The sequence below is a fragment of the Burkholderia sp. L-4 genome (assembly GCF_056856535.1).
The window spans coordinates 1,300,819-1,356,022 of sequence record NZ_JBXEOX010000002.1 but is presented as its reverse complement, the minus strand read 5'-3'; the positions used below and the strand labels follow the sequence as shown (position 1 = coordinate 1,356,022).

Sequence of the window (55,204 nt, the reverse complement as noted above, 5' to 3'; positions counted from 1 at the left end):
TGCGTGCGCGCCGAGCACGGCAAGGTCAACCTGGTCTTCAACAACGCGGGCGTATCGCTGGCCGCCAGCGCCGAGACGGCGCGACTCGCCGATCTCGAATGGATCGTCGGCATCAACTTCTGGGGCGTCGTGCACGGCACGCAGGCGTTCCTGCCGCACCTGCGCGCGTCGGGCGACGGGCACGTCGTCAACACGTCGAGCCTGTTCGGGCTCGTCGCGATGCCGACGCAAAGCGCGTACAACGCCACCAAGTTCGCGGTGCGCGGCTTCACCGAGGCGCTGCGGATGGAGCTCGAACTCGACGGCGCGCCGGTGAGCGCGACCTGCGTGCATCCGGGCGGCGTCGCGACCGGCATCGTCGACGCGGGCCGCGTCGATACCAGCATCCACGCACTGACGGGCCAGGACGAAGCAACCCATCGCCGCCAGGCGTACCGGCTGATCAACGCAACGACGGCCGACGATGCCGCGCGGCAGATCCTCGCGGGCGTCGAACGCAATGCGCGCCGCGTGCTCGTCGGCGCCGACGCGCGCCGGCTCGACCGGATCGCGCGCCTGCTCGGTGCCGGTTACCAGTGGCTGATGCTGCGCCATGTGCGCCGCGCCCGCGCACGCAACCTCGAACGCGCCCACGCTCCGGCCGCGCTCCCGACCACGCCGACCAAGGACCCCGCATGACCTCGACGACGACCGACCGGCGCGACGCGCCGTCCGCCCCCGGCGCCCGCCGCGACGGCAACGACCTCGACGTGCTGATCGTCGGCGCCGGCCTGTCCGGCATCGGCGCCGCGTATCACCTGAAGCAGCGCTGCCCGTACGCGAGCGTGGCCATCGTCGAAGCGCGCGACGCGATCGGCGGCACCTGGGACCTGTTCCGCTATCCGGGCGTCCGTTCGGATTCCGACATGTTCACGCTCGGCTACAGCTTCCGCCCGTGGCACAGCGACAAGGCGATCTCGGACGGCCAGACGATCCTCGACTACATCCGCGACACCGCGCGGGCCCACGGCATCGACAAGACGATCCGCTACGGCCAGAAGGTCGTCGCGGCCGACTGGGATTCGAACCGCGCGCGCTGGACGGTACGCATCGAGCGCACGCAGGACGGCGCGACCGACACGCTCGTGTATACCTGCCGCTTCCTCTTCATGTGCAGCGGCTACTACGACTACGACGCCGGCTACCTGCCCGACTGGGCCGGCATGGACACGTTCGAGGGCAAGCTCGTGCATCCGCAGCACTGGCCGAAGGACCTGTCATACGCGAACCGGCGCGTGGTCGTGATCGGCAGCGGCGCGACGGCCGTCACGCTCGTGCCGTCGATGGCGGCCGATGCGCAGCACGTGACGATGCTGCAGCGCTCGCCGACCTACATCGTGTCGCTGCCCGCCCGCGACAAGATCGCGAACGCACTGCGCCGCGTGCTGCCGTCGCGGCTCGCCCACCGGCTCGTGCGCGTGAAGAACGTGCTGCTGACGATTTACCTGTACAACGTATCGCGCCGCAAGCCCGAGCAGACGAAGAAGTTCATCATCCGCGCGGCCGGCAAGCAGCTCGGCCCCGACTTCGACGTCGCGAAGCACCTGACGCCGCGCTACATGCCATGGGACCAACGTGTGTGCCTCGTGCCGAACGGCGACCTGTTCAAGGCGATCCGCGCGGGCCGCGCGTCGATCGTCACCGACGAGATCGAGCGCTTCACGCCGACCGGCCTCAAGCTCAAGAGCGGCCAGCAGCTCGACGCGGACGTGATCGTCACGGCCACCGGGCTGAAGGTGAAGATGCTCGGCGGCGCGCGCGTCACGGTCGACGGCCGCGCGGTCGACCTGCCGGAAACCGTGTCGTACAAGGGGATGATGTACAGCGACGTGCCGAACCTCGCGTCGTCGTTCGGCTACACGAACGCGTCGTGGACGCTGAAGGCCGAGCTGATCGCGCGCTACGTGTGCCGGCTGCTCAACCACATGCGCGCGAACGACTACGACACGTGCGTGCCGCGGCTCGGCGCCGGCGAACTCGGCGACGTGCCGGCCGTCAACCTGAGCTCGGGCTACATCCAGCGCGCGGCCGGCATCCTGCCAAAGCAGGGCCATCACAAGCCGTGGAAATTCCACCAGAACTACGTGCGCGATCTCGCATCGCTGAAGTTCAGCGCGCTCGCCGATTCGGCGATGCATTTCGAACGCCGCGCGAAAGCCGGCACGGCTGCCACGGCGCCGGTTGCCGAACCCGCACTCGAACCCCGTTGAGGCCGACATGACCCCTGTGCTCCATCTGATCCAGAACGTGCTGCTCGGCGTCGTCGCGGTACTCGCCGCGCTCGCGCTGTTCACCGCTTACGTGGCCCGCCGCGTGACGCGCGCGTTTCCGCCCGAAGGCCGCTTCGTCGACATCGGCGGCGACCGCATCCATTACGTCGAATACGGCAACGGGCCGCCGATCGTGTTCGTCCACGGGCTCGCGGGGCAGTTGCGCAACTTCGCGTACCTGCCGCTTGCGCGGCTCGCGCAGCGGCATCGCGTGATCCTCCTCGACCGGCCGGGCGCCGGCCGCTCGCTGCGCGGCGCGGGCTCGCAGGCGAACGTGTTCGCCCAGGCCCGCACGGTCGCCGCGTTCATCGACGCGCTGCGGCTCGACAAGCCCGTGCTGGTCGGCCATTCGCTCGGCGGCGCGATCGCGCTCGCGGTCGGCCTCAACCACGCGGACCGCGTGAGCCGGCTCGCGCTGATCGCGCCGCTGTCGCACGAGCAGACCGAGCCGCCGGGGCCGTTCAAGCCGCTGATGCTGCCGTCGCCGCTCGTACGCCGCTTCGTGTCGTGGACTTTCGCGATCCCGCTGACGATCCTGACCGGCCGCAAGGCCGTGCGCCAGGTGTTTGCGCCGGAAGCGGTGCCGCGCGACTTTCCGGTCAAGGGCGGCGGCCTGCTCGGGATGCGCCCGCACGTGTTCTACGCGACGGCGACGGACCTGCTGTCGGCGCCGGTCGACCTGCCCGCGATGGAGCGACGCTACGCGGATCTCGCGCTGCCGGTCGACGTGCTGTACGGCCGCGCCGATCCGATCCTGAACTGGCGCGAGCACGGCGAAGCGCTCGCGAAGAAATCGGCGCGCGTGCGGCTGAAGGTCGTCGACGGCGGACACATGCTGCCGGTCACGATTCCCGATGCAACGGCCGACTGGCTGCTCGACGTGGCCGCCGCGCCCGCCGAGGTGCCGGCCGAGGTGCCGGCGCAAGCGGCACGGCGCATCGCGTAACGACGAAGCCCGGCCTGATGCCGTGCCGCGCGGCGGACGCTGGCGCGGAATCAGGCCTCGTCGTCGGGGATCGGCAACCCGAGATCCGATATCACCTCGCGCGCGGTCCGGAACGCCTCGACCGCGGCCGGTGCGCCCGCGTACAGCGCGCTGTGCAGCAACACCTCGCGGATTTCGACAAGGCTCGCGCCGTTGTTGAGCGCGCCGCGAATATGCCCCTTCAGTTCCGTGCTGCGGCCGAGCGCCGCCAGCATCGCGCACGTGCACAGGCTGCGCGTCTTCAGGTCGATCCCGCCCCGCTGCCACGTGCTGCCCCACGCGTGCTCGTTCAGCCAGTTCTGCAACGGGCGCGAAAACCCGTCGAGATCGCGCATCGCGCGCTCGACGAACGCCTCGCCCATCACGTCGATCCGCCGCGCCTTGCCGTCTTCCCTGTCCTGTTCGCTCATGTCGGTGTCCTGGTTGGAGTCGCGGCCGCTTCGGCGTCGCCGGCGGCCGCGGGGTGTCGTGTCATGTTCGGGGGCCGGACGCGTTTCGTCAAAGACAGGGCCCTCGGTCGGGCGCCGCCCGCGTGACGCGGTGCCGAACGCTACGTAACATCCCACCGCGCGTTACGTCTGCTTACGGGAACATCACGACGGACACGGCGGCCCCCCTTGCGTGGCCGATGCGCGAAAACGCCGTTACTCCGTTTAAATCGCGCAGATATTCCAGATTCCTGCAACAAAGCGCGGCACCGTTTCGCGAAAGCTGTCGTGGCTCGGAATTTGCAGAGGAGGCTTGGACACACTTCCAATGTCGAGGCCAACATGCACACACTCTTCAAGAAGACGACGGTAACGATGGCCGTCTCCTCGCTGCTCGCGCTGTACGGCTGCGGTTCGGTCGACGGACCGACGACCCCGCCGACGATCAAGCCCAGCACGTCGGGGACGAGCGGCAGTTCGGGGACGTCGGAGACGTCGGGCGGCGGTAGTTCCGGGACTTCCGGTAGTTCCGGCACGTCGGGTAGCTCGGGGACTTCCGGGACGTCGTCGGGGACTTCGGGTACCTCGGGCACCTCCGGCACCTCGGGCACTTCCGGTACCTCGGGCACTTCCGGTACCTCGGGTACTTCCGGCACGTCGGGCACCTCCGGTACGTCGGGCACTTCCGGCACCTCGGGTACTTCCGGTACCTCGGGCACCTCCGGTACGTCGGGCACTTCCGGTACTTCGGGCACTTCCGGTACCTCGGGCACTTCCGGTACCTCGGGTACTTCCGGCACGTCGGGCACTTCCGGCACGTCGGGCACCTCCGGTACGTCGGGCACTTCCGGCACCTCGGGTACTTCCGGTACCTCGGGCACCTCCGGTACCTCGGGTACTTCCGGTACGTCGGGCACCTCCGGTACGTCGGGCACTTCTGGCACCTCTGGCACCTCGGGCACCTCCGGCACGTCGGGTACTTCCGGTACCTCGGGCACCTCGGGCACCTCGGGCACTTCGGGCACTTCGGGCACTTCGGGCACTTCGGGCACTTCGGGCACTTCGGGCACTTCGGGCACTTCGGGCACCTCGGGTACTTCCGGTACCTCGGGTACTTCCGGTACCTCGGGCACCTCCGGCACCTCGGGTACTTCCGGCACCTCGGGTACTTCCGGCACCTCGGGTACTTCCGGCACCTCCGGCTCTGGCGTCACCCCGCTGGGCAATGTCCTGCAGAAATCCGGCAACCTCGTGACGGCGCTCGGCACGACGGTCGCGACCGGCGGCAGTCAGATCGGCGGCGTGCAGATCCCCGGCACGAACCCGACGACGGCCACCAGTGTCGGCAACGCGGTCACGAGCCTCGGCAACGGCGTGCAGGCGCTCGGCAACGGCGTCGCGGCCGGCCTCGGCTCGATCGGCGTGTCGGCGAATCCGCTCGGGCCGACGCTGACGTCGACCACCGGCCTGCTGACCGGCGCCGGCGGCGCGGTCAACAACCTCGGCAACGCGGTGAAGAGCCTCGGCTCGGGCCCGCTGTCGCCGCTGTCGCCCGTGACGACGCTCGTCGGCGATCTCGTCAACACCGTCGGCGGTGCCGTCAACTCGACCGCATCGGGCCTCAACACGGCGCTGAACAGCTCGCCGGTCCAGCAGCTCGAGACCCAGCTCGGCAAGGTGATCAACCCGATCACGAACACGCTGACCGGCGGCGTCACGACGCCGGGCGCCACGCAGACGCTCGGCGGCGTGACGCTGCTCGGCACGCCGCTCAACGGCTTGCTGAGCACGCTCGGCAACGGCCTCGCGCTCGCGGGCTCGAAGGTCGGCGGCGCAACCGACAACCCGGTCGGCGCGGCACTCGGCGGCGTCGTCACGCAGCTCGGCAACACGGTGACGTCGACCGGCGGCCTCGTCCACGACAACAACGCGGGCAGCTCCAGCAGCGGCTCGGGCGGCAGCAACCCGCTCGCCCCGATCACGGGCCTGCTCGGCACGTTGACGGGCGGGCTCGGCGGCGGCAGCTCGAGCGGTTCGGGCGGCACCAGCGGCACGAGCAGCGGCGGCCCGCTCGGCCCCGTCACCGGCCTGCTCGGCTCGCTGACCGGCGCCCTCGGCGGGATCGGTTCGAGCGGCACGGGCGGCACGAGCGGGACCGGCGGCACCAGCGGCACCGGTGGCGCGGGCCTGGGCGGCCTGCTGGCGCCGGTCACGAACCTCGTCAATTCGCTGACCCCGCTCGGCGCGAGCCTCACGGGCACGGTCACGACGCCGGGCGGCAACGTGACGGGCACCCTCGGCGGCCTGCTGTCGAGCGGCCCGGTCGGCACGCTGACGGGTGCGCTGACGACGCCGGCCGGTGCGGCCGGCGCCACCGGCACGGTCAGCCCCGGCGGCGCGGCCGGCACGGTGACGACGCCGGCCGGCAGCGGCTCCGTGGTCGGCGGCCTGACCGGCAGCTCGAACGGGGGCGCCGCGGGCGGTGCCGGCAACCTGCTGTCGCCGGTGACCAACCTGCTCGGCGGTCTGCTGGGCGGCGGCACCAAGAAGTAAGAAGCAAGCGTCGACGTTTCACCCATCAGAACCACAGGCCAATGGCCGGGCGCGCATCGATACCAAGCCCGGCCGACGGCCGGCGTCACCCGCCAAGCGGGGGCGCCGGCCCTCATCCCCACGAGGATCCGATCATGAATTCCACGCTCGACGGCATCGTCGCCGCCCAGGACCGCCCACCGCGCTCCGCCACGCCCTTCCGCGCCGGCCTGCTCGGCATCACGGCGGGACTCTTCGCGCTGTGGATCACGCGCGACCATCCGACGCTCGACGCGGCCACGCGCGCGGTCATCGCCAGCCTCGCGATCATCGGCACGATCGCGCTGCACGAACTCTTCATCTCGCGCGTCTACCTGCGCCCGAGCGCGGGGCTGTCGCGGCAGGCCGTGCGGCCCCTGAGCATCGCGCGCGTCGCGACGCGGCTCGGCGCACTGACGTCGATCTACGCGGGCATCGGCGTGATCTACTGGCTGCTGCCCGAATACCACGGCGCGTTCTACCTGCCGTTCTGGTCGCTGCTGCGCTCGCTCGCGCCGTACGTGATCGTCGCCGCACCGTTCTACTTCGCGTGGATGGACCGTCACCAGCGCGAGACCGACGACGCGTACCTGCTGTGGGGCCGCTTCCTGTTCCGCCGCGAGCAGCCCGCGAGCTGGAAGCCGGTGCGCGAGATGCTCGCCGGCTGGGGCGTGAAGGCATTCTTCCTGCCGCTGATGACCGTCTACCTGTCGAAGGACGCCGATCACCTGAGCGCGTCGCTCGCGAACGCGATGCACGCGCCGATGACGATCGCGACCTTCGTGTTCATGTACGACCTGTCGTTCACGATGGACCTGATGTTCGGCACGGTCGGCTACCTGTGCACGTTCCGCATCCTCGACAGCCACGTGCGCACCGTCGAGCCGACGACGCTCGGCTGGGTGGCCGCGCTGATCTGCTACCAGCCGTTCTGGTCGCTGATCTCGAACAACTACATCCGCTACGAAGGCTCGGTGTTCTGGGACAACTGGCTGCTGTCGGCGCCGACGCTGCGCGTGATCTGGGGCACGGTGATCATCCTGCTGCTGCTGACCTACGCGCTGTGCACAATTTCGTTCGGGCTGCGTTTCTCGAATCTCACCAACCGCGGGATCATCACGTCGGGCCCGTACCGCTTCACCAAGCATCCGGCGTACATCACGAAGAACCTGTCGTACTGGATGGTGTCGGTACCGTTCGTCGAACCGCTCGGCTGGCAGGTCGGGCTCATGCACTGCGCCGGACTCGTCGCGGTCAACCTGATCTACTACACGCGCGCGAAGACGGAAGAGCGCCACCTGATGCGCGACCCCGACTATCGCGCGTATGCCGAATGGATCGCGCAGCATGGGTTGTTCGCGCGGGTACGGCAGGCGTTCGGGGGGCGGCAGGTGGCGTGATGCATCGATCGGCTACCGGGCGGCGACGCCCGGCAGCCTGCGGCCCATTGTCGCGAAACAACGTCTTTCTCCGCTTTTCATCGCCTTTTTCCGCCCGTCCGATTGCCCGCCTCCGGCACCTCGCGTATGGTGCTGGCCGTCCGCGCACGATCCGTCGCCCGGACACCCGACCGTCGTCCCGCACGACGGCCGTGCGGGCCGTGCCCGCCGCTCACCGTCTCCGCGATGCCGCCCGCCGGCGCCGCGCATTCATGAGGAAAGAGGCGTGATCCACAAAGTCCTGATCCTGTTCGCACTCTGCATCGCGGGCCTCGCCGCGATCGCCGCCGGTTTCCAGCACATCCCCAGCTGATTCGCGGCCCCGGCTCGCTCCGCCGAGCCCGGGGGCCGCACCCGCTCCTGTTCCCTTTTGCGATGCCCCCTTTCTCGAACCGCCCGGGACGGGCGACCTTTGCCATGCGTATCGACGTACAGCATTCCCAACACGACATCGACGACGAACTCGACACACTCCATGAGCGCCTGCACCGGCCGGGCCATCGCCTGCACGGCCTGCCGGCCGTCGCGCTCGGCCGCTCGGGCCTGATCGTCCGCCACCGCGAAGCGGACGGCGAATACTTCCTGTATGTCGAGGATCCGGCCGCGCGCCAGCTCGCCGGCTACACGGTATTCAACCGTCTTCCGGAAATCCCCCGCCGCGCCGATCGCTACCTGCGCGCGCCGCACACACGGCTGCGCGGCTCGGCGCAACGCAACGGCCTCGCGACGACGCTGTACCGCTGGGGGCTCGACGCGGGCCTGTGCCTGATCAGCGGCGCGCGCCAGTCGGTCGGCGCCGCGCGGCTGTGGACGGCGCTCGCGCAGGATTACCGTCACGGCTTCGTCGATGTCGAGGGCCGCGCGCTGCGCTATCTCGGCGAAGCCGTCGCCGACGATGTGCACGGCGCACTGCATACACGCCGGCTGCTGCTCGGCAACGGATGGACGATGACGGAATTCGCCCGGGCGGCCGGGATGAGCGACGCGGAACCGGATGGGCATGATCCCGCGGCGGTTTTCAATGCGGCGCCGCGAGCCGCGCGCATTGGCAACGCACGCCACGCCACCCGCACGCCGATGCGATAATCGGTCCGGCCCGCTCAACGCGGCCGCACACCGCGCGCCAACCGACACGCCCCTCGATGACCACCCATCCCCGAACCGACACCGACCGTCCCATCGACATCGTCGCGCTGTGCGGCAGCCTCCGCGCGCAGTCGTACAACGCCGCGCTGCTCGATGCGGCCGCACTCGTCGCGCCGCGCGGCATGCGCATCGCGCGCTTCGATCGGCTCGGCGAATTCCCGTTGTTCAATCCCGATGCCGAATCTCCGTCGCCGGCCGCCGTGCGCGACCTGATCGATCGCCTGAACGCCGCCGACGGCGTGCTGATCGCAAGCCCGGAATACGCGCACGGCATCACCGGCGTGATGAAGAACGCGCTGGACTGGGTCGTGGGATGCGAGGCGGTCGTGTACAAACCGGTCGCGGTGTTGAATGCGTCGCCGCGCGCGACGCATGCGGACGCGGCGCTGCGCGAAACGCTGTCGGTGATGTCCGCACGCATCGTCGAGCGCGCGTCGATCGCGCTGCCGATCCTCGGCAGCCAGCTCGATGCGGCGGGCATCGCCGCTCATCCACCGTTCGCGGCGGCACTGGCCGAAGCGCTGCACGCACTCGGCACCGCGATTTCGGAAGGCGAGTCAACGCACTGACGCCGCGCATGCGGTGAAATTCACCGTAGTCCGAAACAATTGGACGTTGCGCCCGTCGACGGACGCAACGTCCGGCCCGGATCATCGTCCCCGATAGATCGGCCGGTCGGCGGTGATCGAGCCCGATTCACTCGTTGCCGTTTCCGCCATCCCGTATCCGCTGGTATCGGCCGTCGACGCACCGGTCGAGCCGATCTTCGTCAACGCTTCAGCCAGCCGTGCCGGGTAATGCGGATCTTCGCCGGTCTGGCGGTATCCGGCCGCGTGCAGTGCGGCCAGTTCGGCGGTAACCCCGGCACGCGTCACGGTGGATTCCGGCGCGGCCCATGCGGAAACGGAAGCGGCTGCGGCAACCGTCGCAAGAACATACAGAGCAAGCTTGTTCATTTGAACTCTCCTTGGCATCGACGATGTTGTCGACGGAGAGTGAGTCGCTCCACGCGGGCAAAGATGACACACGCCGACGGAAAAAATGGTTCGCCGTGTCGCGACACGGCCGTCACGCGGCTTGCCCGACCGAATCGGCGTGTTCAACGGAAAACCGGCCCGCTGTCAGATTTCACCGGCTCGCGCGACTACAGGGACGTGGCCGTGCGCCACCCTCTGTTCACGCTCAAAGGGTCCGATATGAAAACCGGAATCGGAATACTGATCGCGTCGCATCTCGCGACGGGCCTCGTGGCATTCGCCGCGGGCATCTACGTGCTGCCGATCCTGACGGCATCGGAAGGCGCGAGCGCCGTCGAACTGCAAGTGGCCGCGGAAAACGCACGCCATACCGGCCGCTTCGAACGCGGCCTGCCGGGCAGCGATGCGCTGCACTGGGCGGACGGCAAGCTGACGGTCACCGATACGTCGATCGCGTTCGAAGGCGACATCGCACCGGGGCCCGACTACAAGATCTATCTCGTGCCGGAATTCGTCGATACCAAGGCATCGTTCCTCGCGATCAAGGCGCGTGCCGCGCGCGTGGGCGACCTGAGGACATTCGGCAATTTCGTCGTGCCGCTGCCCGACGACGTGAATCCGGCGCAATACACGTCCGTCGTGATCTGGTGCGAACGCTTTTCGAAATTCATCAGCGCAGCGCGGTATCAACACGCGGCGGCCTCGGGCCGGCTGTCGATGTAACCGCCCCCCGCCGCGGCAGTGCGCGCCAGTGCGCTAGCGGCTCTTGCTCCGCGTGGTCTTCTTCACCGCCTTCGCGCGCGGCGCTTCCTTCTCGGGTTGCGCGCCGCCGCCGGCGAGATCCTCGAGCCACGCGAGCGCATCGACGTACGACAGGAACTGCTGCAGGTATTCCGGCGACAATTCGCGCATCGTTGCCAGCGACCGGTGCACGAGACTGTTCGAATTGAGCGGCCCCGCGTTGCGCGGCACCTGGTCGAGCGACTGGCGGTATTGCTGCTCCGTGCGGACTTTCGACCACATCGTGCGGAAGTAGTCGACCAGTTCGGGATCGAGCCCGCGCCGGTCGGCCTGCGCATCGCGCGCGAGCCGGTCGACGAGCGCCGCGAGCGCGCCACGCCGGGGCGCAACCGGTGCCGCGTCATCCGTGGCGCGCGTTTCCTCCGCCCGCGCGACGACTGCCGAATAGTCTTCGATCAACGCCGCCAGCCGCGCGTCGAGCAATGCACGCGCGTTTCCGCCGAGCGCGGCCACACGCCGTTCGAGCGCGTCGATCCGGTGGAAGCGGACGGGATCGAGCCGGTCGGCGCCCTGCTCGCGCCATGCGTCGAGCGTCGCGCGGACGTGCGTCGCGTCGTCCGTCACTTCGCCTCCCCTCCGTTCGATGCCGATTTGCGCGGCACCGGCGCGATCTCCACGCGGCGGTTCTTCGCGCGGCCTTCATCGTCCGCATTCGAGCTGACCGGCTGCTCCGAGCCGAATGCGGCGGCAAACACCGACGATGCCGGCACGCCGGCGTCGATCAGCGCACGCGTGACCGTCAACGCGCGCTTGGCCGACAGTTCCCAGTTGTCCGCGAACAGGCGGTTACCGGCGTGCACCTGCTGATCGTCCGCGAAGCCGCTGATCATCAGGATCTCGTCGCGCGTCTTCAGGTACGCGGCCAGCGGTGCGGCCAGCGACTTCAGCAGGTCGCGGCCCGCCGGCTGCAACTGGTCGGAATTCAGCGCGAACAGCACGCTGCCGCTGATGCCGATGCGCCCGTTCACGAGCGTCACGCGGCCGGCCGCGAGCGGCCCGGCGAGCGCCTGTTCGAGCGACTTGCGCTGCTGCGCCTCGAGCTGGCGCGCCCGCACGGCTTCCTCGAGCTTCGACGTCAACTGAAGCTGCATGCCGATCACGCCGACGAGGATCAGCACGAACGCGCCGAGCAGCACCGACATCAGGTCGGCGAACGCGGGCCAAACCGGCGCCGATTGCGCGCCGCCGTCGATTTCGTCGTGCATGCGTTACGCTCCGACGGGCGCGCGCCGGCCGGCGAGCTGCTGCAGGTCTTCGACGATCTGCTTCTGCGACATCATGCTCAGGTCGATCACCTCACGCGCCTGCGCGACGTAGTACTCGAGTTGCTCGTCGCTGCGCGCGAGCGACTTCTCGAGCGCGGCCTCGATGCGCTGCAGGTGGGTCAGCAGCTTGTCGTTCGATTCGCCGAACACCTGCACGGCCATCCCGAACGCATCGCCGAGGCTCGCCACCTCGACGGCGCCGGCCGTGACCTGCGCGGCCACCGAGTCGAGCTTGCGCGTTTCGGCATCGACGGTATCGTTGAAGCGTGCGCCGACGCGATCGAGCAGGTCGGCCGACGTGCTGACGAGCGCGTCGATCGCGGCGCGCTGTTCGGTCGATGCGTGGTTGACCGCGCCGAGCAGCGTTTCGAGCGTCGCGAGCAGGCGGCTGCGCTCCTCGAGCGTCGCGGTATCGCGCACCATGCTGTCGGACAGGCGCTGGCGCAGCTCGGCGACGACGTCGGCCGCGGCCTTCGGCGCCTCCGACGCGGCCTGCACGAGGCGCGCGATCTCGTTGATCGTGTCGCTCGCGTGCACCTGTGCCTGCGCGGTGATGTCGTTCGCGGTGCGGGCCAGCGTGTCGCAGATGTCCTGCTGGCGCGTCGCGGCTTGCGCGCTCGTCTGCGCCCATTCGTCGCGCAGTGCCGCCGCCATCGCGGCGAGCGAATCGTTCCAGGCGGACAGGCGGGCTTCGTCGCGTGCGGCGAGCTGCGATTGCAGACCGGCGTGCGACTCACGGATCGTCGTCAGCAAGTCGTTCGAACGCTGTTCGAACGTCGACGCCTGCGTGGCGAGCTCACGCGTCGTTTGCGCGAGCGCGTCGCAGATTTCCTGCTGGCGGCCGGCGCTGTGCACGCCCGCACGCTGCCAATCGTCGCCGAGCTTTGCGGCCATCGCGGCCAGCGAGTCGTTCCAGGTCGACAGACGCTCTTCGTCGCGTGCGGACAGTTGCGATTGAAGGCCCGTGTGCGACTCGCGGATCGTCGTCAGCAAATCGTTCGAGCGTTGTTCGAACGTCGACGCCTGCGTGGCGAGCTCACGCGTCGTTTGTGCGAGCGCGTCGCAGATTTCCTGCTGGCGGCCGGCGCTGTGCACGCCCGCACGTTGCCATTCGTCGCCGAGCTTCGCGGCCATCGCGGCCAGCGAGTCGTTCCACGCCGACAGACGCTCTTCGTCGCGTGCGGCCAGTTGCGATTGAAGGCCCGTGTGCGACTCGCGGATCGTCGTCAGCAAATCGTTCGAGCGTTGTTCGAACGTCGACGCCTGTGCGGTGAGGTCACGCGTCGTTTGCGCGAGTGCATCGCAGATTTCCTGCTGGCGGCCGGCGCTGTGCACACCCGCACGCTGCCATTCGTCGCCAAGCTTCGCGGCCATCGCGGCCAGCGAGTCGTTCCACGCCGACAGACGTTCTTCATCGCGTGCGGCCAGTTGCGATTGAAGGCCCGTGTGCGACTCGCGAATCGTCGTCAGCAAGTCGTTCGAGCGTTGTTCGAACGTCGAGGCCTGCGTGGTGAGCTCGCGCGTCGTTTGCGCGAGCGCGTCGCAGATTTCCTGCTGGCGGCCGGCGCTGTGCACACCCGCACGCTGCCATTCGTCGCCGAGCTTCGCGGCCAGCGCGGCCAGCGAATCGTTCCACGCCGACAGACGTTCTTCGTCGCGTGCGGCCAGTTGCGATTGCAGCCCGGCGTGCGACTCGCGCATCGCGGCGAGCGCCGCGCCCGAATGGCGCTCGAACGTCGCGGCGGCTTCGCCCAGCGCACGCGCATGCTGGCCGGCCAGCGTCTCGCCGACCTGCTCCTGGCGCGCCAGCGCATCGCGCCACGCATCCGACAGACGGCTTTCGGTCGATTCGAGGCGCGTCGCGACGCTGTCGAGCAGGTCCGACGAGCGCTGCGCGAAGGTATCGGTGAACTGGCCGAGCGTCGTCTGCAACTGACGCGCGACGGCGTCGCCCGCCTGACGTTGTTCGTCGATCGCGCGGTTCCAGACGGCCGTCACGTTGCCGGTGGTCTTCTCAAAGCCGTCCGTCAATCCGTCAAGCTGACGCTGCACGGCGCCCGTCACGGTGTCACGCAACGCGGCCATCTCCTGCGCGAGCCCCGTCATCGTCGCGGCGACGACCGGCTGCAACGCGGCGCCGGCCACGCGTGCGCTTTCGGCGGCGCTTTCCTTCAGCGCGTCGCCGACGTTCGATGCAAGGCCCGCATACGCGCGCTCGGTCCGGTCGAAAAATGCCTGCTGGCTTTCGAGCTGGCGATCGTGCAGCGCGACGCTGCGCGCTTCGAGCGTCGTCATCATCGTCTGCAGCCGGTCGACCAGCGCCGGCATCACGTCGGCCTGGCGCTGCAGCAGCCGGAACGATTCGTCGCGCTGATGCGCGGACGAATGCACGCGCAGCGTCGTCGCGGTCTTCGCGTCGAGCTGCTGGGCCGCGTCGATCCGCTCACGGCGCACGAGCGCGGACAGCAAGCCGAGCATCGCGGAGGTCGCGACGCCGGCGATCGACGTGCCGAATGCGAACCCGAGGCCCTTCACCGGCGCGATCAGCGATGCGCGGATCGCGTCGAGATCGGTCGCGCTTTCGAGCGCGGCGCCCGTGCCCTTCAGCGTGACGACCATGCCGAGCAACGTGCCGAGCATGCCGAGCAGCACGAGCAGGCCGACGAGGTACGGCGTGAGCGCCGGGCCCGGCAGCGCGACGCGCGCGCCTTCGACACGCGCACGCACCGCGCCGCGCAGGCCCGGGTGCAGCGTGTCGAGCCACGTGTCGAGCTTCGCGGGCGGCTCGGCCAGGCCGGCCACCGCGCGCGACAGCGTGGCGGTCGCCTGGCGGTAGCGCAGCAGTTCCCAGGCGCCGGCGACGTAGCACGCGCCGATCAGCAGCGTGACGGCCGACGCCAGCGGGTTCGACGCGACATAGCCGGCACCGATCCAGCCCACAGCGAGCAGACCGGCGACGAAGACAACGAGATCAAGGCGAATTCTGGACATAGCGTGTTGATTAGCAGGTGCGAAGGGCCGCGAGCAGCCCGTCTACCGTTTGAAACCGGACTTCGAGTTCGGCAAGCAGGATGCTTTGCATCTCGTCGCGAAACGTATCGAGCCATGTGCCGGGCACGATCGCCGCGACGGCCGTGGTGCCGGCCGCCGCGCCGTCATCGGCCGATCCGGCCGGGTCGGCGGCAGCAGCAGCAGCAGCAGCAGCAGCAGCAGCAGCAGCAGCAGCAGCGGATTCGGCGTCGGCCAGCGCCTGCCGTTCCGCGTCGCGCAACCGCGCGAAACGCGTGCCGAGCAGCGCGGGCACGGCCGACAGCAGGCTGCGCTCGCGCGCGCCGAGCACGCGCTCCATGATCGTGTCGAGCGTCGCGAGCCGCGCCATCCCGGACGAGCGCGCGGCGAGCGCGACCCGCAGGCGGCCGCGCAACTGGCCGATCGCGGTCTCCATATCCTGTTGCAGCGTCAGGTAACGCTGGCGGAAGTCCGCGAAATCGGCCGTATCGGCGGCCGGCGGCGGCAGGTCGCCGGGCCGGCGCCGCGCACGCGGCCGGTGGGTGGCCGTGATCGCCTGCGCGAGGTCGTGGCGCACGCGCGCGCAGTCGCGTTCCGCATCGTAGCCGCGCACGCCGGCCGCGACGCCCGGCGGGCTCGCGTTCAGCGCGGACGACAGCGTGATCGCGTCGGTCCAGCCGAGCCATTGGCTCAGCCGGTCGGACAACGTCTGCCGGGATTCCGCGACGTCGGCATCGGCCAGGCGCGCGAGCAGCCGGACGAGCGTCGGACCGCTCAGCGCCGGGCGCGGAGGTGCTTGCACCATGCTGCAAACCGTCAAAAAAGGCAGCAGTTTACACGCCGCCGGGAGGTCGACCGTCAGAATCGGGGAGGCGGCGCCCGTCGGCGCGCCGCGCGGCACGCGCGAACGCCCGCCACGCAAGGCTCGGCGGGCGGCGGAGGGCTCCGGGAGGCAAGTCGGCGGCGGCCCGGCGCGCGGCCGCGTCACGAGAAAAGGCAGGCGTTTCCGGCGACCCGATGCGCATTCGCGCGCCGGCCCCGGCGGTTCGCTCCGGCGGCCCGGCCGACGCATGGCCGGCCGCCGTGCGATGCGGATCGCGAATGAAAGGTCAGATCCCTGCTTTCGGCGCGTTCAGGATCAGCCGCAGCCCGAGCAGCGCGATCGCGCCGGCCGCGATGCGGTCGATCCACTTCTTCGCGCGCAGGTAGAGCTCGCGCGGCCGGCGCGTCGAGAAGCACAGCGCGACGAACGTGTACCAGCCGAATTCGACGGCGAACACGAGCGGCGGCAGCGCGAGATAGCACCACAGCGGCGGATGCTGCGGGAGCAGCGCCGCGAAGATGCTGCCGTACCAGATTGCCGTCTTCGGGTTGCTGAGCTGGGTCGTCAGGCCCGTCAGGAACGACTTGCGCGCGCTACCGCCGGCCAGCGCCTGCGGATCGTCCATCGCGATCGGCCGGTCGGCGCCGCGCCAGATCTTCGACGCCATGTAGATCAGGTACGCGCCGCCCGCGACCTTGAGGCCCACGTACAGCCATTCGACGGCCTGCAGCAGCGTGTAGAGCCCGGCCAGCGCGACGCCGCCGAACACGATGCCGCCGATACCCATGCCGAGCGCGGTGGCCAGCCCGTCGCGACGCGACAGCCCGATCGAATTGCGGGCCACCAGCACGAAACTCGGGCCCGGAATCATCGCACCGAGAAACAACGCGGCCAGGATGGCGAGTACGGCAGCCGATGCAGTCATCGAAGTCTCCTTGTTCAACGACGCCGTTTCGCCGGCGCCGGCGTGTCGTTTCCGACGGTCGAGCCGCCGATTCTGGCACGCTTCGCGCATGATCGAAAGCGGCTGCACGCTGCTATGCTGGCCCTCTTTACCGTCATCCCGCCCCTCCGCCATGATCGAGATCCGCGCTCCCCGTTGCGTTCAATTCGATGCCGGGCACCGAATTTCCCTAGCGCGCGCAGCAACCGGGCGACCGGTAACCCTTTCCGCCTTTTGATCCGACCTCCCGCCATGCGTGCTCTCCGCCTCGCTACCCTGATGCTCCCGCTGCTCGCGGGCCTGCCGGCCGCCGCCCGCGCCGCCGATGTGCCGAAGTCGATCGCCGCGCAACTGCCGCCCGGCTACCAGCCGCTGCTCGCGCAAGCCGGGCCGGATCTCGACCACGGGCGGCACAGCGTGCTCGTCGTCGTGCATCGCGCGGTCGATACGCGCGAACAGCCGTCGCCGCGCCCGCTGCTGATCTACGAGGAGCAGGCCGACCACACCTACCGGCTCGCCGCGCGCAACGACGTGGTCGTGCTGCGCGCGAACGAAGGCGGCCAGTGCGACCCGTTCGATCCCGAAGACGCCGCCGACAACGGCCTGTCGGTGAAGGGCCGCTATTTCACCGTGCAGAACTTCGTCGCGTGCGGGCAGCACTGGACCGACTACATCACGTTCCGCTACGACCCCCGTACGCGCGGCTGGCTGTTCTCGAACCAGATCGTCACCGAATCGTTCCCGCTCGACGACCAGCCTGACCGCGTCACCGTCACGCGCGCCGACACCCATCTGCCGGTGTCGTTCGGCCAGTGGAAGCGCAAGGACTGACGCGGGCGCACGCCAACAGGACTACCATAGGCGCTCGCCGTCGCGCGACCGTGCGCCGGCATCGCACGCGGCTCGCCCGCACGCGTTCCCTCGTCGCACCCGCACAGGAGGACGTCATGACGCAACACTTCGACGCGATCGTCATCGGCACCGGCCAGGCCGGCCCGCCGCTCGCCGCGCGGCTGTCGGCCGCCGGCATGAAGGTCGCGATCATCGAGCGCGGCCGCTTCGGCGGCACCTGCGTGAACACCGGCTGCATCCCGACCAAGACGCTGATCGCGAGCGCGTACGCCGCGCAGCTCGCACGGCGCGCCGGCGAATACGGCGTGTCGGTGGGCGGCCCCGTCACCGTCGACATGAAAGCCGTGAAGGCGCGCAAGGACCAGATCTCCGGCCGCTCGAACCACGGCGTCGAGCAATGGGTGCGCGGTCTCGCGAACACCACGGTGTTTCAGGGTCACGCCCGCTTCGAGCGCGCCGACGCCGTGCGCGTGGGCGACGAACTGCTCGAGGCCGGGCGCATCTTCATCAACGTCGGCGGCCGCGCGCAGGTGCCCGCGATGCCGGGCCTCGACTCGGTGCCGTACCTGACCAATTCGACGATGATGGATGTCGACTTCCTGCCCGAGCATCTGGTGATCGTCGGCGGCAGCTACGTCGGGCTCGAATTCGGCCAGATGTATCGCCGCTTCGGATCGCAGGTCACGATCGTCGAGAAAGGACCGCGGCTGATTCGCCGCGAGGACGAAGACGTGTCGCAGGCCGTGCGCGAGATTCTCGAGAACGAAGGGATCGACGTGCAGCTCGACGCGAACTGCCTGAGCGCGCGACGCGATGGCGAAGGCATCGTGGTCGGCCTCGATTGTTCGGGCGGCGGCCGCGAAGTCGCGGGCTCGCACCTGCTGCTCGCGGTCGGGCGCGTGCCGAACACCGACGATCTCGGGCTCGACCGCGCGGGCGTCGGCACCGATGCGCGCGGCTACATCGCCGTCGACGAGCAACTGCGCACGAACGTGCCGGGCATCTGGGCGCTCGGCGACTGCAACGGTCGCGGCGCGTTCACGCACACCGCGTACAACGACTACGAGATCGTCGCGGCGAACCTGCTCGACGACGATCCGCGCAAGGTGTCCGACCGCATCACGGCCTACGCGATGTACATCGACCCGCCGCTCGGCCGCGTCGGCATGACGCTCGCGGAAGCGAAACAGACGGGCCGCCGGCTGCTGGTCGGCACGCGCCCGATGACGCGCGTCGGCCGTGCAGTCGAGAAAGGCGAAAGCCAGGGCTTCATGAAGGTGATCGTCGACGCGGACAGCCATGCGATCCTCGGCGCCTCGATCCTCGGCGTGACCGGCGACGAAGTCGTGCACGGCATGCTCGACGTGATGGCCGCCGGCGCGCCGTACACGACGATCAGCCGCGCGATGCATATCCATCCGACCGTGTCGGAACTCGTGCCGACGCTGCTGCAGGACCTGCATCCGGTCGAATGACGCGCGGCGCGCGGGGCTTATCAGCTTTCGAAATACCGCGGCCGGTCGATATCGGACAGCAGCCCCGGCTGCGCGGGTACCCAGTCGAGCGATGCGCGCGTGCGCTCGCTGGTTGCCGGCGCATCCATTCCGGCAAACATCGCGAACCAGCCGAAGTGCTCGGCGGCCTCGGCCGGCGACTTCGCGACGACCGGCACGTTCAGCCGGCGGCCGATTACCTCGGCGATTGCCCGGAACGGCACGCCCGTATCGTCGACCGCGTGATAACGCGCGCCGGCCGCGCCGCGCTCGACCGCGAGCCGGTACACGCGCGCCGCGTCGAGCCGGTGCACGGCCGGCCAGCGGTTCGCGCCGTCGCCGATGAACGCCGACGCGCCCTTCTCCCGCGCAAACGCGATCAGGCGCGGCACGAACGCGTGATCGCCGTCGCCGTGCACGGACGGCGGCAGGCGCACGACCGACGCATGCACGCCGCGTGCCTCCAGCGCGACCGCGGTCGCTTCGGACGCACGCGGATAGGTCGGCGACACCGGCACGTGCGGATCATCCTCGGTCGCCGCGCGGCCGGGCGCGACGAGCGCGAGCCCCGACGTGACAACCAGCGGCCGCGCCGAGCCCGCGAGCACCGCGCCAATCGTCTCGATCGCGCGGCGGTCGAGTTCGCAGTTCTGCGCGAAGCGCGAGAAGTCGTGATTGAATCCCGTGTGGATCACCGCGTCGGCGCGTTCGGCGCCGCGCGTCAGGCTGTCGAGATCCTCGAGCGACCCGCGATGCACGTCGGCGCCCGCGGCCGCCACCGCCGCGGCCGCCGCATCGGACCGCGCGAGGCCGAGCACCGAATGCCCGGCGGCAACCAGTTCGGCGACGACGGCCGAGCCGACGAACCCCGACGCTCCAGTAACAAAGACACGCATGTTCAGCACCTCCGGATGGAATGGAGGCTTACTATCTGTCGAACGCCGCACACGGTGAAGTCGTGACGGTTTACCGGTAAACGAACTAACAGGATATGGCTGACGCCCCCGACAACCTGCTCGGCGCGTACCTGCGGGACCGCCGCGAGAAACTCGACCCGGCCGCGCTCGGGCTGCCGGCCACGCGCCGCCGCACGCCGGGGCTGCGGCGCGAGGAAGTCGCGCAGCGCGCGCACGTGAGCGCCGCGTGGTACACGTGGCTCGAACAGGGGCGCGGCGGCGCGCCGTCGGCCGACGTGCTCGACCGGCTCGCCCGCGCGCTGATGCTGAACGAAGCCGAACGCGAGCACCTGTTCCTGATCGGCGTCGGCCATCCGCCCGAAGTGCGTTATCACGCGCCGGCCAGCGTGACGCCGCGCCTGCAGCACGTGCTCGATTCGCTCGACGCGAGCCCCGCGATCGTGCGCTCGGCGACCTGGGACGTCGTCGCGTGGAACGACGCGGCGGCCGCGACGCTGACCGACTACGCGACGCTGCCGCCCGCCGCGCGCAACATCCTGCGGCTGATCTTCGTCGACGCGGGCGTACGCCACGCCCAGCCGAACTGGGAGCGCGTCGCGCGGTTCGCGGTCGGCGCGTTTCGCGCGGACGTCGCGCGCAGCGGTGCGACGCAGGCCGTGCAGGTGTTCGTCGACGAGATGCGCGCGACGAGCGCCGAATTCGACGCGATGTGGCGCGACCACGATATCCATACGCACGACGAAAGCACGAAGGAGATCCGCCACCCGCAGGCCGGCCGGATCGCGCTCGAATATTCCGCGTTCTCGGTGACCGGCCGCCCCGACCTGAGCCTCGTGATCTTCACGCCCGTGACGCCGGCGGACCGCGCGCGCATCCGGGCACTCGTCGCGGCCCGCGAACGGGCGCGTGCGTTGCCGGTGTCCGCGGCATGACGGCAAGCGGCAAGCAGCCGCCTCCTCTTCAGTCCGCGTCGAATCACCGCGATCCGCACTGATTCCCGGACGAATATTTGATTTTCTCCTCCCGCGGATCGCACCGGATGCCGCTCGACGTTCGATCACGGAAACGGCGCGACATGCCCGAGCGCACGCGCGACGCGCGGCTTCAACGCGCGCCGCCGGCCTCCTCCAGCATCCATGCCGCGAACGCCCGTACCGGCCCCTCGCTCAATTCGAGCGGCTCCGGCAGCACGAGACAGAAGGTCTTGGTCACCGCCTGCCCGTCGGGCCAGGGCGCGACCAGGCGGCCCTGCTCGAGCTCCGCCGCGATGTAAAGGCGCGGCACCAAGGCCACCCCCAGGCCGGCCAGCGCCGCCTCGATCAGCATCGAATGGAGATCGTACCGGGGGCCGATCGCCGAATTGGTCAGCGCGATGCCGGACGCTTCCGCATACGTCTGCCAGGCATCGGGATTCTGCCGCCGGTGAAGGCGCGGCAGCGCATCCAGCGACGGGCGCTTTCCCGCGCCCTTCAGGAGCGCCGGACTGCAGACCGGCACCAGCACTTCCTCCAGCAGAGGATGCAGGTGCATGCCGGCCCATGCCGGATGGTCGAAATGAATGGCGGCGTCGAAACCGCTGCCCGCGAGCAGGAACGGGTCCATCCGCTCGGCGATATGCACGGTGATGTTCGGGTGCCGCTCCTGAAACCGCTTCAGCCGGGGAATCAGCCAGCGCGTGGCGAAGGTCGGGATCGCGGCGACATCGATACTCGCGCCCTCGACGGGCTGCCCCATCAGATACAGGCTGTCCCGTTCCAGCCGGTCCAGGATCGCGCGCACCTGCGCCGCGTATCGCGTGCCGTTCGGCGCCAGCTTCACCCGGTTTCCCACGCGCTCGAACAACGTCACGCCCAGAAACGCCTCCAGCCGGCCGATCTGGCGGCTGATCGCGCCTTCGGTGCGGGCCAGCTCGTCGGCCGCGCGGGCGAAGCTCCCGTGCCGGGCCGCCGCCTCGAAAGCCAGGAGCGCGGAATTGCTGGGAATCTTGCGTCGCATGGGGATCTCGTCGATGGGAGGGATTCGACACCAGCTTGAGCAAACATCACTGAAGTCTGACTTTTTGTCGTTATTTACCGTGCAAACATCAGCTTAGCATTACGTCACCGCACTGAATACCGCGTGTTCACCACACGATACCCCTCCGTGACGAAGGACGATCCGATGATCTACACCGTGGAATGCAGCTTCGCCGACCGCGACAGCGAAGCCGAATGGAACGACTTTTACAGCCTCGAAAAGCTGCCCGCCCTCATCTCGGTAACGGGGTTTCACTCGTCGCAGCGCTTCAAGGCGATCGGCGACGGCTGCCCCGTCTACCTGGCCGTGCACACGATCGACGGTCTCGACGTGCTGACCGGGGACGAATATCGCCGGAAAGGCGGCGGCAATTTCGCGCGATGGCAGCAGCACATCACCGACTGGCACCGCAATCTGTACAGCGATATCGGTGTCGCACCCGCCGTCGCTGCCGACCAACTGCTCGTGCTGGGCGAGCGCGGCCCCGAGCCGCTGATCCGCATGGGACTGGCGCCGCTGGCCATGCAGGCCGTCGCGCTGGAGCAGTGTCCGGCGCGCCGCTGGCTCGCCGTCGTGCCGCGGCGCGACGCCGCGCCGGCCGGGTACGCCGCGGCCGGCCTTCATCTTTACGCACCGATCACCGCTCAGCTGACCCACGCAGGCGAACCATGCCGAACGTGACGCTCCATATTCAGGCGGAACGCCTGCCGTCCGACGATGACCTCGCCGCGCTGTGCGGCGACTGCGTCGCGCTTTGCACGGATGTTCTCCACGCGAAACTCGAAAACGTTCACGTGATCTTCATCGCGGTTCGGCACGGATACGGGCATCCCGCATACGCGGAAATCCAGTATCGCGTCGACGCGTTTCGCCAACCCGCGATCATGAACCGGTTCATGGAAGCGCTCGATCACGCGATCGTTCGCCGTACCGGCCTGTCGGCGCGCATCCGCTGTTTCGGCCATGCCGCACCGAATATTCATGCACGAAACTAGCTTGCCTGGAGCAGCCTTGTGTCCACCGTTACCTTTCCCTTTCAGCAAGTCGGCGACTTCACGGTCACGGCGATCAGCGACGGCTACCTGACCGCCAGCCTCGATTTCCTGTCGAATATCGACACGGCCGAGGCGTCCCGGATGCAGCGCGACGCCGGGCAGCAGGAACCGTCCGCCATTCACATCAACTGCTACGTGATACGCGGCGCGGGCCGCACGATCCTCGTCGACGCCGGGGCCGGCGGCATCCGGCAATGGGGCGGTCGCCTGATTCCCAACCTGTTGCTGGCCGGCATCGACCCGGCCGTGATCGACACGATCCTGCTCACGCACGCGCATCCCGACCATGTCGGCGGACTGATGAATGCCGCCGGCCACGTGACCTTCCCGCAGGCGGAGCTGGTTGTACATCGGCGCGAAGTCGGCTTCTGGCAGGACGACGCCAATCTGAGCCGTGCCAGCGAGCGGGCCCGCGGCAACTTCCTGATCGCGCGTCAGGTATTCGACGGCTATCGCGACAGGCTGCGTATGTTCGATGAAGGCGAAGTGCTGCCCGGCATCCGCGCGATGCCGCTACCGGGGCATACGGACGGGCACACGGGATACGTCGTCGAATCCGGCGATCGGGGCCTGCTCGTGTGGGGGGATATCGTGCATTTCCCGCACATCCAGATCAGGCGGCCCGACGTGTCGATCGCCTTCGATCAGGACGCGACCGAGGCCGCAACCACACGATCTCGGCTGCTGGACCGGGTCAGCGCGGAGGGGTTGCTGATCGCCGGCATGCATTTGGGAGAAGCGGGGTTCGCACGCGTCACGCGAACAAAAGGGGGATACGGCCTGCTTGACGAGACCGATGCGTGAGATCGCGAACGGAGACGGTCACATCCGGCGCGCGGATCCGCGGTCATGACGCCCGCCGCGATCCGCGCGTGGCGCGCGGCCGGACACTAAGCCGCGCGTTGCAACAGATCCGCCGCGAACGACTGCGCATGCGCGACGGCTTCCTGCGGGTCGCCGAACACGCCGAGCTGATCCCAGTGCTCTTCGGCCGCGAATGTGCCCTTCACCGCGAGCGCGCGCTGGACGCTCAATTGCGCCGCATACGTGCCGTCGTCCAGCGGCCGGGCCGTCGCGACGACCTTGTGCGGCGGGCTCGCCCGCTCAGGCTGAACCAGCTCGGCGTGGCCCACCACCGTGCCGATATCCATCAACTCGTTCCTGGCCTTGCAGTCCGGGCAGTAGAAACACCACCCCGCGTCCTCCTGACGGGCCTTGACCTGCCCCCGCGCCAGCACGGCACGACATTCAACGTTTTCGCAGATGAACGGCATCGCAGCGTCTCCGAAGTTGTTTGACGGAAATCCTAGCATGTCCGTCGGCGGTCAACCATCGGCATGTTTGCCGCGCCGCTCGGGCACGCGCCAGCGTCTTTCGCGTTGCCGCGCCGCGCGTCGGCGGCGTGTTGAACCGGCGCGCGCACTCGCGCCTGGACCGGGACGGTTTTCGTACCCGACACCGAATCCCGCCGCCGCATCGTCGGAGAATCGCTCGCCGAGCATGGCCGCATCGACGTCGTCGTCAACAACGCGGGCCCGATGCCGCTCGCGATACACTGTCCGCCCGACCACCGAAGCGAGAAACTTCCGATGTTGATCCGCGTTGCGACACTGGCCGATGCAGCCGCGCTTGCCGACCTGAAGCGCGAGACGTTTCGCGAAACCTTTCTGCAGGACGGTTTCGGCATCGATTATCCGCCGGACGACCTTGCCGCGTACGAGGCGCGCAGCTACTCGGTCGAAACGATCAGCGCGCAACTCGTCGACCCGCAATGCCGCACGTGGGTGGCCGAAAACGACGACGGCACGCTGGTCGGCTACGCACATGCGGGGCCGTGCAAACTCCCGCATCCGGAAGTCGCGGACGGTTCGGGCGAGATACATCAAATCTACCTTCGCCGCGGTATCCAGGGCACCGGCGCCGGACGCGCGCTGTTCGACGCCGCGCTGCACTATCTCGCCGAGACGCGGCCCGGCCCGGTATGGCTGGGCGTGTGGTCCGGCAACGCGAAGGCCATCGCGTTCTACGAGAAGGCGGGTTTCCGGCAGGTCGGCACGTACCATTTCCAGGTCGGTGAATCGACCGACCTCGAATACATCTACCGCCGCTGACCAGCGCCCTCGCATGACAACCGCGCCCCGCCCGCAAACGGCGGGGCGCTTCGCGTTTCGCGTAAACGTTTCGTCGCACCTTGCCGGCTGCGCGGCCATCGATGGCGCTGTCAACGACGTATTTCCCTCGTTGCGGGCCGAACGGCACGATTTGAGGGTTCTCGGTAAAATACGCCTCTCCGCGTTTCCGAGTTTCCGCGCTGTCATGCATCGAATTGGATTCTTCATTTGCCGCGGCTACGATGCACTCGACCTTGGCGGCCCGTTGTCGGCCTTCAATCAGGTGGCCACGGCGGCCGGCCATACGCCGTACGACCTTCATGTGATCTCGCCATCGGGCGGCCCGATTCCCGGCAATACGGGCCTTGCGATCGACACGAAACCGATCGGCAGGCGCACGTTCGACACCGTCGTGTTCGTGGGCGGCGACATCGCGCCGATGCAGACATCGGACAATATCGCCGCCGCCAGAAAACTGGCCGCCAGGACACCGCGGGTCGCCAGCGTGTGCACGGGCGCGTTTCTGCTCGCGGAAACCGGCTCGCTGGACGGCTTGAGGGCCGCGACGCACTGGCGATACGCCGCGCTGATGCAGTCGCGCTTCCCTCGCATCAAGGTCGACGGCGACAGCATCTATGTCGTGGACGGCCGCGTCTGGACGTCGGCGGGCATCGCCTCCGGCATCGACCTGGCGCTCGGCATCATTGAAAAGGACATGGGTGCGGAGATTGCACGCGCGGTCTCCAGGCTGCTGGTCGTTCCGTATCGACGACCCGGCGGGCAATCCCAGTTCTCCGCGATGTCGCAGATGGAACCGGAATCGGATCGCATCCGCATCGCGCTGAATTTCGCGCGGGAACATCTGGCGGAAGCATTGCCTGTCGAACGGCTGGCCGAGGCCGCGCGCTTGAGCTTGCGGCAGTTCGGCCGCGCCTTTCGCCGGGAAACCGGCGAAACGCCCGCGAAGGCGGTCGAGCGCTTGCGCGTCGAAGCCGCGCGGCTGCGCCTCCAGGGAGGCAGCGAACCGATCGAACAGATTGCGCTGGCGGTGGGATTCACCGATCCCGAACGGATGCGGCGGGCCTTCATCAAACTGCATGGGCACCCGCCGCAAGCGATTCGACGCGAGAGCCGGTCGAACGCAGCACGCTGATCGACCGCCTGGCCGCTCAGCGCGCTACGGGTTCGACGTCACTTCAACCGGCTGGTGGCGCATCGGTACGCGACGCGCCCTGTCGCCGGACCTTCAATGGCCGTCGGTCTTGACGGGCGCGTAATCGCTCCACATGTCGCGATGCAGCTTCCACGCGCCGCCCTGCTTCAGAAAGACGAGCGTCTGCTTCGCGCGGATCTTGAGCTTGCCGTCGTGGTCGCGCACCTCCGCATCCGACACTTCCGTCACGGCCCGATCGCTACCGTAAAACTCGTAGTTGCTGAACGAGACGGTGCCGGGTTTCGATCCGGCATACCCGTTCAAGAAATATTCGACGATCGCGCGGCGCCCCGTGACCTTGTCGCCGCCGGGCGGCAGGAGCGCGCCGTCGTCGGTATAGAGGCGGCCGATCGCTTCATAGTCCCCTCGCGCGAAGGCGTCGGCCCAGCGCGCGTTTTCGGCCTTGATGGCCGCTTCGGGCAGACGTTGCGAACCGCCGGCAACAGCCGGCGCCGTGAATGCGAAAAGGGATACGCACGCTGCAAGCGCGGCTGTACAAAAACGAATTCGTTGCATCGAGTGATTTCCGGTTTGGGCTTGAATTGAAGCGGTTGCCCGATTGGGCGGTGGCGCAGGCAGCGTCGCCTGCGTCTTCATTGACGCCGGCGAATGGCATCGCAAACATGGGCCGAGGCGTTCAACGAACGCCCGGGATGCGCGCGAGCCCCCTGGATGCGCCGGGCAGTTCCTTGTCGACCATCGCGATCACTTCCGGTCGCGCGTCCCTCGGATGACCGGAATGGAACGGCGGAGCGGGATCGTATTCGATCACGAGCTGCGTGAATTCGGCGGCCCGTTGGCCGCGCAGCTTCGCGGCCACGCGCAGCGCGAAGTCGATGCCCGCCGTCACGCCGCCGCCGCTCATGAAGCGGCCGTCGTCGTCTTCGACGAAGCGCTCGGGAACGGGAATGGCGCCGTACTCGGCCAGCTTGTTGACGAACGCCCAATGACACGCGCTGCGCTTGCCGTTGAGCACGCCCGTCGCGGCAAGCACGAGCGATCCGTTGCAGACCGACGTCACGTGTTTCGCGCCTTGCGCCAGACGCCGGATCTGCGCCTGGTACGCCGGGCGCATCGGCGCGCTCAAATCGGACCCGCCGGGAACCAGAATCACGTCGGTCTTCTCGATATCGGCCAGCCGCTCGGTATTGCCGTACACGACGCCGAATTCGAGCGTCACGTTGCCGCCGTCGAGGCTCGCGTAGCGCACGTTCGTATTCGGCAGCCGGTGGAAAATCTCGCTCGGGCCCGCGAAATCGAGAAGCGTCCCTCCGTCGTAATTGACGATCAGGATATTGAGCGGTTCGTTCGGCGCGAGTACGCCGTCGCCGCCGGCCTGCGCGAGCGCGGGCGTGGCGTGTCCGAACAACGCCCCGCCGCCCAGCGCGGCGCCGAGCGCGGCGGCGCCACCCAGCCTGAGCGCATCGCGGCGCGAACGGCCGGCACGCGTGAGTTGATTGACGGACGCCTCGTTATCGCTACTGTCGGTCAAGATGATTTCTCCTTGCACTGCGGCCCCCTGCGAGCGCACCCAGGACGGGCCGGATTGAACAACCGCCACGACGCAAGACGTGGCGGGCGTGAGATCGGATGGTGAATGCGCCGCGATGACGTGTCGGGCTCCGGCATCGCGCGCCGCGGCCTTAAAGCTGCGACGCACCGCCATCGACGACCAGTTCGGTGCCGACGACGTAGGACGATTCGTCGCTGGCCAGATAGAGCGCCGCGTAGGCGATGTCCTCGGCCTTGCCCATGCGGCCGACCGGAATCGCTTCGGCGAACTCGGCCTTGCGGTCGCGCACCCATTCGTCGGGCATGCCCCATTTGGAGAGCAGCGGCGTGTCGATCGCACCGGGCGCGATCGCGTTGAAGCGGATCTTCCGGTCGAGAAACTCGTAGGACCAGCTGCGGGCAAGCGAGCGCACGGCGGCCTTCGCGGCCGCGGTCAACGAGATGCCATGCTTGCCGGTCTGCGCGACGAACGAAGTATTGAGGATGACGGACGATCCTTCCCGCAAGTGCGGCAGCACCGCCTGAAGCGTGAACACCACGCCCTTGACGTTGATGTCCATGATCTGGTCGTAGAGCGTGTCGTCGATGTCGTTGACCGCGGACGGAAACGCCCAGCCGGCATTGGCGAACACGATATCCAGGCCGCCGAACCTTTCCTTGACGTCGGCGGCGATCGCCCGCATGTCGTCGAGCGAACGGACGTCGCCCTTGAGGACGATCGCCTGCTCGCCGAGCTCGGCCTTCACGCGTTCAAACACGGTATCGTCGCGGCCGGTCACCGCCACGCGGGCGCCTTGCGCAACGAACAGCTTCGCGGTGGCGAGACCGATGCCGCTGGTTCCGCCCGTGATCAACGCCGTCTTGTTCTTGAGCCTCATCTTCCGTTCCTTTTCATGTCGTGATTGATCGGGCCGAAAGCGCGAAACGCCATCGCGTTCGTGCGCGGTTCCCGGCTTGACCGTCCACTGCAGTATGGAACGCGACGCCCATGGCGCAAAGGTCGTATAACCCTCGAAAAACGCCACTCGATCGGAACGGGCGACGGATCGGGATTTTTCATTTCCGGCGCCTCGGTTGCGCTACGATGCGCTTCATCCTCGACTCAGCGGAAAGACATGAGCACTCGATCCCTCAACGCACGCGCCGTGGTCATTGCCCTTTTCACGATCGCCGGCGCCCCGCTCGCCGCCGGCGCAACGTCGCCCCTGGAAGTCGGCGCGCCGAGCTACGACACCTACAAGTCGTGGTTGGTCGCCTGCGACAACGGCCTGACCTGCGAAGCGAAGGGTTTCGCGCGCGGCGGCGAAACCGGCGCGGACTTGCGCTTCATTCGCGCGGCCGGACCGAACGGCGCGCTCGAAGCGCGGGTGAGCGTGGCCACCGACACCCGTGACGATCTCGGCGATCTGCGGATTGACGGCGCGCCGCTGCAACTGGACGAGTCGGCCTGGCATATCAAGGTCGACCACACCAACAACATCGCAACCCTGTCGACCACACGGCCGGCCGCCGTCGCCGCGTTCGTCTCCCGGCTTCGCAACGGCGCGAAGCTCGCGCTCGGATCGGATGCCAGCACCTATCTTCCGCTCGACGGCATGGTCGCCGCCCTCTTGCGCATCGACGAGCGGCAGGGGCGCGCCGGCGGCGCGACCGCATTGATCCGCAAAGGCGCGGCGCCCGCGTCGCAGGTCCCGCCCGCGCCGCCGCTGCCGGTCGTGCCGGCGCGGAAGATCGCCGCGCAGCTGTCCGCGCAGGAGGAAAAGAGCTTGATCGCGCGCACGAAACGTGTCCGGGATGCCAGCACGTGCGAAGAGAATGCGTCGAAGTATCTCGAAGAGGCGGCGTATGCGCTCGACGCCAGAACGGCGCTGGTTTTTCTTCCCTGCATTCAAGGCGCGTACCAGGGATCGTCGGACGTGTTCATCGCCCCGCGCACCGGTGGCGGAGCGCCGGAGCCCGTCAAGCTGAGCGATGCAGAGGGCGGCGCGTCGGACGCCTTGCTGTTCGAACCGAACTTCGATCCCGCTACCGGCACCCTGTCGACTTTCGGCAAAGGACGCGGGCTGACCGATTGCGGGTTTCGGGCCGAATGGATCTGGGATGGCCAGGCCTTTCGCATGTCGTCCGCGGCCCGGCAGGAGACGTGCGGCGGTGTCGCGCCCGGCGACTGGCCCACGCTCTATCGGTCGCGAAGGCAGTAACGCCACGCTCGCCCGCGACGACGCGCGGCCGCCGACCATCGTCGTGCATACGTCGGCCGCGTTCGCGGAACACGTCACGCGATAGACAGGCATGTTCATCGGCATCATGCGCGGCCGGAACAGGTCGACGAGGACAATCGTCGACGAACCCGCACAGCGTCACCGTCGACTGCGCGTGCGCGGCACCGGCCCGCTGGACAACGCACGCTTTGATCGGACGTGAATGGCGCGCGTCGGCAAGCCGACGAAACGGCGACGCGCGACGTGCGTTAGACGGTTTTCCCCGACAGCCCGTGCATCGGCCGCCGCAACGCGGCGTCGAACGGATTGGTACGCGGGCCGATCGCGTCGGCCTGGCGCCGCAGCAGTTCGACGACCATCGGCATGCGGTCGTCGCCGAGGCGCGACGCGAGCGTGCCGACGCTCAACGCGCCGACCGGATAACCGGTGCGATCGAGGATCGGCACCGCGACGCCAGCCATCCCGTCGAGCACGCCGCTGTTGCGGCCCGCGTAGCCGAGTTGCCGCACGCGTTCGATCTCGGTGCGCAGGTACACCTCGTCGAGCACGCCGTAGCCGCGAATGCGCGGCACGTTGAAGCGGATCACTTCCTCGCGTTCGGCTTCGGGCAGGAACGCGAGGATCGCGAGGCTGCCTTGCCCGACGCCGAGCGCGATGCGTCCGCCGATGTCGCCGGTAAACGAGCGGATCGGAAACGGCCCTTCGCACAGGTCGAGACACACGGCGTCGAAGCCGCTCTTCACGAGCAGGAAGATGGTCTCGCCGAGGCTCGCGCACAGCCTCAGCAGCGCGGGACGGCACAGCGTGCGCATGCTGCTCGGGTTGCCGGCCTGCGCGGCGAGCGCGAAGAAGTCGACGCTCAGCCGGTACAGCTTCGACTGCTCGTCCTGTTCGACCATCCCTTCGGCGATCAGCGATTGCAGGATCCGGTGCGCGGTGCCCTGCGTGAGCCCGACGGCCTTCGCCAGATGCGTGACGCGCACGCCATCCTGCTGCATGCCGGCCAGCGCGCGCAGGATCGCGAACGCGCGCTGCAGCATGCCGGTGCCCGGCGCGCCGGCCGCATCGGCGGTGTCCACGTCCGGGCGCGGCGCGCGTGCGGCCGGCGACGTTCCGGTCGAATGGGGTTCCTGCATGCCGGCTCTCCTCGATGATTTCACTGAACGGAATATGGTAGCCGTCATTGTCGTCCCGCCGAAATTCCACGGGCATCCGGGTGTGCACGGGATTGACGCGCGCGTTTCGCGGTTCGGCCACACGTCACCCAACGGAACGATTCGCACGCGATTTCGCCATCCGTTCCATTCAACGGAATTTTTCCGAAATTCCTCCCGTTCAGCAGAATTCGAAATTGACGCGCCGAAATATGGCTGGCTAGAGTCCGCGACATCGGTACACCGGCCACGCGGTGTGCGAACCCGGAGCTTCCCATGTCGTTTCTCACGCTTACGGACCTGACGAAAACCTTCGGCGAACTCACCGCCGTCGCCGACGTCAACCTGTCGGTCGAACAAGGCGAGTTCGTGTCGCTGCTCGGCCCGTCCGGCTGCGGCAAGACCACCACGCTGCAGATGATCGCGGGCTTCGTCGACGTCACGCGCGGCCGCATCGCGCTCGACGGGCAGGACATCACGCACCTGAAGCCGAACCGGCGCGGGCTCGGCATCGTGTTCCAGAGTTATGCGCTGTTTCCGCACATGAGCGTCGCGGAGAACGTCGGCTTCGGCCTCGACATGCGCGGCGTCGACAAGGCCGAGCGCGCCGAACGCATCCGTGCGGCGCTCGCGCTCGTGCGTCTCGACACGCTCGCGCACCGCTTCCCGCGCGAGCTGTCGGGCGGCCAGCGGCAACGCGTCGCGATCGCGCGCGCGGTCGTGATCGAGCCGCCGGTGCTGCTGCTCGACGAACCGATGTCGAACCTCGACGCGAAGCTGCGCGAGGACATGCAGTTCGAGCTGCGCGCGATCCAGCGCAAGATCGGCACGACGACGATCATGGTCACGCACGATCAGTCGGAAGCGCTGTCGATCAGCGATCGCGTGGTCGTGATGGAAGCCGGCCGCATCACGCAGACCGATACGCCGTACCGCGCGTACGAGCGCCCGGAAAACCGCTTCGTGTCGCAGTTCATCGGCAAGGCGAACCTGCTGCCCGGCACGATCGTCGCGCACGACGGCGACGCCATGCGCATCGACCTCGGGCACGACCTCGCCGAGACGGGCCGCACCGCGCACCTGCCGCCGCGCGAGCGCGACATGCGCGTCGGCGATGCGGTGTCGGTCTGCATCCGTCCCGAGAAGCTGCGGCTGTGCGCGCCCGATGCGGGCCGCTTCGCCGCGACCGTCACGAGCCGCTTCTTCCTCGGCAGCCAGTGGCTGTACCGCGTCGACAGCGCGCTCGGCGAAGTGCTCGTGTGCTGCCAGAACGAAGGCGCGGAGCCGCTTTCGGAAGGCGCGCCGGTCGGGATCGACTGGCACAGCGACGCGGTGCGCGTGATGCGCCGGGAGGCCTGAATGGGACAGCCTGTCCGCCCGCTCCCGACCGACGGCGCACCGGCCGCGCTCGCGGCCGCGGTTTCCGCCGACGCCGTACCGGCACGCGCCGCCGCCGCGCACGCGATGCGCGCGACCTGGCGCGCACATGCGCCGCTGTGGCTGATGTGCGCGCCCGCGTTCGTGCTGTTCGCCGCGCTCGTGCTCGTGCCGCTCGCGATGACGTTCGTACTGACCTTCTACCGCTTCGACCCGGCCACCGGCCCGATCGCCGCGTTCCAGTTCGGCAACTACGCGGACGTGCTCGGCTCGTCGTACTTCCACACGATCTTCGCGCGCACGCTCGGCATCGCCGCGCTGACGACCGCGATCTGCGTCGCGATCGGCACGCCGGAAGCATACGTGCTGTCGAAAATGCGCGACCCGTGGCGCTCGCTGTTCCTGCTCGCGATCCTCGCGCCGCTGCTGGTGTCGGTGGTCGTGCGCGCGTTCGGCTGGAGCATGCTGCTGAACACGAGCGGGCTCGTGAACCAGGCGCTCGGGCTCGCCGGCCTCGGGCCGTACAAGCTCGAATACACGACCTTCGCGATCGTGATCGCGCTGGTGCACGTGATGCTGCCGTTCATGGTGATTCCCGTATGGACCGCGCTGCAGCGGCTCGATCCGCAGACCGAGCACGCGGCGCTGTCGCTCGGCGCATCGCCGTTCACGACGCTGCGCCGCATCGTGCTGCCGCAACTGATGCCGGGCGTGCTGTCGGGCAGCCTGATGGTGTTCGGGCTGTCGGCGAGCGCGTTCGCGATCCCCGGCCTGCTCGGCGGACGCCGGCTGAAGGTCGCGGCCACGGCCGTCTACGACGAATTCCTCGGCTCGCTGAACTGGCCGCTCGGCGCGACGATCGCGGTGCTGCTGCTGGTGGCGAACCTCGTCGTGATGCTCACCTACTACCGCGTGCTCGAACGCCGCTACGCGCGCAGCCTCGGAGGCGCATCGCGATGAGAAAGAACGGCCCCGTTGCCCTCGCCTTCCACACGCTCGTGATCCTGTTCGTGCTCGCGCCGCTCGTGATCGTCGTGCTCGTCGCGTTCACGCCCGACGAAACGCTGACGCTGCCGACCCGCGGGCTGTCGCTGCGCTGGTTCCGCGCGATCCTCGACTATCCCGACTTCGTCACCGCGTTCCTCAACAGCGTGAAGCTCGCGTTTGCGTCGGCCACGCTGTCGCTCGCGATCGCGCTGCCGGCGGGCCTCGCCATCGGCCGCGCGGCGTTTCCCGGCCGCGCGTTCCTGAACGGGCTGCTGCTGTCGCCGCTCGTGATTCCCGGTCTCGTGCTCGGCATCGCGCTGCTGCGTTTCTTCGCGTTGATCGGCGCGACCGGCTCGTTCGCCTGGCTCGTGCTCGCGCACATGATCGTCATCACGCCGTTCGTGATGCGGCTCGTGCTCGCGTCCGTCGCGGGCCTCGACCGCAGCATCGAGCAGGCCGCGTGCTCGCTCGGCGCGGACCCGTGGACGACCTTCCGGCGCATCACGCTGCCGATGATCGTGCCCGGCATCACGGGCGGCTGGCTGCTCGCGTTCATCAACAGCTTCGACGAACTGACGATGTCGATCTTCGTCACGTCGCCGCAGACGGTCACGCTGCCCGTGCGCATGTACATGTACGCGACCGAATCGATCGACCCGATGATGGCGTCGGTGTCGGCGCTCGTCATCTTCATCACCGCCGGCGCGATGCTGCTGCTCGATCGCGTGTACGGCCTGAACCGCATCCTGATCGGCCAACACTGATGACGACTTCCGTTTCCCGTTCCACCGACGGCGCGGCCGACGGCGCACAGTTCGTGCGCATCGCCGAACGCGAGCGCGCCGCCGTCGCGTTCACGCTCGACGGCCGCCCCGCGCAGGCGCTCGCCGGCGATACCGTGCTCACCGCGATCCTCCTCGCACAGCGCCGCGTGCGCGTGAGCGAATTCAGCGGCCAGCCGCGCGCGGGCTTCTGCCTGATCGGCGCGTGCCAGGACTGCTGGGTGCGCACCGAAGCCGGCGCGCGCGTGCGCGCATGCTCGACGCCGATCGCCGACGGCATGCGGATTGTCACGGCCGCCGGGCCCGCGAGCGGAGACGCATCGTGAGCGCCGTGCTGCAACCGGTGATCGTCGGCGCCGGGCCGGCCGGCGTGCGCGCGGCCGAAGCGCTGGTCGACGCGGGGCTGCGCCCCGTCGTGATCGACGAAAACGCGCGCTGGGGCGGGCAGATCTACCGGCAACCGCCGGCCGGCGGCGCATTCACGCGCGGCAAGCGCGCGCTGTACGGTTTCGAGGCGACCAAGGCCGACGCCGTGCACCGGACGATGGCCGCGCTGCTGCCGCAGGTCGACTACCGGCCGAATACGCTCGCGTGGTCGTGCGGCGCGGGCCGCGTCGACACGCTGCAGGACGGCCGCGAAGTGACGGTGCCGTACTCGCACCTGATCGTCGCGAGCGGCGCGACCGACCGCCTGCTGCCCGTGCCGGGCTGGACGCTCGCGGGCGTGTATACGCTCGGCGGCGCACAGGTGGCGCTGAAGGCGCAGGGCTGCGCGATCGGCCGGCGCATCGTGTTCGCGGGCACGGGCCCGCTGCTTTACCTCGTCGCCTACCAGTATGCGAAGGCCGGCGCGCAGGTCGCGGCCGTCCTCGACACGAGCCCGCTGCGCCGCCAAGCCGCCGCCGCGCCCGCGCTGCTGCGCGTGCCGTCGACCTTCGCGAAGGGGCTCTATTACATCGGCTGGCTACGCGCGCGGGGCGTCGCGATCGAAACGGGCGTCACGCTCGAGCGCGTGCTCGGCGACCGGCATGTGACGGGACTGGCGTGGCGCGCCGCCGGTGACGGCGACGGCGTCCCGCCGCGCCGGCTCGACTGCGACGCGCTCGGCCTCGGCTTCGGCCTGCGGTCCGAAACGCAGCTCGCCGATCTCGCCGGCTGCCGGTTCGGGTTCGACCCGCTCAATCGTGCGTGGCTGCCCGAGCGCGACGCGGCCGGCCGCACGTCGGTGCGCGGCCTGTACGTCGCCGGCGACGGCGCGGGCATCGCGGGTGCCGACGCGGCCGAAGCATCGGGCCGGCGGGCGGCGCTCGCATTGCTCGACGACGCCGGCATCGCGTCGCCGTCGTTATCCGGCAAACCCGACGCGGCAACGCTCGAACGCACGCTCGCACGCATCGGCGCATTCCGCGCGGGCCTCGAAACGGCGTTCGCGCCGCCGGTCGAGCTGGCCGCGCACTGCCCCGACGACACGATCGTGTGCCGCTGCGAGGAGATCGACGCCGGCACGCTGCGGCGCTGCGTCCGCGACGGCGCGGCGACCGAGCTGAACCGGCTGAAGGCGCTGACGCGCGTCGGCATGGGCCGCTGCCAGGGCCGCATGTGCGGCGACGCCGCCGCGCTCGTGCTGGCCGCCGCAACCGCGCGCCCGCTCGCCGACGTCGGCCGGTTGCGTGCGCAACCGCCCGTGAAGCCGTTCCCGATCTCGGCCGCGCTCACGGGCGACGATGTCGCGGCGATTCCCGACGAGGCGCGCGATGAGTGAGCGCCCGCATTACGACGTCGCGATCGTCGGCGGCGGCCTCGTCGGCGCGTCGGCCGCCCTCGCGCTGACGCGCCGCGGCTTGCGCACCGGGCTGTTCGAACGGCGCGATTGCGGCGCGCAGGCGAGCGGCGTGAACTACGGCGGCGTGCGCTGCCAGGGCCGGCCGGCCGAACAACTGCCGCTCGCGCTGCGTGCGCGGCGCATCTGGGACCGCCTGCCCGAACTGATCGGCATCGACGGCGAATTCGTCGTGTCGGGCCATCTGCGGCTCGCGCGCAGCGACGCCGATCTCGACGCGCTCGACGCGTACGCCGCGCTCGCCGGCGAACACGGCTTGCCGCTGCAGGTGATGCGCGGCGACGCATTCCGCCGCCGCTACCCGTGGCTCGGCCGCGCGGCGCTCGGCGGCTCGCTGTGCGAAACCGACGGCCATGCGAACCCGCGCCTCGTGTCGCCCGCGTTCGCGCGCGCGGCCCGCGCGGCGGGCGCGGACGTGTTCGAGCACACGCCCGTCGACGACGTGCACCACGACGGCGCGCGCTTTCACTTTCAGGCCGGCGGCCGCGCATGCACCGCGACGTGGCTGATCAACTCGGCCGGCGCGTGGGCGAACACGATCGCCGAACGCTTCGGCGAAGCCGTGCCGATGGAGCCGATCTACCCGAACATGTGGGTGACCGAACCGCTGCCGCCGTTCATCACGCACAACCTCGGCGTATACGGCGGCGGCGTGTACGCGCGGCAGGTCGCGCGCGGCAACTGCGTGATCGGCGGCGGGCGCGGCCGCGGCGACGGCGAATTCGGCCAGCCGTCGGTCGATACGACGCGCGCCGTGATGCGCGACGCGTGCGCGCTGCTGCCCGCGCTGCGCGATGCGCTGCTGATCCGCACCTGGAGCGGCGTCGAAGGCTGCACGCCCGACCACAACCCGATCATCGGCGCGAGCCGCACGACGCCGCGCCTGCTGCATGCGTTCGGCTTTTCCGGCGGCGGCTTCCTGCTCGCGCCGGGCGTCGGCGACGTGCTCGCCGACCTCGTCACGACCGGCGAAACCGCCACGCCACTCGATGCATTCTCGATCGGCCGCTTCGCACCGCAAACCGCGCCGACCGCCCCTTTCCGTCAAGAGGAGACCCACAAATGAAACTGCTCGGAACAATCGCGGCGGCCGCCGCCCTCTGCCTCGCGGGCGCCGGCGCGCCCGCGTTCGCGCAAACGAAGACGATCTACGTCGGCATGAACGGCGGGCCGATGGAGAAGGCCTATACGAGCCAGGTGCTGCCCGACTTCGAGAAAGCGAACAACGTGAAGGTGGTCGTCGTGCCCGGCACGTCGTCGGACGTGCTCGCGAAGCTGCTCGCGAACCGCAACAAACCGCAGATCCACGTCGCGTTCCTCGACGACGGCGTGATGGCGCGCGCGGTCAGCCTCGGCGTGTGCCAGAAGCTCGACGATTCGCCGGTGCTGAAGGAGCTGTATCCGTTCGCGCGGATGAAGGACGACGTCGGCGCGGGCGTGCAGCTCGGGATGACCGGCATCGCGTACAACCGGAAACTGTTCACGGAGAAAGGCTGGGCGCCGCCGACGTCGTGGATGGACTTCGCCGACCCGAAATACAAGGGCAAGGTCGTGTTCCAGTCGGCGTCGAGCAGCACGTTCGGGCTGCACGGCTTCCTCGCGATCAACCGGCTGCTGGGCGGCAACGAGCAGAATGTCGAGCCCGGCTTCAGCAAGTGGGCGAGCACGGTCGGGCCGAACGTCGTCGAGTACATCCCGAACTCGGCGAAGATCTCCGAGATGGTGCAGACCGGCGAAGCCGGCTTGTTCCCGCTCACGCCGACCGGCGTCGGCGACCTGCAGGACAAGGGCATTCCCGTCGCGTACGCGAACCCGAAGGAAGGCCCCGTGCTGCTGCTCGTCGACCTGTGCGTGGTCGCGAACAACCCCGATCCGCAGCTCGCGCAGAAGCTCGCGCAGTTCCTGCTGTCCGCGCCCGCGCAGACGAAGGCGGCCGAGGCCGGCAAGCAGATCCCGACCAACCGCCTCGCGAAGATGCCTGCCGCGATGCAGCAGAGCCTCGGCAACGTCGACGATCTCGTGCGCAAGGTGACGGTGGTCGACTGGGCCGCGATCAACGCGCGCCGCGCGCAGTGGGATACGCGCTGGAACCGGCAGATCGAGCGGTAACCGGCCGCGGCGCGCGGCGGCACGGGACCGCGCGCCGCGACCATCATTTGCGGGAGTGATGACACTCCCCTTTTTCTGCGGATTTGACCGGGACGCGGCGGGCCGACAACACTAGCCCGCAGTGCTGCACGAGACGGCACGCGCCCGCCCCCTTCAGAGTCCGCCATGTACCCGACCGACACCGTGCAATCCCCGAGCGCCGCCCGGCCGCTCGCCGACCGGCAGCTGCGCCGGATCGTCATCGCCTCCGTCGCCGGCAACGCGATGGAGTGGTACGACTTCTTCGTGTACGGCACGGCCGCCGCGCTCGTGTTCGGCCATGTGTTCTTTCCGCCCGGCGCATCGCCGCTCGCGGGCAGCCTCGCCGCGTTCGCGGCGTTCGCGCTCGGCTTCGTCGCGCGCCCGCTCGGCGGGATCGTGTTCGGCCACGTCGGCGATCGTTACGGGCGCAAGGCGTCGCTCGTGTGGACGCTGCTGATCATGGGCGCGTCGACCTTCGCGATCGGCCTGCTGCCGACCTATGCGCAGATCGGGTTGTGGGCGCCGGCCGCGCTCGTCGTGCTGCGCCTGCTGCAGGGCATCGCGTCCGGCGGCGAATGGGGCGGCGGTGTACTGATGATCAGCGAGAACGCGCCGCCGGAGCAGCGCGGCTACTACGCGGCGTGGAGCCAGCTCGGCGTGGGCGGCGGCTTCGTCCTGTCGTCGGCCGCGTTCCTGGCCGCGCAGACGCTGCCGGACGACCTGTTCCGCACCTGGGGCTGGCGGCTGCCGTTCCTCGCGAGCATCGTCATCTTCGCGATCGGCATCTATATCCGCCGCCACCTGCCGGAAAGCCGCGACTTCGAGCAGGCCGGCCAGCGCGGCGCGCGCACGCACCTGCCGATCGTCGAGTGCATCCGCCGCCATCCAAAGGAAATCCTGCTCGCGATGGGGCTGCGCGTGGCCGAGAACGGCGGTGCGTACATCTTTCTCGCGTTCTCGCTCGTCTACGGCAAGTACCTCGGCATCCCGAACGGCGTGATGCTGACCGGCGTGATGATCGCGATGATCGTCGAGATGGGCGCGATGCTCGCGTGGGGCCGGCTGTCCGACCGGATCGGCCGCAAGCCCGTGTACCTGATCGGCGCGCTGAGCCTCGTCGCATGCGCGTTTCCGTTCTTCTGGCTGCTCGATACGCGCGCGACGCCGCTCGTCTGGCTCGCGCTGACGGTCGGCACGGCCGTGAGCCACGGCGCGATGATCGGTACGCTGCCCGCGCTCGTCGGCGAGCTGTTCAGCACCGAGGTACGCTACTCGGGCGTCGCGCTCGGGCATGAGGTCGCGTCGATCTTCGCGGGCGGGATGTCGCCGCTGATCGCCACCGCGCTGCTCGCGCGCTATCACGCGTCGTGGCCCGTGTCGCTGTTCCTCGTCGCGCTCGGCCTCGTGACCGTCGCGACCCTGTGCGTGATGCGCGAGACGCGCACCCCGCACGCCGACGGCTCACGCGGCGACGCCGCATGATCGCGCGACGGTCAGCGCCCGGCGTCGCGCCGCGCGCCGTCGAACGCCGGCGCGAGCCCCAGGTGCTCGAGCAGCCGCGCGAATTCGCCGAGCCGCTGCCGCATGTACGCGGGGACGTCGACGTCCGCATAATCGTGGAAACCCGCGCCGGTACGCACGCCGTCGCGCCCGGCTTCCATGTTGCGCACGACGCTCGCGGCCGGGGCGAAGCGCGGGCCGATCTCGCCGGCCAGATACCGCGACGCGTAGTACAGGATGTCGCAGCCGCCCCAGTCGATGAATTCGAGCAGCCCGAGCACCGCGAAGCGTGGCCCGAAGCCGGTGCGGATCGCCGTGTCGATATCCTCCGCGCTGGCGACGCCCTCCTCGACCATCCGCGCGGCCTCGTTCATCGCGAGCGCCTGGATGCGCGGCACGATATAGCCGGGCGCCGGCCCGCAGATCACCGGCTTCTTGCCGACGCGTCCGAGCAGCGCGGCAAGCATGTCGACGACGGACGGGTCCGTCGCGTCGCTGCGGCTGATCTCGACGAGCGGCATCAGCAGCGCGGGATTGAGCCAGTGCGCGTTCAGCATCCGCGCGGGATGCGTGACATGGCGTTGCAGTTCCGTGACGACGAACGTCGACGTGGTCGACGCGATCGTTGCCCGCGCATCGACGTGCTCGCCGAGCCAGCGCAGCGCGTCGGCTTTCGCGTCCAGCACCTCGGGCAGCGCCTCGAACACGACATCGGCGTCACGCACCGCGTCCGCCGCGCCGTCGTGCGAGACGAGCGCGATGCGCGCGACGACCGCTTCGGCCTGCGCGGCATCGATGCCGCCGAGCGCGACCTGCGCGTGCAGCGGCCTGGCGATCCCGTCGCGCGTGCGCTCGCCGAACGCGCGCCAGCCGGCCGCATCGCGCCGCTTGAAGTCGATCAGCGTCACGTCGAGGCCCGCGTATGCGAACACGAGCGCGATCCCCTGCCCCATGCGCCCCGCGCCGAGCACGTGGATGCGCGTCACATCGGCGGCCGCCTTCATGCCGCGTACCCGTTGTCGAGCAGCGCGCGCAGCGCGTCGTTCGACAGCGCGGCCAGCCCGAGCCGCTCCAGCGTGCGGCCTTCCGCGTACAGGTCGCGCTCCGCGACCGCGCTCGCGATGCTCAGCAGCCCCTGCGCGACCGGCGTCGGCACGCCGGCCCGGCGCCCGCACGACACGACGAACGACAGCCCGAGCCGGGTGTCCTCGAGCATGTAGCGATGCGTGCGCAGATCGATCTTCTCGCGCCAGTCGCCGCTCTCGGTCAGCTTGCCGTGCGCGCCGCGCCCGTACATCCACTCGTCGCCTTCGGCCGCGTAGTGATCCGCGAGCGGGAAATGCGGCGCGCGGTAACCGAGCGCTTCGCGCACCGCGATGCGCTCGGCGTCGAGCGCGTTCGTCACGCGGCGGATCGACGGCTGCGTGCCCTCGTTGTGGATGTCCCACGCGTCGAAGTGCTCGAGCGGCCCGGCGTTCATCAGGATCAGCGGCGGATGGATCACCGGGCCTGCGTTCATCAGCGCGCCGGACAACGCATCCTCGACCGGCTCGACCGACGGATAGCCCGCGCGCAGCACGTCGAACGCCCAGCCGGCCGCGCTCGCCGGCAACACGCCGGTCGGCAGGCGCGTCGCATAGGCGCTGATCACCACCTCGTTGTCGCCATGCTTGCGCACGAGATACGGCAGCGTGCCCGTTTCGGCGAACGCGACGCGCGAACGGTTGCCGGCATCGGCCGCCGCGCGCGCGAACACGAAGCTGCCGAACGTGCCCGGCGGCAGGAACACGACCTGACCGTCCGCCAGCAGCGGCGCGACCTGCGCGGCGAGTGCATCGTGCGACGTGGACGGCAGCGGCACCACGACGAGCCGCGCGCCGCGCAGTGCGGCCGCGAGATCGTCGGTCAGGCGGATCGCGCCGGGCGCATCGCCGAGCGTCACCGCGCGCTTGCCGCGATAGTCGGTCACGTTCAGCACGCCAAGCTCGCGCAGCCGCGCGTGAGGCTCCCGGTCGCGCCGCCACCACGTCACGTCGTGGCCCTTCTCGAGCAGGTCGATGGCCGCCGCATGGCAGCCGTGGCCGCCGCCCAGAACACATACCTTCATTGCCGTCTCCCGGTGATTGAGTGTTTCCGAGACTACGCGGCGGCCCGCGCCGCGTCGCTTCAAAACGCGCAACGACACGCCCGTTCGCGCAACGCAATCGCGGCGCCGCGCATCCCGCCGCGCCCCGGCATCCGCCACGAGGTCTACGAATGGACATCGCCCTTTCCCGCCATGCGCCGAACCGGCTGGGCACGCTGCAGGCGCCCGACGACGTCGAACGCGCGGTCGCGCACCGGCTCGGGCCGCACCGGATGGCCGCGTGCGGCCGCGATCCGTTTCATGCGGAGCTGTACGAAGTGCCGCTGCACCACGGCGCGCTGCTTGAACTCTGCTACGGCCGCGAAACGCACATCGAGTTCGGCGACGACGCCGATCATTTCCTGTTCAGGCTGACGCTCGCCGGCGCGTGCGAGCTGCGGGCCGGCAATGTCGTTGCGCGCGCGGGCCCCGGCGAGCTGACGGTGTCGTCGCCCGCGCGCGCGAGCCGCCTGCGCACGAGCCCCGATTGCCGCAATCTCGTGCTGCGCCTCGAGCGCGGCGCGCTCGAACGCAAGCTGCAGGACATGCTGCAGACGACACTCACGCGGCCGCTGCAGTTCGCGCTCGCGAGCGGCGACACGGGCGCCGCGCTCGTCTTGCCCACCTTCGAATACCTGTGCCGGCTGGGCGCCCAGCCGGGCATCGGCACCGCGTCGCCCATATTCGGCGCGGACCTCACCGCGTGGCTGATGTCGCTGCTGCTCACGCACCTGCCGCATGCGTACAGCGACGCGCTCGCGCACCGTACGCCGCCGCTGCCGGCATACGTGCGCCGCGCGTGCGACCACGTCGATGCGCATCTCGGCGAGCCGCTCGCGCTCGCCGCGCTGGCGGCCGTCGCGGGCGTCGCCCCGCGCACGCTGCAGCACGCGTTCCGCGCGTTCCTGGACACCACCCCCGCCGCGTACGTGCGCGAACGCCGGCTCACGGCCGTACACGCGGCGCTGCAACGCGGCGACGCGCGCAGCGTGACCGACGTGCTGATCGCGCACGGCGTCCACGGTTTCGGCCATTTCGCGAAGGCCTATGCGCGGCGTTACGGCCATGCGCCTTCCGTTACCGCGAGGCAGACACGATGATGCACGCCGCAACCGGCCGCCCGCCGATGCCGGCCCGCCCCGAACCTTCATCGCACGACGCCGACTCGCCCGACGGCTTGCGCGTGCAGGATCTCGATCTCAACCTGTTGAAGACGTTTCGCGCGGTCTACGAGGAGCGGCACGTGGGCCGCGCGGCGCTACGGCTCGGCGTCACGCAGCCGTCGGTCAGCCATGCGCTCGGCCGGCTGCGGCTGATGTTCCGCGACGCGCTGTTCGTGCGCACCGGCACCGGCGTCGAACCGACGCCGCGCGCGCAGCGGCTCGCGATCTCGGTCGACAAGGCGCTCGCGATCCTGCAGGACGTGCTCGACGAAGGGTCGCGTTTCACGCCCGACAGCACGCAGCGCGTGTTCCGCCTGCATATGAGCGATTTCGCGGCGAGCGCGTTCCTGCCGACGCTGCTCGCCGCGTTCGACCGCCGCGCGCCGGGCGCGGTGATCGAGACGCTGCACGTCGACGAATGCCAGCTCAACGTCGCGCTCGAATCGGGGCGCATCGACTTCGCGCTCGGGCATTTCGCCGACGCCTCGAGCCACTTCCAGCGCACCGCGCTGCTGCACGAGCGCTGCGTGCTGCTGATGCCGCGCCGCACCGCGCGGCGCGCCGGGCTGCCCGACGATTTCGTGCTCGACGGCGCCGCGCCCGAGGCGCTGCGCTTCGTCGCGGTCACGTCGCATCCGCAGTCGATGCAACTGCTCGAACGGCACGCGCTGATGCCGCGCGTGCGCGCCGCGTTGCCCGATTTCATGGTGGTGCCCGCGCTGCTGCAGCACGGCGATTACGCACTGATCCTGCCGGAGACGATCGCGATCACGTTCGCCGCGCGGCAGCCGTGCGTGCTGTACGAGATCGCGGGTGCCGGCGAATGGGCCGTCAACGCGTACTGGCACCGGCGCTTCGACGCGGACCCCGGCCATCGCTGGCTGCGCGCGCTGCTGCTCGAGCTGTTCAACATCGGCGAGCAGGCGCCGTTCGACGCATGGCTCGCGCCGCAGCCGCCTGCCTGCGCGTAGCGGCCCGAGCGGGCGCGGCGCGGGCGAGACGCTCAGAACGCCGTGAGGATGCCCGCGACGATCGAGCTGGCGGTGGCGCCCGGCCTGGCGACCGCGACGCCGCCACCCGCCGCGCCGTTGACGACGAAGCGCGCATGCGCGCCGTTGCGCACCATCGCGGCGCCCGTGTACAGCACCGTGCGCTTCGACAGCGGATAGTCGAACCGGATGCCGTACGAATCGGCATTGCCGTCGCTGTCCGCGACCCTCCGGTAATGGCCGACGCTCAACAGCAGCGACGCGCGCCCGATCGGCACCGTCGCGCTCAGCTCCATGATGTCGCTGTGCGGATACGCGCTCTGGCTGTCGATCGCGGCCGCGACGTCGGGGCCGCCGCGATGGCGCAGGTACAGCGCGGCGACCTTCACGACATTGAAGTCGTACGAAATCGCGCCGAGCGTGTAGTTGCCGTTCGCGGCCGGGCTGGTGTCGCCGAGCGCGGAGGCCGCCACGGGGCTGAACTTCTGCTGCATGTAGTCGACGTCGACCGACAGGCCGCCGCGCACGTAGTTGATGCCCGCGCCATACGTGTCGCCGAGCGTCGCCGGCTGCCCGGCCGCGCCGTTGGTGCCGCGCGCGGCCATTGCGCGCAGCATGAAGCCCGCGTAGCGCGGCGACGTGTAGCGCATCGCGTTGCGCACGCGCAGGAACGCGGGGCCGACGAAATTGTTGGTCGCGTTGCCCCACGCGAGCCCCGCGCCGAGGCCCGGCAGGCTGTACGTGACGAGCGTCGTATGCAGGATCGTGTAAAGCTCGCCGAACTGCACACCGCCGAACGGCCCCGTGATGCCGACCCACGCTTCGCGGCCGAACAGCGCGCTGCCGTTCGACAGCGCGCCGCTGCCCGCGTTGAAACCGTCCTCGAGCTTGAAGATCGTCGCGTAGCCGCCGCCGAGATCCTCGACGCCCTTCAGCCCCCACTGCGACGCCCACAAGTTGCCGCTGCCCATGCGCGCCACATGGTTCGGCCCGGCATTCGCGTATTCGACCGCGGTATCGATGCGGCCGTAGAGCGTCACGCTCGATTGCGCGGCGGCCGGCAGCGCGGCGCAGGCGAGCAGCGCGGCAAGCGGTACGGCAAGCCGGTCGGCCCGCCCGTTCGGTTGGTTCATCTTCGTCGTCCCGTGGAAGTGCCGGCGTCGGTCGGCGCCGCGCCGCGTGGTGTGATGCGCGTTCGCCGCCAACGGCCAACGCTGCCGATCAAAAACGGGCCGAGTCTAGAAACGACAATTTCGGATGTCGACGCAATGCGCGCCATAACGCTTATAGATGCGCCGCATGATGCGCGCGCGCCCCGCCGCACGCGTGCCGCGCGGCGGCCCGTGAGCACGGCCTCGGTGTTTTCTTTATCCGGGTCGGTAAATGTCCGTGTGGCGCCGCTGTCACTCCGCCTATGGCAGCCGAATTTGGCCGACTACGCTGCGTCTCCGATCGTGTCACCCGCACGCTTTCGCGCCGCGACGGCGCCCGGCCCGCAAGGCCGCTGCCGCGCTTTTCCACCGCCCGCTCCTGGAGAATCCGCATGTCCGCATCCCCGGCCCGCGCTGCCGACGGCAAGCGCTATACGTACGAATGGTATGTCGTCGTCATCTGCATGCTCGCGTACGTCTTTTCGTTCGTCGACCGCCAGGTCCTCGTGCTGATGATCGAGCCGATCAAGCGCGACCTGCACCTGTCCGACACGCAGTTCAGCCTGCTCAACGGCTTCGCGTTCTCGCTGTTCTACGCGGTGATGGGGCTGCCCGTCGCGTATCTCGCCGATCGTTACGCGCGCCCGCGCATCATCTCGCTCGGCATCGCGCTGTGGAGCGTCGCGACGGCCGCATGCGGGCTCAGCCAGCAGTTCGTGCAGATGTTCGTCGCGCGGATGGGCGTGGGCGTCGGCGAGGCCGCGCTGTCGCCCGGCGCGTATTCGATGCTCGCCGACTACTTCCCGAAGGAGAAGCTCGGGCGCGCGATCGCCGTGTATTCGCTCGGCTCGTTCATCGGCGGCGGCGTCGCGTTCCTGATCGGCGGCTACGTGATCGCGCTGCTCAAGCATGCGAGCGCGTTCACGCTGCCCGTCGTCGGGCAGGTGCATGCATGGCAGGTCACGTTCCTGATCGTCGGGCTGCCGGGGATCCTCGTCGCGCTGCTGTTCGCCGCGACCGTGCGCGACCCGCAGCGCAAGGGGCTCGCGCAGGATCGCTCGGGCGCCGTGCGGCGCGTGTCGATGCGCGACTCGCTGCGCTTCGTCGGCACGCATCGGGCGACCTTCTCGTGCCACTACCTCGGTTTCTCGTTCTATGCGATGACGCTGTACTGCCTGCTGAGCTGGACGCCCGCGTTCTATATCCGCCGCTTCGGGATGACGGCCGTCGAAGCCGGCTACACGCTCGGCATCGTGCTGCTGGTCGCGAACACGGCCGGCGTGTTCTGCGGCGGCTGGCTCAACGACTGGCTGCTGCGGCGCGGCCGTGCCGATGCGCCGATGCGCGCGGGCGCGCTCGGCGCCGCCTGCATGGTGATTCCCGCCACGCTGTTCACGCAGCTCGACAGCCTGCCGGCGTCGCTGGCCATGCTCGTCGTCGCGATGTTCTTCGCGTCGTTCCCGATGCCGACGTCGACCGCCGCGATGCAGACGCTCGCGCCGAACCAGATGCGCGCGCAGATCTCCGCGCTGTTCCTGCTCGTGTCGAACCTGATCGCGCTCGGGATCGGCACGACCGTCGTCGCGCTGTTCACCGATCGGGTGTTCGGCGCGCCGGCCGCGGTCGGCCATTCGATGTCGATCGTCAACGTCGCGGCGGCCACGCTCGCGGCGCTGCTGCTCGCCGCCGGCTGCCGGCACTATCGCCGCAGCCTCGATCGCGAACGCGGCCAGGCAGCGGCGGCGCCGCTGCCGGCAGCCGATGCGGGCGACGCGATCGCCGTGCGGTGAGCGCCATCGCGCCAACCGACCATTATCCGCCCCACTGATTAGGACATTGCTTTTTAATCGATTTGATTTATGCGACGCCCGTCCCTATTCTCGATCGCATGACGGCGCGGTGCCTGCCGCGCCGCGCTCCTCCTACCCCACGGAATTTTCCATGCAAGCGAACCGCCACCAGGTCCGGATCGACGCGCTGATCGACGCGGCGCAGGACATCCGCTGTTTCCGGGTTTCGCGCGTCGACGGCCAGCCGTTCGACGCGTACGAACCGGGCGCCCATATCGACGTCACCGCGCCGTCCGGCATCACGCGGCAATACTCGCTGTGCGGCGACCCCGACGAGCGCGGCAGCTACCTGTTCGCGGTGAAGAAGGAAGCGCGGTCGCGCGGCGGCTCGCGTTCGCTGCACGACGACGTGGCCGTCGGCGCCGAGCTGTCGATCGGCGCGCCGCGCAACCTGTTTCGCCTGACGGACGACGCGAGCGAGCACGTGCTGATCGCGGCCGGCATCGGCATCACGCCGCTGCTGTCGATGGCGTACGCGCTGCACAAGCGCGGCGCGCGCTACCAGTTGCATTACTTCGCACGCAGCCGCGAGCACGCGGCCTTTGTCGACGCGCTGTCGGCCGAGCCGTTCGCGCCGCACGTGACGTTCCACTACGGTGTCGAGCCCGATACGCTCGCGGCCGAACTCGGCCGCTGCGTCGCGCCGCTCGATGCTCGCGCGCATGTCTACACGTGCGGCCCGGGGCCGTTCATGGACGCGGTCGTCGCGGCGGCCGCGACGCGCGTGCCCGACGATTCGATCCATCTCGAACGTTTCGCGGCGGAACCCGTCGCCGCCGAGGCGGGCAAGACCGGCGCCGATCCCGGTCCGGTCGACGGCTTCGAGGTACGGCTGCAACGCAGCGGACAATCGGTGCGCGTGACGCCCGACACGTCGATCGTCGACGCGCTCGCGCGCATCGGCATCGAAGTCGATACGTCATGCGGCGAAGGCGTGTGCGGCACCTGCATGGTGCCCGTCCTCGACGGCGAGCCCGATCATCGCGACCACTGCCTCAGCAAGGCCGAACGCGCGAGCAACACGGTGATCTGCTGCTGCGTGTCGCGCGCGCGCTCGGCGGTGCTGGTGCTCGATCTCTGAGATTCGACGCGCGCGTCGCGGCCGTCATGCGTCGTCGAAACGCTCGACGATCTCGGCGAGCAGCGCACGCATCCATGCGTTGCCCTCGTCCTCGTGGAAATGCTCGTGCCAGTGCATCGTCACCGGTGCGGGCGGCAGCATGACGGGCAGGTCATAGAGGCGGAACGCGTTGTCGCGGTTCAGGATCTGCGCGAGCCGCCTCGGCAGCGTCGCATAGAGATCGGTGACCGACAGCACGCTCGGCAGCGCGACGAAGTGCGGGACTTCCAGCGCGATGTTGCGGCCCACGCCCTGCGCGCGCAATGCGTCGTCGAGCGCGTGATGACTGTGCTCGACCGACTTCACGTTGACGTGCGCGGCGCGCACGAATGGCTCGAGACCCAGCGCGGCGCCGGCCGGCAACCCGCGCCGGCGGCCCGTCATGCACACGTAGGTTTCCTCGAACAGCACCTGGTGACGCGTGCGCGGCATCAGCTCCGGCAGGTTGCCGATCGCGAAATCCAGCCGGCTCGCCCGCAACGCTTCCTCGATCTCCTCCACCGGCAGCGGCTGCACGCTCAGCGTCACGCGCGGCGCGCGCTCGCGCAGCGCCCGGCAGATCGCCGGCAGGTACGCCATCTCGCCCGCATCCGACAGCGACAGCCGGAACGTGCGCGTGCTGGTGGCCGGATCGAAACGCTCCGCGTAGCGCAGCGCCACGCGCACCATGTCGAGCGCCTTGCCGACGATGCCGGCCAGCTCCAGCGCGACCGGCGTCGGCTGCATGCCCGAGCGCGTGCGCACGAACAGCGGATCGTCGAACAGCGTGCGCAGCCGGCCGAGCGAATAGCTGACGGCCGGCTGCGACAGCGCAAGCCGCTCGCCGGCCTTCGTCAGGCTGCGCTCCTCGACGATCGCCTGGAATACGCGCAACAGGTTCAGATCGAGATGATCGACCGACGTCATTGTAGCCTCCGTCATTTGCCGCATTTATTGAACGGCCAATTTTAGATCAATTTGACGGATATGTAGCGGAAGACGAGACTGGGTACTCGATGCCGCGCGCGACGCGGCCCGATTTCGCAGCTCTTTCCCCACGACGACGATGAGCGACATTGCCTACCAGACGATCGACACCCGTGCGCTGCACGGTCTCGTGCAACCCGACCGCATCGCGCCCGCGATGTATCACGACCCCGCGCTGTTCGAAGCCGAGCTCGACCGCATCTTCTACCGCACCTGGATCTGGGTCGCGCACGAGAGCGAGCTGCCGAACCCCGGCGACTTCATCACGACGACGATCGGCCGCCAGCCGGTAATCGTCGTGCGCGACAGGACGGGCGAAATCAACGTGCTGCAGAACCGCTGCCGCCATCGCGGCGCGACCGTGTGCGAAGCGCACAAGGGCAACGCGAAAGGCTTCACGTGCCCGTATCACAGCTGGTCGTACGCACTCGACGGCACGCTGCGCGCGCTGCCGTACGGCGACGGCTACGAAGGCGTGTGCGAGAAGGGCGACCTGCCGCTCGTGAAGCTGCGCGTCGGCGTGTACCAGGGGCTGATCTTCGCGAGCTTCAACGACGCCGTCGAACCGCTCGAGGATTTCCTCGGCGGCGCGAAACCGTGGATCGACCTGTTCATGAAACAGGGCGCCGGTTACCCGATCAAGGCGAACGGCGAGCACAAGTTCAAGTTCAAGGGCAACTGGAAGATCCAGCTCGAGAACACCACCGATCTCTACCACTTTCCGGTCGTGCACAAGTCGTGGATGAAGTCGATCGACGACGAGACGGCCGCCGCGATCACGAGCTTCATGACGAGCGAGGACGCGTTCTGCCGCGGGCTCGGCAACGGCCACAGCCTCGCGGTGCTGATGCCCGAGCTGATCGATCTCGACGAAGACGACGGCGCGCCGCTGCCCGAGCGCTTCGCGCCGCTCGCGGCCACGCTCGCCGAACGTCACGCGCCGGACGAGGTGCGCCGAATCGTGCGCTCGCTGATGGGCGTCGGCTTCAACCTGAACCTGTTCCCGAACCTCGCGCTGTCGATGGCGTTCTTCCGCGTGCTGCGGCCGATCTCCGCGAACGAAACCGAGATTCGCCACGTCGCGCTCGCGATGGACGGCGGCCCCGACGAAGCGAACCGCGAGCGGTTGCGGATTCACGAGCACTTCCAGGGCCCGTTCGGGTTCGGCAGCCCCGACGACGCGGAAGCGTGGGAGCGCGTGCAGCGCGGCGCGCATGCGGGCCCCGACGTGCCGATCCTCGTGAACCGCGGGCTGAACCGCGAAACGACCGCCGCGAATGGCGAAAAGACCGCCCATGCGACCGACGAGACCGGCATGCGCGAGGCCTACCAGCAATGGCGCAAGATGATGGAGCAACGATGATGGACGACCGCAACGCCCTCTTTTCCGAGCAGACCTTCGCCCGCGCGGTCGAATTCGTGTGGCGCGAAGCCGAGATGCTCGACCGCCGCGACTACCGCGCCTGGCTCGACCTGTGGGAGCCCGCCGGCCACTACGTGGTGCCGATCGACCCCGATGCGACCGATTTCGCGGCGACGCTGAACTACGTGTTCGACGACCACGACATGCGCGAGAAGCGCGTGCAGCGGATGGTGTCCGGCTATTCGGCCTCGGCGACCGACGCGGCGCGCACGGTGCGCACCGTGTCGCGCTTCACGCTGGAAAGCGGCGGCGCCGACACCGTCGCGCTGAAATCGGCGCAGGTCGTCGTCGCGTACAAGCGCGGCGCCGCGACGCTGTTCGCGGCCGACGTCACGCACACGCTGCACGTCGATGCCGAAGGCGAGATGCGGATCGCGGAGAAGGTCGTGCGCCTGATCGACTCGACCGAAGCACTCAGCGCGATCGGCTTCCTGCTGTAAGCCGCGGCCGGTTCACCGCTGCAAGTGCAAAGGTGAGCCGGCAACCTTCACCTTTCCGGACCACCATGCCCACACTCGAAGTTTTCCTGCCGGCCGGCCATGACGACGCACGCAAGGCCGAGCTGATCGCGCGGCTGACCGGTGCGACCGTCGACGCGATCGGCGCACCGGCCGAATCCGTGCGCGTGCTGCTCACCGAGCTGCCCGCGACGCATGTCGGCCTCGGCGGCCGCAGTGCCGCGGACGGCGCGCCGCCGTCGCTGCCGGTGATCGTCGCGATCCTGATCGCCGGCCGCACCGACGCACGGAAACGCGCGCTGATCGCCGCGCTGTCCGACGCGGGCGCGAGCGTGCTCGACGCGCCGCTTCAAGCCACGCGCGTGATCATCAAGGACATTCCGGCCACCGACTTCGGCATCGGCGGCCAGACCGCGCGGGCGCTGGGACGATGAGCGCGCGCCGCGCGTCGCTGCCCGGCCGCGACGCGACGCGGCGGCTACGCGGGTGCGCCGGCGAGCGGCAACGTCACGCGGCAGCCGAGGCCGCCGCCGCCGGCCGGGCTCGCGGCGATCCGCCCGCCGTGACGCGTGACGATGCTCTTGCACAGCGACAACCCGATGCCGTTGCCGCCGGCTTTCGACGACGAGAAGCCGTCGAACAACCGGTCGTGCGCACCTTCCGCGATGCCGGGACCGTTGTCGATCGCGCGCAGCTCCGCATGCCCGGCGAGGTCTGCCGTCGCGAGCGTCAGCGTACGCGGCAGGCGCTCGCAGCCGGCGAACGCCTCGATCGCGTTGAACGCGAGATTCAGGATCACCTGCCCGATCAGCACGCGCTCGCAGCGGATCGGCAGCGGCACGTCGGCCTGCACGAGCACGACCGTCACGCCGGCTTCCTTCGCGCGCAGCTCGATGAAGTAAGCGACATCGGCAAGGATGTCGCGCAGGTCGGCGACCGCGACGACCGGCTCGCGCTTCACGATGAATTCGCGCACGCTCTTGATGATCAGCGCCGCGTGCTCGGCTTGCCGGTCCGCGCTGCGCAGCCCCCAGATCGCGTCCTCGACGGCGCCGTTGCCGTTCAGCCGCCGCACCGCGCCCTCGATGAAGTTGCGCACGGCCGCGAGCGGCTGGCTCAGCTCGTGCGCGATCACGCTCGCCATCTCCCCCATCGCGTTGTAGCGGCCCGCGTATTCGAGCATCCGCGCCTCCGCACGCCGCGCGTCCTCGATCGCGACTTCGTCGCTCACGTCGCGGAACTGCACGAGCAGCCCGTCGAGATCGCCTTCGATCTCGACCTGCCGGCACAGGATGCGCAGCCAGCACGGCGAGCCGTCGCGCCGCACGATCCGATAGCGCTGCGGCGCGGACGGGTGCGCCGACGGCGCATCGCGCAGTTGTGCGACGAGCCGGTCGCGATCGGCCGCGGAACAGTAGTCGAGCACCGCGCCGAGCGGTTCGTCGGGCGCGAGCCCGAGCACGCGGCGGCCCGATTCGCTGATGAACTGCACGCCGCCGTGCGGCGTCACGACCGCGATGCCTTCGTCGAGATCCTGCATGAACTCGCGCAGCCGCGCCTCGTAACGGCGCAACTGCCGGCGAACCGCCTCTTCCGCGCTGATGTCGCGGAACTGCACCATCACGACGTCGCGCCCGCGCAGCGGCACGTAGGTGGCGGTGGCCTCGGACAGCATGTCGACGCCCGTACGCGAGCGATAGCACCACTCGTACACCTGCGGCCCGTCGACGAGCGCACGATCCCAGGCACTCACCGCGATCTCGCGCTGGTATTTCGGCTCGGGCCGCGTCATGTCCGGCGCCTTCAGCGGCAGCAACTCCTCGACGGAGAAACCGAGCGCGATGCACGCGGCGCGATTCGCCCACACGATCGCCTTCGTCCGAGCGTCGTGCAGCAGCACGCAGGTCGTCAGCGCGTCGAGCAGCCGGTGGAAATCGTCGTCGTCGGGGAAACTCATGATCGGATCCGGATGAAGGCGCGCGGCATCGCGCGGCCGGAAATCCAACATAGCACCGGCGCGCGCCGATCGCACCTGAAGATTTCTTTAGGCCGGCCCGGAACGTCACCAGTCGCACGGCCCAACGCACCAATTGCTGCGTGTTTTCGGCGTTTCTAGACTGGCTGCATCGTCGTGCCGCAGGTCCAGCCTCGCACGGCACGCATGCCATCCGCATCCGAACCCTTGTCCGCCCAGGAGACAACCATGCCGCAAGCCGCCCTCGCCATCGAACCCGCGCCGTCCTCGCCGTCCGTGGCAGGTTCCGTGGCCGCGCCGTTGTCGCCGCTCGACGCGGTGATCGAGACCGTCGCCGCGCGCCGTGAAGAATTCGACCGTCTGTCGCACGTGCCGCGCGACGTGATCGCGCTGTTCAAGCAGGCCGGCATCTATCGCGCGGGCACGCCGCGTCGCTTCGGCGGCGACGCGCTCGCGCCGACCGCGTTCCTCGACATGATCGAGCGCATCGCGACGGCCGACGGGTCGGCCGCGTGGGTCGCGAGCTTCGGCTCCGCGAACGTCTATCTCGCGGCGCTGCCGCTCGAGACGCAGGCCGAGCTGTACGCGAGCGGTCCCGACCAGGTGTTCGCGGGCGGCCTGTTCCCGGTGCAGCCGGCGCAGGCCGCGCCGGGCGGCTGGCGCGTGAACGGCACGTGGAAATTCGCGAGCGGCTGCAAGGGCGCCGACTGGCTCGGTGTCGGCATCGCCGTGCCGGGCGCACAGGACGCCGCACCGAACAAGCCGCGCACGGCCGTGTTCCGCGCGGCCGACGTCGAGATCGTCGAGAACTGGAACGTGGTCGGCATGCAGGGCACCGGCAGCCACGACCTGCGCATCGACGACCGCTTCGTGCCGGAAGCGTGGACCTTCGTACGCGGCGGCGAACCGACCGTCGACGAGCCGCTGTACCGCTACCCGACCGTCGCGTACGCGGCGCAGGTGCTGGCCGTCGTCAACCTCGGCCTCGCGCGCGCGGCGCTCGACGTCGTGAACCGGATGTCGGGTGGCCGGCAAACGACGACCGGCGCACCGCGTCTCGCCGATCGCGCGTACTACCGCATCGAGCTCGCGAAGGCCGAGGCGCAACTGCGCTCGGCGCGCGCGTTTTTTTACGACGCGACCGACACCGTGTGGCGATCGATCCTCGCCGGCAATCCGGTGACGCCCGAGCAGGTCAGCCTGCTGCGGCTCGCGGCCACGCAGATCGCACGCGAAGGCGCGAGCGTCGTCGAACGCGCGTACCGCCTCGGCGGCACGGCGGCGATCTATCGCACGCATCCGCTGCAGCGGCTGCTGCGCGACGCGATGGTCGTCACGCAGCACGCGTTTCTCGGCGAAGGCAACTTCGACGGCGCGGGTGCGGTGTTCACCGGCGTGACGCCGTTTCCCGGCTATCTGTGACCCGTGTCGACCGAAGCCGTTCCTGAACACGCATGATCGCCGGCCGATTCATGCGCCCCATCGATTCCTCTGGAGAGCCCGATATGTCCGACCCGAATCCGCTGCCGCTGCGCGTCCTGTTCTGCTGCGGCGTGTCGCAGAACTTCTTCGACCTGCCGCGCGAGAAGATCGGCGAAGTGTGGCAGGCGTACGGTGCGATGCTCGCGGCCGTCGAAGCGATGCCCGGCGTGCGCGTGCTCGGCGTGATGGACGACGACCGCCTCGTGGTCGGCCAGGCCGACGGCGCGCCGTGGACGTTCTACATCATGGCCGACGTCGCCGATTTCGACACGACGGTCGCCGTCTGCAACCTGTATCGCACGACGCCCGTCGGCGAATACAACCTGTGGCGCTACGGCAAGATCGAGGCGCGCGTCGGCCGCGCGCTGACCGTGCCGCCGGCCGCGAAGCCCGCGGCGTGAGGCGCGCGATGAGCGACCTGCCGCCGGACCCGATCGATGCGCTCGTGCAGCGCCTGGCCGCGCTCGACGCCGAGCGCGCGGTGCGCGCGACGCTCACGCGCTACATGGCGCTGTGCGACGTGCCCGAGGATGCCGGCGACGGCCCGTCGCTCGCCGAACTGTTCACCGCCGACGCCGTGTGGGAAGGCATCGGCCCGCACTACGCGCGCAAGTTCGGCCGCCTCGAAGGCACCGCCGCGATCGT

General features: G+C 69.4%; 54 protein-coding genes (2 of these 54 running past the window's edge). 35 read left to right on the top strand and 19 right to left on the bottom strand.

Going from position 1 to position 55,204, the window contains the following annotated elements; genetic code table 11:
- The 3 genes in view from AC1VVG_RS23000 to AC1VVG_RS22990 are tightly spaced (at most 7 nt apart) and all read left to right on the top strand, a layout consistent with a single transcriptional unit that may run on beyond the window.
- Positions 1-678: the 3' portion of an SDR family NAD(P)-dependent oxidoreductase gene (locus AC1VVG_RS23000; RefSeq protein WP_482836365.1), read on the top strand. The gene continues 225 nt to the left of window position 1, outside the view; only the last 678 of its 903 coding nucleotides appear in the window; its start codon lies off the left edge, out of view; it ends in the stop codon at positions 676-678.
- Positions 675-2,249: a flavin-containing monooxygenase gene (locus tag AC1VVG_RS22995; RefSeq protein WP_124671347.1), complete on the top strand. Its 1,575-nt coding sequence runs from the start codon at positions 675-677 to the stop codon at positions 2,247-2,249. The genes AC1VVG_RS23000 and AC1VVG_RS22995 overlap by 4 nt, the downstream gene beginning before the upstream one ends.
- A gap of 7 nt (positions 2,250-2,256) precedes the next feature.
- Positions 2,257-3,255 carry an alpha/beta fold hydrolase gene (locus AC1VVG_RS22990; RefSeq protein WP_124610212.1) on the top strand — a complete coding sequence of 333 codons (999 nt, stop codon included), beginning with the start codon at positions 2,257-2,259 and terminating at the stop codon, positions 3,253-3,255.
- A gap of 50 nt (positions 3,256-3,305) precedes the next feature.
- Here the strand turns inward: AC1VVG_RS22990 and AC1VVG_RS22985 are convergent, their stop codons facing one another.
- The gene (locus AC1VVG_RS22985; protein ID WP_034188269.1) at positions 3,306-3,704 is read right to left on the bottom strand and encodes a carboxymuconolactone decarboxylase family protein; all 399 of its coding nucleotides are present in this window, start codon (positions 3,702-3,704) and stop codon (positions 3,306-3,308) included.
- Positions 3,705-4,064: 360 nt separating this feature from the next.
- Here AC1VVG_RS22985 and AC1VVG_RS22980 point away from each other — a divergent pair, with 360 nt between their 5' ends.
- The 4 genes from AC1VVG_RS22980 to AC1VVG_RS22965 all read left to right on the top strand — a co-directional run bounded on the left by AC1VVG_RS22980 (position 4,065) and on the right by AC1VVG_RS22965 (position 9,447).
- The gene (locus AC1VVG_RS22980) at positions 4,065-6,275 is read left to right on the top strand and encodes a collagen-like triple helix repeat-containing protein (protein ID WP_482836363.1); all 2,211 of its coding nucleotides are present in this window, start codon (positions 4,065-4,067) and stop codon (positions 6,273-6,275) included.
- 134 nt (positions 6,276-6,409) lie between these two features.
- Positions 6,410-7,693, top strand: coding sequence for an isoprenylcysteine carboxylmethyltransferase family protein (locus tag AC1VVG_RS22975; protein WP_034188271.1), 1,284 nt, complete (start codon positions 6,410-6,412; stop codon positions 7,691-7,693).
- A gap of 456 nt (positions 7,694-8,149) precedes the next feature.
- On the top strand, positions 8,150-8,818 hold the full coding sequence (locus AC1VVG_RS22970; RefSeq protein WP_241510297.1) for a histone acetyltransferase: 669 nt from the start codon (positions 8,150-8,152) through the stop codon (positions 8,816-8,818).
- 56 nt (positions 8,819-8,874) lie between these two features.
- A complete protein-coding gene (locus AC1VVG_RS22965; protein WP_069704531.1) occupies positions 8,875-9,447 on the top strand; it encodes an NADPH-dependent FMN reductase in 573 nt (190 codons plus the stop codon).
- An 81-nt stretch (positions 9,448-9,528) separates the two neighbouring features.
- Here AC1VVG_RS22965 and AC1VVG_RS22960 read toward each other — a convergent pair whose 3' ends face one another.
- The gene (locus AC1VVG_RS22960; RefSeq protein WP_034188275.1) at positions 9,529-9,834 is read right to left on the bottom strand and encodes a DUF4148 domain-containing protein; all 306 of its coding nucleotides are present in this window, start codon (positions 9,832-9,834) and stop codon (positions 9,529-9,531) included.
- A gap of 240 nt (positions 9,835-10,074) precedes the next feature.
- Between AC1VVG_RS22960 and AC1VVG_RS22955 the strand changes: the two genes are divergently transcribed.
- Positions 10,075-10,578, top strand: a complete 504-nt coding sequence (locus AC1VVG_RS22955) for a DM13 domain-containing protein (RefSeq protein ID WP_034188276.1) — start codon at positions 10,075-10,077, stop codon at positions 10,576-10,578.
- Between the two features lie 33 nt (positions 10,579-10,611).
- On the opposite strand, the gene AC1VVG_RS22950 is transcribed toward AC1VVG_RS22955, so the two are convergent.
- The 5 genes from AC1VVG_RS22950 to AC1VVG_RS22930 all read right to left on the bottom strand — a co-directional run bounded on the left by AC1VVG_RS22950 (position 10,612) and on the right by AC1VVG_RS22930 (position 16,678).
- The gene (locus AC1VVG_RS22950) at positions 10,612-11,220 is read right to left on the bottom strand and encodes a DUF2894 domain-containing protein (protein WP_069704530.1); all 609 of its coding nucleotides are present in this window, start codon (positions 11,218-11,220) and stop codon (positions 10,612-10,614) included.
- On the bottom strand, positions 11,217-11,861 hold the full coding sequence (locus AC1VVG_RS22945) for an OmpA family protein (RefSeq protein ID WP_482836361.1): 645 nt from the start codon (positions 11,859-11,861) through the stop codon (positions 11,217-11,219). Before AC1VVG_RS22945 ends, AC1VVG_RS22950 begins: the two co-directional genes overlap by 4 nt.
- Positions 11,862-11,864: 3 nt before the next feature.
- On the bottom strand, positions 11,865-14,912 hold the full coding sequence (locus AC1VVG_RS22940; RefSeq protein ID WP_482836359.1) for a DUF802 domain-containing protein: 3,048 nt from the start codon (positions 14,910-14,912) through the stop codon (positions 11,865-11,867).
- Between the two features lie 10 nt (positions 14,913-14,922).
- Positions 14,923-15,735, bottom strand: a complete 813-nt coding sequence (locus tag AC1VVG_RS22935) for a DUF3348 domain-containing protein (RefSeq protein WP_482836358.1) — start codon at positions 15,733-15,735, stop codon at positions 14,923-14,925.
- A gap of 304 nt (positions 15,736-16,039) precedes the next feature.
- Positions 16,040-16,678, bottom strand: coding sequence for a LysE family translocator (locus AC1VVG_RS22930; RefSeq protein ID WP_034188585.1), 639 nt, complete (start codon positions 16,676-16,678; stop codon positions 16,040-16,042).
- 270 nt (positions 16,679-16,948) lie between these two features.
- Here AC1VVG_RS22930 and AC1VVG_RS22925 point away from each other — a divergent pair, with 270 nt between their 5' ends.
- Together AC1VVG_RS22925 and AC1VVG_RS22920 are read left to right on the top strand one after the other, a co-directional pair.
- Positions 16,949-17,527 carry a hypothetical protein gene (locus tag AC1VVG_RS22925; RefSeq protein ID WP_482836356.1) on the top strand — a complete coding sequence of 193 codons (579 nt, stop codon included), beginning with the start codon at positions 16,949-16,951 and terminating at the stop codon, positions 17,525-17,527.
- A 116-nt stretch (positions 17,528-17,643) separates the two neighbouring features.
- Entirely contained in the window at positions 17,644-19,023 is a 1,380-nt protein-coding gene (locus AC1VVG_RS22920; protein WP_034188282.1) for an FAD-containing oxidoreductase, read from the top strand.
- 20 nt (positions 19,024-19,043) lie between these two features.
- On the opposite strand, the gene AC1VVG_RS22915 is transcribed toward AC1VVG_RS22920, so the two are convergent.
- The gene (locus tag AC1VVG_RS22915; RefSeq protein WP_482836354.1) at positions 19,044-19,937 is read right to left on the bottom strand and encodes an SDR family oxidoreductase; all 894 of its coding nucleotides are present in this window, start codon (positions 19,935-19,937) and stop codon (positions 19,044-19,046) included.
- A 95-nt stretch (positions 19,938-20,032) separates the two neighbouring features.
- On the opposite strand from AC1VVG_RS22915, the gene AC1VVG_RS22910 reads away from it, so the two are divergent.
- On the top strand, positions 20,033-20,890 hold the full coding sequence (locus tag AC1VVG_RS22910; protein WP_482836353.1) for a helix-turn-helix transcriptional regulator: 858 nt from the start codon (positions 20,033-20,035) through the stop codon (positions 20,888-20,890).
- A 172-nt stretch (positions 20,891-21,062) separates the two neighbouring features.
- On the opposite strand, the gene AC1VVG_RS22905 is transcribed toward AC1VVG_RS22910, so the two are convergent.
- Positions 21,063-21,953: a LysR substrate-binding domain-containing protein gene (locus AC1VVG_RS22905; protein WP_482836351.1), complete on the bottom strand. Its 891-nt coding sequence runs from the start codon at positions 21,951-21,953 to the stop codon at positions 21,063-21,065.
- A gap of 165 nt (positions 21,954-22,118) precedes the next feature.
- On the opposite strand from AC1VVG_RS22905, the gene AC1VVG_RS22900 reads away from it, so the two are divergent.
- Genes AC1VVG_RS22900 through AC1VVG_RS22890 form a run of 3 tightly spaced genes read left to right on the top strand, consistent with a single transcriptional unit; the run spans position 22,119 to position 23,833 of the window.
- Positions 22,119-22,655 carry a hypothetical protein gene (locus tag AC1VVG_RS22900; protein ID WP_049030906.1) on the top strand — a complete coding sequence of 179 codons (537 nt, stop codon included), beginning with the start codon at positions 22,119-22,121 and terminating at the stop codon, positions 22,653-22,655.
- Positions 22,643-22,969 carry a hypothetical protein gene (locus AC1VVG_RS22895; protein ID WP_343726290.1) on the top strand — a complete coding sequence of 109 codons (327 nt, stop codon included), beginning with the start codon at positions 22,643-22,645 and terminating at the stop codon, positions 22,967-22,969. The genes AC1VVG_RS22900 and AC1VVG_RS22895 overlap by 13 nt, the downstream gene beginning before the upstream one ends.
- Positions 22,970-22,987: 18 nt before the next feature.
- The gene (locus AC1VVG_RS22890; RefSeq protein ID WP_069704525.1) at positions 22,988-23,833 is read left to right on the top strand and encodes an MBL fold metallo-hydrolase; all 846 of its coding nucleotides are present in this window, start codon (positions 22,988-22,990) and stop codon (positions 23,831-23,833) included.
- An 86-nt stretch (positions 23,834-23,919) separates the two neighbouring features.
- On the opposite strand, the gene AC1VVG_RS22885 is transcribed toward AC1VVG_RS22890, so the two are convergent.
- Positions 23,920-24,303, bottom strand: coding sequence for a hypothetical protein (locus tag AC1VVG_RS22885; protein WP_034188287.1), 384 nt, complete (start codon positions 24,301-24,303; stop codon positions 23,920-23,922).
- A 315-nt stretch (positions 24,304-24,618) separates the two neighbouring features.
- Between AC1VVG_RS22885 and AC1VVG_RS22880 the strand changes: the two genes are divergently transcribed.
- Entirely contained in the window at positions 24,619-25,140 is a 522-nt protein-coding gene (locus AC1VVG_RS22880; RefSeq protein WP_069704598.1) for a GNAT family N-acetyltransferase, read from the top strand.
- Positions 25,141-25,345: 205 nt separating this feature from the next.
- A complete protein-coding gene (locus AC1VVG_RS22875; protein ID WP_034188288.1) occupies positions 25,346-26,293 on the top strand; it encodes a GlxA family transcriptional regulator in 948 nt (315 codons plus the stop codon).
- A 93-nt stretch (positions 26,294-26,386) separates the two neighbouring features.
- On the opposite strand, the gene AC1VVG_RS22870 is transcribed toward AC1VVG_RS22875, so the two are convergent.
- From AC1VVG_RS22870 to AC1VVG_RS22860, 3 genes are all read right to left on the bottom strand, one after another.
- Positions 26,387-26,869, bottom strand: a complete 483-nt coding sequence (locus tag AC1VVG_RS22870; protein WP_034188289.1) for a YybH family protein — start codon at positions 26,867-26,869, stop codon at positions 26,387-26,389.
- Between the two features lie 121 nt (positions 26,870-26,990).
- Entirely contained in the window at positions 26,991-27,845 is an 855-nt protein-coding gene (locus AC1VVG_RS22865) for a DJ-1/PfpI family protein (RefSeq protein ID WP_059559583.1), read from the bottom strand.
- Positions 27,846-27,996: 151 nt separating this feature from the next.
- Positions 27,997-28,743 carry a glucose 1-dehydrogenase gene (locus AC1VVG_RS22860; protein ID WP_482836349.1) on the bottom strand — a complete coding sequence of 249 codons (747 nt, stop codon included), beginning with the start codon at positions 28,741-28,743 and terminating at the stop codon, positions 27,997-27,999.
- A 237-nt stretch (positions 28,744-28,980) separates the two neighbouring features.
- Here AC1VVG_RS22860 and AC1VVG_RS22855 point away from each other — a divergent pair, with 237 nt between their 5' ends.
- A complete protein-coding gene (locus AC1VVG_RS22855; protein WP_482836348.1) occupies positions 28,981-30,066 on the top strand; it encodes a DUF1176 domain-containing protein in 1,086 nt (361 codons plus the stop codon).
- Positions 30,067-30,335: 269 nt separating this feature from the next.
- On the opposite strand, the gene AC1VVG_RS22850 is transcribed toward AC1VVG_RS22855, so the two are convergent.
- On the bottom strand, positions 30,336-31,223 hold the full coding sequence (locus tag AC1VVG_RS22850; RefSeq protein ID WP_034188293.1) for an IclR family transcriptional regulator: 888 nt from the start codon (positions 31,221-31,223) through the stop codon (positions 30,336-30,338).
- Positions 31,224-31,517: 294 nt separating this feature from the next.
- Between AC1VVG_RS22850 and AC1VVG_RS22845 the strand changes: the two genes are divergently transcribed.
- The 8 genes from AC1VVG_RS22845 (at position 31,518) to AC1VVG_RS22810 (ending at position 39,839) form a co-directional block, all read left to right on the top strand.
- A complete protein-coding gene (locus AC1VVG_RS22845; protein WP_034188294.1) occupies positions 31,518-32,600 on the top strand; it encodes an ABC transporter ATP-binding protein in 1,083 nt (360 codons plus the stop codon).
- On the top strand, positions 32,601-33,578 hold the full coding sequence (locus tag AC1VVG_RS22840) for an ABC transporter permease (protein ID WP_482836346.1): 978 nt from the start codon (positions 32,601-32,603) through the stop codon (positions 33,576-33,578). It begins immediately after the preceding gene.
- Entirely contained in the window at positions 33,575-34,369 is a 795-nt protein-coding gene (locus AC1VVG_RS22835) for an ABC transporter permease (RefSeq protein ID WP_034188296.1), read from the top strand. Before AC1VVG_RS22840 ends, AC1VVG_RS22835 begins: the two co-directional genes overlap by 4 nt.
- Positions 34,369-34,713, top strand: coding sequence for a (2Fe-2S)-binding protein (locus AC1VVG_RS22830; protein ID WP_482836345.1), 345 nt, complete (start codon positions 34,369-34,371; stop codon positions 34,711-34,713). Before AC1VVG_RS22835 ends, AC1VVG_RS22830 begins: the two co-directional genes overlap by 1 nt.
- A complete protein-coding gene (locus tag AC1VVG_RS22825) occupies positions 34,710-36,149 on the top strand; it encodes an FAD/NAD(P)-dependent oxidoreductase (RefSeq protein WP_124608051.1) in 1,440 nt (479 codons plus the stop codon). Before AC1VVG_RS22830 ends, AC1VVG_RS22825 begins: the two co-directional genes overlap by 4 nt.
- On the top strand, positions 36,142-37,293 hold the full coding sequence (locus tag AC1VVG_RS22820) for an NAD(P)/FAD-dependent oxidoreductase (RefSeq protein ID WP_124608052.1): 1,152 nt from the start codon (positions 36,142-36,144) through the stop codon (positions 37,291-37,293). Before AC1VVG_RS22825 ends, AC1VVG_RS22820 begins: the two co-directional genes overlap by 8 nt.
- A complete protein-coding gene (locus AC1VVG_RS22815; protein WP_059559595.1) occupies positions 37,290-38,336 on the top strand; it encodes an ABC transporter substrate-binding protein in 1,047 nt (348 codons plus the stop codon). The genes AC1VVG_RS22820 and AC1VVG_RS22815 overlap by 4 nt, the downstream gene beginning before the upstream one ends.
- 165 nt (positions 38,337-38,501) lie before the next feature.
- A complete protein-coding gene (locus AC1VVG_RS22810) occupies positions 38,502-39,839 on the top strand; it encodes an MFS transporter (RefSeq protein WP_175028472.1) in 1,338 nt (445 codons plus the stop codon).
- A gap of 11 nt (positions 39,840-39,850) precedes the next feature.
- On the opposite strand, the gene AC1VVG_RS22805 is transcribed toward AC1VVG_RS22810, so the two are convergent.
- Together AC1VVG_RS22805 and AC1VVG_RS22800 are read right to left on the bottom strand one after the other, a co-directional pair.
- On the bottom strand, positions 39,851-40,861 hold the full coding sequence (locus tag AC1VVG_RS22805; protein WP_482836343.1) for a 3-hydroxybutyryl-CoA dehydrogenase: 1,011 nt from the start codon (positions 40,859-40,861) through the stop codon (positions 39,851-39,853).
- Positions 40,858-41,964 carry an NAD/NADP octopine/nopaline dehydrogenase family protein gene (locus AC1VVG_RS22800; protein WP_124670858.1) on the bottom strand — a complete coding sequence of 369 codons (1,107 nt, stop codon included), beginning with the start codon at positions 41,962-41,964 and terminating at the stop codon, positions 40,858-40,860. The genes AC1VVG_RS22805 and AC1VVG_RS22800 overlap by 4 nt, the downstream gene beginning before the upstream one ends.
- 149 nt (positions 41,965-42,113) lie before the next feature.
- On the opposite strand from AC1VVG_RS22800, the gene AC1VVG_RS22795 reads away from it, so the two are divergent.
- Positions 42,114-43,082 (top strand): AraC family transcriptional regulator, encoded by a 969-nt coding sequence (locus AC1VVG_RS22795; RefSeq protein WP_124670857.1) that lies wholly within the window; start codon positions 42,114-42,116, stop codon positions 43,080-43,082.
- On the top strand, positions 43,079-44,116 hold the full coding sequence (locus AC1VVG_RS22790; RefSeq protein ID WP_482836340.1) for a LysR family transcriptional regulator: 1,038 nt from the start codon (positions 43,079-43,081) through the stop codon (positions 44,114-44,116). Before AC1VVG_RS22795 ends, AC1VVG_RS22790 begins: the two co-directional genes overlap by 4 nt.
- Before the next feature lie 32 nt (positions 44,117-44,148).
- Here the strand turns inward: AC1VVG_RS22790 and AC1VVG_RS22785 are convergent, their stop codons facing one another.
- Complete coding sequence (locus AC1VVG_RS22785) at positions 44,149-45,267, bottom strand: porin (protein ID WP_059560065.1); 1,119 nt, start codon at positions 45,265-45,267, stop codon at positions 44,149-44,151.
- 410 nt (positions 45,268-45,677) lie between these two features.
- Between AC1VVG_RS22785 and AC1VVG_RS22780 the strand changes: the two genes are divergently transcribed.
- Together AC1VVG_RS22780 and AC1VVG_RS22775 are read left to right on the top strand one after the other, a co-directional pair.
- Entirely contained in the window at positions 45,678-47,075 is a 1,398-nt protein-coding gene (locus AC1VVG_RS22780) for a spinster family MFS transporter (protein WP_069704515.1), read from the top strand.
- A gap of 151 nt (positions 47,076-47,226) precedes the next feature.
- Entirely contained in the window at positions 47,227-48,216 is a 990-nt protein-coding gene (locus AC1VVG_RS22775; protein WP_200089041.1) for a PDR/VanB family oxidoreductase, read from the top strand.
- A 24-nt stretch (positions 48,217-48,240) separates the two neighbouring features.
- On the opposite strand, the gene AC1VVG_RS22770 is transcribed toward AC1VVG_RS22775, so the two are convergent.
- Positions 48,241-49,161, bottom strand: coding sequence for a LysR family transcriptional regulator (locus tag AC1VVG_RS22770; RefSeq protein ID WP_049030804.1), 921 nt, complete (start codon positions 49,159-49,161; stop codon positions 48,241-48,243).
- Positions 49,162-49,300: 139 nt separating this feature from the next.
- Here AC1VVG_RS22770 and AC1VVG_RS22765 point away from each other — a divergent pair, with 139 nt between their 5' ends.
- From AC1VVG_RS22765 to AC1VVG_RS22755, 3 genes are all read left to right on the top strand, one after another.
- Positions 49,301-50,584 (top strand): aromatic ring-hydroxylating oxygenase subunit alpha, encoded by a 1,284-nt coding sequence (locus AC1VVG_RS22765; RefSeq protein ID WP_059559616.1) that lies wholly within the window; start codon positions 49,301-49,303, stop codon positions 50,582-50,584.
- Positions 50,581-51,084 carry an aromatic-ring-hydroxylating dioxygenase subunit beta gene (locus AC1VVG_RS22760; protein ID WP_049030802.1) on the top strand — a complete coding sequence of 168 codons (504 nt, stop codon included), beginning with the start codon at positions 50,581-50,583 and terminating at the stop codon, positions 51,082-51,084. The genes AC1VVG_RS22765 and AC1VVG_RS22760 overlap by 4 nt, the downstream gene beginning before the upstream one ends.
- Positions 51,085-51,149: 65 nt before the next feature.
- Entirely contained in the window at positions 51,150-51,536 is a 387-nt protein-coding gene (locus AC1VVG_RS22755; RefSeq protein ID WP_034188311.1) for a tautomerase family protein, read from the top strand.
- A 44-nt stretch (positions 51,537-51,580) separates the two neighbouring features.
- Here the strand turns inward: AC1VVG_RS22755 and AC1VVG_RS22750 are convergent, their stop codons facing one another.
- A complete protein-coding gene (locus AC1VVG_RS22750) occupies positions 51,581-53,110 on the bottom strand; it encodes a sensor histidine kinase (protein WP_482836339.1) in 1,530 nt (509 codons plus the stop codon).
- Between the two features lie 195 nt (positions 53,111-53,305).
- Here AC1VVG_RS22750 and AC1VVG_RS22745 point away from each other — a divergent pair, with 195 nt between their 5' ends.
- The 3 genes from AC1VVG_RS22745 to AC1VVG_RS22735 all read left to right on the top strand — a co-directional run.
- Entirely contained in the window at positions 53,306-54,499 is a 1,194-nt protein-coding gene (locus AC1VVG_RS22745) for an acyl-CoA dehydrogenase family protein (RefSeq protein WP_034188313.1), read from the top strand.
- Positions 54,500-54,582: 83 nt separating this feature from the next.
- Entirely contained in the window at positions 54,583-54,960 is a 378-nt protein-coding gene (locus tag AC1VVG_RS22740; RefSeq protein ID WP_034188314.1) for a hypothetical protein, read from the top strand.
- 8 nt (positions 54,961-54,968) lie between these two features.
- On the top strand, positions 54,969-55,204 hold the 5' end (the start) of the coding sequence (locus AC1VVG_RS22735; RefSeq protein ID WP_034188590.1) for a nuclear transport factor 2 family protein. It continues 286 nt past the right edge of the window; the window shows 236 of its 522 coding nt (coding positions 1-236); it begins with the start codon at positions 54,969-54,971; its stop codon lies off the right edge, out of view.

Coding starts and splice junctions, on each gene's coding strand:
- AC1VVG_RS22810 (WP_175028472.1), top strand. CDS start 38,502: ATGTACCCGACCGACACCGTGCAATCCCCGAGCGCCGCCCGGCCGCTC.
- AC1VVG_RS22790 (WP_482836340.1), top strand. CDS start 43,079: ATGATGCACGCCGCAACCGGCCGCCCGCCGATGCCGGCCCGCCCCGAA.
- AC1VVG_RS22805 (WP_482836343.1), bottom strand. CDS start 40,861: ATGAAGGCGGCCGCCGATGTGACGCGCATCCACGTGCTCGGCGCGGGG.
- AC1VVG_RS22945 (WP_482836361.1), bottom strand. CDS start 11,861: ATGCACGACGAAATCGACGGCGGCGCGCAATCGGCGCCGGTTTGGCCC.
- AC1VVG_RS22875 (WP_034188288.1), top strand. CDS start 25,346: ATGCATCGAATTGGATTCTTCATTTGCCGCGGCTACGATGCACTCGAC.
- AC1VVG_RS22985 (WP_034188269.1), bottom strand. CDS start 3,704: ATGAGCGAACAGGACAGGGAAGACGGCAAGGCGCGGCGGATCGACGTG.
- AC1VVG_RS22855 (WP_482836348.1), top strand. CDS start 28,981: ATGAGCACTCGATCCCTCAACGCACGCGCCGTGGTCATTGCCCTTTTC.
- AC1VVG_RS22775 (WP_200089041.1), top strand. CDS start 47,227: ATGCAAGCGAACCGCCACCAGGTCCGGATCGACGCGCTGATCGACGCG.
- AC1VVG_RS22925 (WP_482836356.1), top strand. CDS start 16,949: ATGCGTGCTCTCCGCCTCGCTACCCTGATGCTCCCGCTGCTCGCGGGC.
- AC1VVG_RS22935 (WP_482836358.1), bottom strand. CDS start 15,735: ATGGTGCAAGCACCTCCGCGCCCGGCGCTGAGCGGTCCGACGCTCGTC.
- AC1VVG_RS22915 (WP_482836354.1), bottom strand. CDS start 19,937: ATGCGTGTCTTTGTTACTGGAGCGTCGGGGTTCGTCGGCTCGGCCGTC.
- AC1VVG_RS22780 (WP_069704515.1), top strand. CDS start 45,678: ATGTCCGCATCCCCGGCCCGCGCTGCCGACGGCAAGCGCTATACGTAC.
- AC1VVG_RS22960 (WP_034188275.1), bottom strand. CDS start 9,834: ATGAACAAGCTTGCTCTGTATGTTCTTGCGACGGTTGCCGCAGCCGCT.
- AC1VVG_RS22965 (WP_069704531.1), top strand. CDS start 8,875: ATGACCACCCATCCCCGAACCGACACCGACCGTCCCATCGACATCGTC.
- AC1VVG_RS22860 (WP_482836349.1), bottom strand. CDS start 28,743: ATGAGGCTCAAGAACAAGACGGCGTTGATCACGGGCGGAACCAGCGGC.
- AC1VVG_RS22835 (WP_034188296.1), top strand. CDS start 33,575: ATGAGAAAGAACGGCCCCGTTGCCCTCGCCTTCCACACGCTCGTGATC.
- AC1VVG_RS22760 (WP_049030802.1), top strand. CDS start 50,581: ATGATGGACGACCGCAACGCCCTCTTTTCCGAGCAGACCTTCGCCCGC.
- AC1VVG_RS22750 (WP_482836339.1), bottom strand. CDS start 53,110: ATGTTGGATTTCCGGCCGCGCGATGCCGCGCGCCTTCATCCGGATCCG.
- AC1VVG_RS22885 (WP_034188287.1), bottom strand. CDS start 24,303: ATGCCGTTCATCTGCGAAAACGTTGAATGTCGTGCCGTGCTGGCGCGG.
- AC1VVG_RS22975 (WP_034188271.1), top strand. CDS start 6,410: ATGAATTCCACGCTCGACGGCATCGTCGCCGCCCAGGACCGCCCACCG.
- AC1VVG_RS22840 (WP_482836346.1), top strand. CDS start 32,601: ATGGGACAGCCTGTCCGCCCGCTCCCGACCGACGGCGCACCGGCCGCG.
- AC1VVG_RS22920 (WP_034188282.1), top strand. CDS start 17,644: ATGACGCAACACTTCGACGCGATCGTCATCGGCACCGGCCAGGCCGGC.
- AC1VVG_RS22910 (WP_482836353.1), top strand. CDS start 20,033: ATGGCTGACGCCCCCGACAACCTGCTCGGCGCGTACCTGCGGGACCGC.
- AC1VVG_RS22755 (WP_034188311.1), top strand. CDS start 51,150: ATGCCCACACTCGAAGTTTTCCTGCCGGCCGGCCATGACGACGCACGC.
- AC1VVG_RS22930 (WP_034188585.1), bottom strand. CDS start 16,678: ATGACTGCATCGGCTGCCGTACTCGCCATCCTGGCCGCGTTGTTTCTC.
- AC1VVG_RS22990 (WP_124610212.1), top strand. CDS start 2,257: ATGACCCCTGTGCTCCATCTGATCCAGAACGTGCTGCTCGGCGTCGTC.
- AC1VVG_RS22955 (WP_034188276.1), top strand. CDS start 10,075: ATGAAAACCGGAATCGGAATACTGATCGCGTCGCATCTCGCGACGGGC.
- AC1VVG_RS22850 (WP_034188293.1), bottom strand. CDS start 31,223: ATGCAGGAACCCCATTCGACCGGAACGTCGCCGGCCGCACGCGCGCCG.
- AC1VVG_RS22800 (WP_124670858.1), bottom strand. CDS start 41,964: ATGAAGGTATGTGTTCTGGGCGGCGGCCACGGCTGCCATGCGGCGGCC.
- AC1VVG_RS22745 (WP_034188313.1), top strand. CDS start 53,306: ATGCCGCAAGCCGCCCTCGCCATCGAACCCGCGCCGTCCTCGCCGTCC.
- AC1VVG_RS22870 (WP_034188289.1), bottom strand. CDS start 26,869: ATGCAACGAATTCGTTTTTGTACAGCCGCGCTTGCAGCGTGCGTATCC.
- AC1VVG_RS22995 (WP_124671347.1), top strand. CDS start 675: ATGACCTCGACGACGACCGACCGGCGCGACGCGCCGTCCGCCCCCGGC.
- AC1VVG_RS22770 (WP_049030804.1), bottom strand. CDS start 49,161: ATGACGTCGGTCGATCATCTCGATCTGAACCTGTTGCGCGTATTCCAG.
- AC1VVG_RS22940 (WP_482836359.1), bottom strand. CDS start 14,912: ATGTCCAGAATTCGCCTTGATCTCGTTGTCTTCGTCGCCGGTCTGCTC.
- AC1VVG_RS22785 (WP_059560065.1), bottom strand. CDS start 45,267: ATGAACCAACCGAACGGGCGGGCCGACCGGCTTGCCGTACCGCTTGCC.
- AC1VVG_RS22795 (WP_124670857.1), top strand. CDS start 42,114: ATGGACATCGCCCTTTCCCGCCATGCGCCGAACCGGCTGGGCACGCTG.
- AC1VVG_RS22740 (WP_034188314.1), top strand. CDS start 54,583: ATGTCCGACCCGAATCCGCTGCCGCTGCGCGTCCTGTTCTGCTGCGGC.
- AC1VVG_RS22830 (WP_482836345.1), top strand. CDS start 34,369: ATGACGACTTCCGTTTCCCGTTCCACCGACGGCGCGGCCGACGGCGCA.
- AC1VVG_RS22905 (WP_482836351.1), bottom strand. CDS start 21,953: ATGCGACGCAAGATTCCCAGCAATTCCGCGCTCCTGGCTTTCGAGGCG.
- AC1VVG_RS22895 (WP_343726290.1), top strand. CDS start 22,643: ATGCCGAACGTGACGCTCCATATTCAGGCGGAACGCCTGCCGTCCGAC.
- AC1VVG_RS22765 (WP_059559616.1), top strand. CDS start 49,301: ATGAGCGACATTGCCTACCAGACGATCGACACCCGTGCGCTGCACGGT.
- AC1VVG_RS22815 (WP_059559595.1), top strand. CDS start 37,290: ATGAAACTGCTCGGAACAATCGCGGCGGCCGCCGCCCTCTGCCTCGCG.
- AC1VVG_RS22970 (WP_241510297.1), top strand. CDS start 8,150: ATGCGTATCGACGTACAGCATTCCCAACACGACATCGACGACGAACTC.
- AC1VVG_RS22980 (WP_482836363.1), top strand. CDS start 4,065: ATGCACACACTCTTCAAGAAGACGACGGTAACGATGGCCGTCTCCTCG.
- AC1VVG_RS22820 (WP_124608052.1), top strand. CDS start 36,142: ATGAGTGAGCGCCCGCATTACGACGTCGCGATCGTCGGCGGCGGCCTC.
- AC1VVG_RS22845 (WP_034188294.1), top strand. CDS start 31,518: ATGTCGTTTCTCACGCTTACGGACCTGACGAAAACCTTCGGCGAACTC.
- AC1VVG_RS22900 (WP_049030906.1), top strand. CDS start 22,119: ATGATCTACACCGTGGAATGCAGCTTCGCCGACCGCGACAGCGAAGCC.
- AC1VVG_RS22880 (WP_069704598.1), top strand. CDS start 24,619: ATGTTGATCCGCGTTGCGACACTGGCCGATGCAGCCGCGCTTGCCGAC.